The sequence below is a fragment of the Corynebacterium pseudokroppenstedtii genome (genome assembly GCF_019754945.1).
GTDB classification, from domain to species: Bacteria; Actinomycetota; Actinomycetes; order Mycobacteriales; family Mycobacteriaceae; genus Corynebacterium; species Corynebacterium pseudokroppenstedtii.
This window is the reverse complement of the sequence record NZ_JAEUWU010000004.1, coordinates 173014-230684: the sequence shown is the minus strand read 5'-3', so window position 1 is coordinate 230684 and position 57671 is coordinate 173014. Positions and strand designations below refer to the sequence as shown.

Below are 57671 nucleotides of genomic sequence, written 5' to 3'. Positions count from 1 at the left end.
GAACGAGAGCCACGAATCCCTCCGCGACCTCTACGACGTATCCACACTGGAACTGAACTTCGCACGGGACGCGGCCCTCGACGCAGGTGCCGTCGGCGCCCGCATGACCGGCGGAGGATTCGGCGGAAGCATTATCGCGCTCGTCCCCACGGACCGCATCACCGTGGTTGCGCAGGAAATTCACCAGCGCACCGTCGATAAGAAATTACCGAACCCCACATTCTTAGCAATTTCCCCGGCTGCGGGTGCTCGGCGGCTGGTGTAACCCGGCGAACGAAAGATAGGCTTTAACCGTGACTGTCACCTCGAACACTAGTGAATATGACCTCTTTGTGGTCGGATCCGGATTCTTCGGGCTCACCATCGCAGAACGCATGGCCAGCGCCGGTAAGAAAGTGCTCATCGTAGAGAAACGCGAGCATATCGGCGGAAATGCCTACTCAGAAGCCGAGCCGGAGACGGGCATTGAAATCCACAAATATGGTGCCCACCTTTTCCACACCTCCAATGAGCGCGTGTGGAACTACGTCAACCAATTCACTGACTTCACCAACTACCAGCACCGAGTGTTCGCCATGCACAAGGGCACGGCGTACCAATTCCCCATGGGGCTCGGGCTGATCAACCAATTCTTCGGGCGGTACTACAGTCCCGACGAAGCACGCCAGCTCATTAAAGACCAGACCGACGGGCTGGATCCGGCCAAGGCAAAGAACTTGGAAGAGAAGGCGATTTCGCTGATCGGGCGGCCACTGTACGAAGCGTTCGTGCGTGATTACACCGCCAAGCAGTGGCAAACTGACCCGAAGGAGCTGCCGGCGGGGAACATTTCGCGACTTCCCGTTCGGTACACGTTCGACAACCGATACTTCAACGACACCTATGAGGGGCTTCCCGTCGACGGATACACCGCCTGGCTGGAACGCATGGCCGACCACGAGAACATCACGATCCGCCTGAACACCGATTGGTTTGAGGTTCGCGACGAACTTCGCGCGGCATCGCCCAAGGCCCCCGTCGTCTATACCGGGCCACTAGACAGGTACTTCAACTACTCCGAGGGACGCTTGGGATGGCGCACCCTCGATTTCGAAACGGAAGTCCTCGATACCGGGGACTTCCAGGGCACGCCGGTCATGAACTACAACGATGCTTATGTGAAATACACCCGCATCCATGAATTCCGCCACTTCCACCCCGAGCGGAAAGACCGGTACCCGCGCAATAAAACGGTCATTATGAAGGAATTCAGCCGCTTCGCCGAGAACACCGACGAACCGTACTATCCCATCAACACGCCCGAAGACCGCGATAAACTGCTGGCTTACCGTGATCTCGCGGCGAAAGAGGCGCACGATCACAACGTTCTCTTCGGTGGCCGCCTGGGCACGTACCGTTACCTGGACATGCACATGGCGATCGGATCTGCCCTGTCCATGGTTGATAACAAGTTGATGCCGTTCTTCGAGGACGGGCAGCCTATCGAAGCGTAGGGTGAGTTCGAGGATAAAAATCATCGGGCGGCGACTGGGTACATTCCCAGTGCGCCGCCCGATAAATCTAGGCCCGGCTGTTCATGCAGCTACTCACGCAGCCTAGCTGTCTACTTCTCCTGCTCCGGCGGATTGAGCGGATCACCACGCTTGACGTGGTAGAACGGCGTCTCATCAGCGGCAAGAGGAGTCTTCCCGGCAATGATGTCCGACGCCTTTTCCGCGATCATCATCGTCGGCGCGTAGATATTGCCGTTCGGAATCGACGGCATGACGGATGCGTCGACAACATAAAGACCATCCGTGCCGTGAACCTGCATGGTAGAGGGATCGACCACCGACATCGGGTCGCTCTCTGGGCCCATCGCACAGGTGCAGGACGGGTGCAGCGCGGTCTCGGCGTCATTCCGAACCCACTCGAGGATCTCCTCATCGGTCTGCACCGCAGAGCCGGGAGAAATCTCCCCGTCGGTGTATTCCTTCATCGCCGGGGTGTCCAGCAGTTTGCGTGACACCTTGATAGCTTCAACCCACTCGCGGCGATCCTGCTCCGTCGACAAGTAGTTGAACAAAATATCCGGCTTGGTATCCACCGTCGGCGCAGTAATCCGCACATATCCGCGCGCATCCGAGTACATCGGGCCAACGTGGAACTGGAATCCGTCGTCACCCTCCGGCTTCGTGCCGTCATAACGCATAGCCAGGGGCAGGAAGTGGAACATGAGGTTCGGGTAGTCCTCGTTCTCATTGGACCGCGCGAACCCACCAGCTTCGAAATGCGACGTAGCCACGGGGCCCTTATGCGTCGTCAACCACTGCAAGCCCAGCATCGGCCACCGCCACTTATCCAAGTAGCGCTGAGCAGACACGGGCTTGGTGCAGTTGTACTGGACATACACCTCAAGGTGGTCCTGCAAATTCTCGCCGACACCCGGCAAATCCTTAACGACGTTGACGCCGACCTTGTTCAGCAGATCCTTATTGCCGACGCCGGACACCTGCAGCAGCTGCGGCGAATTGATGGCTCCGCCACACAGGATCACTTTGTCGGCGCGGACCTGGTGAGTGCGACCGTGCCAGTAGTACTCAACGCCCACGGCCTTCGTGCCCTCGAAAAGAATGCGACGGACATTCGCGCGGGTGCGGAGCTCCAAGTTTTCGCGATCGAGGACGGGGTGAAGGTACGCGCGGGCCGCGGACAGGCGACGCCCGCGATCAATATTCGCGTCGAACGGGCCGAAACCTTCCTGGCGGTACCCGTTCACATCCGGCGTGTAGTTATAGCCCGCCTGCTCGATGGACTTAAAGAACGCCTTGAACAGGGGCGATGTTGCCGGGCCGCGCTTCATGCGCAGGGGTCCATTGTGCCCACGGCGGGGATCGTCATCGGGGGAGCCCAACGCCGTTTCCATCCGCTTGAAGTAGGGGAGGCAGTACTTCCAATCCCACTTCTCCAGCCCATCGCGCTTGCCCCACTTCTCGTAATCCATCGGGTTGCCGCGCTGGAAAATTTGCCCATTAATCGACGACGAACCACCGACGACTTTGCCGCGGGCATGGTAAATCCGACGGCCGTGCATTTCCGGCTCGGGGACGGACTCGTATTCCCAGTCGTAATGCTTATTGCCGATGGGGAAAGAAAATGCGGACGGCATGTGGATGTAGAGATCCCAGAGGGAGTCATTCCTCCCTGCCTCCAGCACCATGACCGACGTCGAAAAGTCTGATGACAGCCGGTTAGCCAACACAGAACCGGCGGAACCAGCGCCCACGATGACGACGTCGCGGTGTTCCACCGTTGAACCGGACTTGGGGAAAAGCTTGCCAATCTTTGAGCCAGCCGATGCGGCTGCGGACTCCAGCCGAGAAGCAAACGAACTCACGTAGAGATCCTCCTTGCCTAGAATGCATACGTAGGGCGCCGATGCAGCGCGTGATGGACATGGACATCGGGAATCGCGGCAGCAAAAATAGCGCGGTAGAAATAGTGCAGCTTATTTTCGCGCACATTTTGGCCGTGAATCCCATTGATAATGGGTAATCAGAATATCAAAAATAGGCGGAAAAACCAAGTTGAAAATGTGTATTTAATACCCTGAAAAGCGTTTGAACAGTAGCTATACATATTGTGAAAACTCTTTTGAAATGTGACCGACTACATTTTCTATCTAAATTGTTTATACTCATACGGTCCCAGAAAAACTGAAGGAAGAGACGCATGGGCCGATTGGAGAGTTCTATTTCAGCCAGAAAGACGTCGACAATCCCTGACCATGGGGACGCGGACGACAATGGCGCCGACAATGGCACAGGGAAAAAAGACCCGACGAAAAATCAGGTAGCCGGCGGGTCTCAACCAACCAGGACCGTAGACCCGCCAGATGTGAACTGGCCGGTGTTTATCATTTCCGGCGTTCTCATCATCTGCATTGCGCTGTGGGCGATACTGGCGCCCGATAATGCACTATCCGTGCTGACGGACATCGTCGGAACAGTATCGAAGAATGCTGGATGGTTCTATATCCTCACCGCCACGGTGGCTGTGCTGTTCATGCTCGGTGTTGCCATCACCCGTGCGGGCCTCATCAAACTCGGGCCGGACCATGCGAAACCGCAGTTCGGCCTTTTCTCTTGGGCATCGATGCTTTTTGCCGCAGGCATCGGCATTGACCTGCTGTTCTTCTCGGTGGCGGAACCGGTTTCCCAGTATTACCACCCACCATCAGGTGACGGTGAGAGTATTGAAGCTGCACGTCAGGCCGTTGTCTTCACCCTGTTCCACTACGGGATCACTGGGTGGGCTCTCTACGCCTTGATGGGAATGGCGTTTGGGTACTTCGCATACCGCCTGAACATGCCCCTTTCCATTCGATCCGCGCTCTACCCGCTGATCGGTAAGCGGATCCACGGGCCCGCCGGCGATGCCGTTGATATCGCGGCCATGTTAGGCACGGTTTTCGGTGTTGCCACGTCATTGGGTATCGGCGTTGTTCAGCTCAATTATGGGCTGAAGGTCCTTTTTAACTTTCCCGAAAACTTAGGCTGGCAAATAGGGTTAATCGTGCTAGCCGTTGCGGTCGCCACGATTTCTGCAGTGTCCGGTGTTGATAAAGGAATAAAACGACTCTCAGAGATCAACGTGCTCCTCGCGATCGGACTGATGCTCTACATCCTGGTCACAGGCCGAACAGCCTTCCTCTTCGACGCCTTGGTCATGAATGTGGGCGAGTATGTCTCGAAGTTCCCGGGCATGACGATGGACACCTACGCCTTCTCCGGTGCTCAAGAATGGCTGAACTCATGGACGCTGTTCTTCTGGGCATGGTGGGTGGCCTGGGCCCCCTTCATCGGCCTGTTCCTGGCGCGCATTTCGCGCGGGCGCAGTTTGCGGCAGTTCGTTGTCGGTACGATGTCCGTACCATTTTTATTCGTCCTGCTATGGGTGTCCTTTTTCGGGAATTCCGCTCTGGACAAAGTTATTCACGGCGATAGCGACTTTGGCCACATGGCAGTCGATAAACCAGAGCGCGCGTTCTATCTCCTGCTCGGTCAGTATCCGGCCGGCATGGTGGTCATGGGGGCAGCGTCGCTGATCGGTCTGTTGCTCTACATCACCTCTGCGGACTCTGCGGCACTGGTCATGAGTAACTTCACATCGAAAATTACGGACTCACAGCAAGACGGACCGGCATGGTCCCGTATTTTCTGGGCGGCTACCGTCGGTGTGCTCACCATATCCATGCTGTTCGTCGACGGTATTCCCGCTTTGCAAAACGCAACGATCATCATGGGATTGCCATTCGCGATCGTCATGTATCTCGTGATGTACAGCTTGTTTAAGTCATTGCGTTTGGAACTATTGCAATCCAAATCGAGTGCGCGTGCTTTGCACGGCGCAATGTCTAGCCGTGCTGCGCCTGCGGAAGCGGGAATGAACTGGAGGAAACGCCTCAACCGCGCCATGTCATTCCCGTCATATACCCAGGTGGAGACGTACATTGATAACGTTGCCGCCCCTGCCTTGGACAAGGTGGCGAAGGCATGCAAGGAACGCGGCGCGGATGTCGAGTACACGCGATCAATCGTGGAGGGCCTGGGACTGGCTCAGCTTGACTTCCGCGTGAAGTTTGGGAGCGACAAAGACTTCCGCTATCAGATTTATCCGACGCAGTACCCGATGCCGTCGTTTGCCGGCCGCATTCATCTGGATAGTGACAGTGAAGAACTGTATTACCGGTTGGAAATCTTCACGCTTACCGGTTCACTGGGCTATGACGTTTATGGTTATACGGAATCTCAGCTCATTGAAAACGTTTTAGATTTGTATGAGAGGCATATGGAATTCCTTCACCTTCAATCCGATCTTCCGGGTGGGTCCGACTTGTCGGATAACGCCGATCCGGTCGTCGAATGGGTGGACGATTATTCCGACTATGCTGCGGACAGTGCCGCTACAACAGGCAGTTCTGTGAGAAGCGAGAAACAAGAGGAGGCGGATACGTCGGCTTCCACGGAGGAATCGACGGCAGTCAGCGACTCGTCCTCAGCATCATCACAGAGCTCAGCCTCTCCACAGAGCGAAAAATAACGATCACGAGAAAGTGAGTGCAGACACTCTATGTCGCAATCAACGACGCAAATGAAAACTGCCCCTACGCCGGCAGCCGAGCCGGAATCACTGTTCATCAATGGTGAATGGGGTTCTGCAATCGACGGTGAGACGCGCACGATCACCTGTCCTGCTAACAATCAGGCAGTGGGCGTGGTCGCTGAGGCGTCGACGAAGGACACAGACCGCGCCATCGCCGCTGCTCGTGAGGCTTTTGACTCGGGCGTGTGGTCAGGCTGGTCGGGTTTTGACCGCGGTCAGCTTCTCCTCGCCGTCGCGGACAATATTGAGGAGCGCAAGGATGAATTCGCGCTTGCGGAGTCCTTGGACACGGGTAAGCGTCTCATGGAATCCAATGCCGATATGGATGACATCATCGGATGCTTCCGTTACTTCGGCAAGCTCGCCGGTAACGACGCCGGACGCGTCGTTGACGCTGGTGATCCGTCGATAAGCTCGCGTATTGTGCGTGAGCCCGTAGGCGTGTGCGGGCTGATTACCCCGTGGAATTACCCGCTCCTTCAGGTTGCGTGGAAGGTTGCGCCCTGTGTGGCGGCGGCAAACACGTTCGTCCTGAAGCCGGCCGAGCTGACGCCTCATACTTCTATGTTGCTGCTGGATGTGATGGACAAGGCCGGGCTGCCGAAGGGTGCAGGGAACCTGATCACCGGTGCTGGTAAATCGGCGGGCGCACCTTTATCGAGTGACCCGCGCGTCGACATGGTGTCGTTCACGGGTGGCCTGGAGACCGGACGCCACTTGGCCTCTGAAGCGTCTCTCACAGTGAAGAAGATTGCTCTTGAGCTGGGTGGCAAGAATCCGAACGTCATTTTCGCAGATGCCGACTACGACGCCGCGTTGGATAACGCGATGAATGCTGCATTCGTCCACTCCGGTCAGGTGTGCTCGGCGGGAGCTCGGCTCGTCGTCGAAGAGTCCATTGCGGAGCGCTTTGTCACAGACCTTGTGGCCCGAGCTGAAAAGGTTCGCTTGGGTGGCCCATTTGATGAGAAAGCGGAAACGGGTGCGCTGATCTCGGAGGCGCACCGCGAGAAGGTTTCGAATTATGTGGCCCATGCGCGTGAGCAAGGTGCCCGCGTGCGGTGTGGTGGTGCTTTTGGTACTGGCCCGACAGCAGATGGCAGTGCCTCATTGGACGACGGCTGGTTCTACTTGCCGACGGTGATCGATCAGTGCACCCAAGAGATGGACTGTGTTCACGATGAGGCTTTTGGCCCGACGGTGACCGTGGAGACATTCTCGACGGAAGAGGAAGCCATCCGCATCGCGAACGACACGAACTACGGGCTGGCCGGGGCCGTGTGGACATCCGACGCGGGCCGCGCAGAGCGCGTTGCTCGTGGGTTGCGGCACGGAACGATCTGGATTAATGATTTCCACCCCTACTTGCCGCAGGCAGAGTGGGGTGGCTTCGGCCAGTCCGGTATGGGCCGCGAGCTCGGCCCCACTGGTCTGGAGGAATACACCGAGCCGAAGCACATTTATCACAACACGACGCCGGCCGTGACCGGGTGGTTTAGCCCCGAGGAGTAGGTTTTTCGACGGAGAACAGTGGCCGCATCGTCGTGACCGATTCGTTCTCCGCCGGCTCGGATGCCATGGTGATCTCCATCCGTCGGCTATCCATCACCACCACAGGAACGGTGGTGGGACGGCCGGCTGCGGCGACGGCGGGCACGTCGTATGTCACGATCGGCTGGCCTTGAACAACGTGGTCGCCTTTCGCGGCATGGACGGTAAATCCTTGGCCGTTTAATTCGACGGTGTCGATACCTAGGTGTACGAGAACGCCGATGCGGTCGTCGGTCATGATGGCGAAGGCGTGTGGGAAGAGCTGCATGATACGGCCACTGACGGGGGCGACGGCTTCGAGGACGCCCTGTTCCGGGCGGATAGCGAGGCCGCGGCCCACCGTTTCCGAAGCGAACGTTTTATCTTCTACCTGCGAGAGCGGGATCACTGTTCCGGGGATCGGCGCGCGGACCTCCAGTGGCCCATGGTCTTGGGGTTGTGCTGCGGGCGAGTCCGTGGATCTTTCCGTGCGCGTGCCGGTGGCAGCCCCCGCGAGAGCTGCGTTGATTTCGTCTTTAAGGACATCGGATTCTGTCCCGAAGACTGCTTGAACGCTGGTCCCGATTTCCATGACCCCGGACGCGCCCAATGCTTGAAGCTTGTTCTTATCGACGGCTGCGGGGTTGTTGACTTCCATGCGGAGCCGGGTAATGCATGCATCCACGTTGGCGAGGTTGTCTCGCCCGCCGAAGGCATTAATCAGGTCTTCGGCCCGCGACGAAGGCGACGAAGGGGTAGCTGAGCCTGGTGTTGCACTGACACTCGTGGTGCTCGAGGAGATGCCCCAAGTTTCATTTTCCGACGTCGTAGAGCCGGTGGCTGAGCCCGACTCATCGGTGTTGTCAGCTGCACCGACTGTTGTGTCCGCTCGGCCTGGTGTGTGGAGATTCCAATGCACGATGGCAAACCGGAATATGAGGTAGTACAGAACCGCGAACGCGAGCCCTTGAACGATAAGAAGAGGAATGTTGTGTGCAGCGGGCGCCGTGCCGTAGAGGATCAAATCGAGTAGTCCGGCAGAGAACGAGAACCCCAGGTGGATATTCAGCAGCTCCGCAATGGCGAGGGATAGTCCCGTGAGTACCGCATGGACAACGTAGAGGGGGAACGCCAGGAACATAAACGCGAATTCGAGGGGTTCGGTCACACCGGTGAAGAACGCCGTCAGTCCAGCGGCGGAGAGGATACCGATCGCCGTCGCTTTTTGGCCCTTCTTCGCTGTGTGAATCATGGCCAGCGCTGCTGCGGGGAGGCCGAACATCAAAATGGGATAAAAACCGGAGGTCAGTAGCCCCGCTGAGTGGTCACCTGCGGCGAAGCGGGAGAGCTCGCCGGACACAGTTCCGTCGGGTCCGTTGTAATCACCGTAAATAAACCACACGTAGGTGTTCAGAATGTGGTGAAGTCCCAGCGGAATGAGCATTCGGTTAGCAAATCCGTAAACAAACGCTCCTAATGCACCCGTTCCACCGATGAATCGGCCAATCGCCGTCAGTCCTTCGTTGAAAATGGGGTAAATGTACGACAGAACAAATCCGGTGATCAGCGTCGTTACTGAGACGACGATGGGAACAAATCGACGCCCGCCGAAGAACCCGAGGTAGGACGGCAGTTTAATGTCGTGATACTTGTCGTAGAGCCACGCGGTGAGCAGACCGACGACGATACCGCCGAAGACGCTGTAATCGATGAGTGCTTGTTCGCCTGAGGAATCCTTGACTCCGTGGAGGACGAGCGGCGACATTTGTTTGAACACCGCACCCATCACGAGGTAGCCGGCGACGGCAGCCAGGGCTGTTGACCCGTCGGCCTTCTTAGCGAACCCAATGGCTACCCCGACCGCAAAAAGCAGCGGGAGCTGGGAGAAAAGCGCTTGGCCGGCCGCGCTCATCGCCTCGAAGAAGGGGCCGATGACGGGAGTTTGGATCCTTCCGAGGAGGTCGTCTTGGCCTAATCGGAGGAGTATTCCCGCTGCCGGCAGGAGCGCGATGGGCAGCATGAGGCTTTTTCCCAACCGCTGGAGCTGGGAAAAGTCGGGTCTATGAAACTTCCGTTTCGACGCTGAGGGGGATGCTTCCGGTGAGGACGACGGTGACGTCGACGGGGCATCAGCCTTAGTGGGGAGCGAATCTTGCCGCTGGGTGGCCTCCGGATTGTTACGCGAGGACGAGTGCGCGGTACTTGTCATACAACCTATGGTGGTGGCACCTGACGCGTGAATCAAGTGAGGTCTTCGTCACTCGAAAGGGAGTGTATTGATCTGAGCCGTACCGATGTAAGAAGCAGTAAGATTTTATTTCCTCTATCCTTTTAGGAAAGCGATCTATCAAGGGTGCGAAGTCGGAACGAAGCCAGTACGAGGCTGGCGCGAGGTCAGCGCCACATCGCGCCACCCGGGCGACAATCGAGCTTGCATGGGCCAAGCGTAGAGGAAGAGGGACGGTATGGGTCGGGTTAAACAAGTGTTGTCATACAGGATTACCCGGATTATTTTGTGTGTGATTATAGGACTAGTGCTCGGCCTTCTGATTTATCTGGGGTTCAGGCTTTATTTGGATAATATGCTAGGAGGCCGATAGTGAAGAAAGTCGCCTGGGGTATTCTCTATGTGTTTATTGTTGTTGTCGTAGCTGCCGTGACCGCCTATTACTTTTGTACGCGTATTGATGTGTTGAGTAGAACGTTTAAAAATAATCCAGATTCATATTCAGTCGTGAAGGACCTTAATTATGGTGATGGGGTCCAGAACAATTTCGACCTATACCTTCCCAAGGATAAAAATCGCTCAAACTTTCCTCTAGTGGTCTGGATCCATGGGGGAGGGTTTGTCAGCGGCGATAAAAAGGATGCTGCCTCGGCAAAGGACGCAGCAACCCGAGGGTACGTGTCGGCTTCTGTGAATTACACGACCAACACCGATGATCATCCGTCAAACCTGGACAAAATGTACACGGAGATCAAGAACAGCGTGAACGCTGTGGTTGCACAAGCCAAGCAACATGGATATCCGGTGAATCAAATGGCCATTACTGGGGAATCTGCTGGCGGTACTCTCGCGATGATGTATGCCTTCCGCGATGGGAAGGACAGTCCCGTTCCCCTGAAATTTGTGTTTCAGGAAGTCGGTCCCGCGAGCTTCCAGCCAGAAGACTGGGCTAACTCGAATGGCGACATTAAAGGCTACGGTAAAGATAAAAAGAAGTTCTTAACTGAACTGACGGGCGTGCATCTCACCGATCACGATATGGAGGATGGTTCTTATCACGATCTTGCGGAACGTGTTTCTCCCTATCATTACGTTTCCGCTAACTCCGTTCCCATGTTGATGGCATACGGAAAGAAAGACAAAATTGTTCCTTTTAAGGTACATGATCGCTTATTAAGCGCTCTTGATAATAATCACGTCCCTTACGACTATTTCGTCTTCCCTCGATCGGGGCACGGTCTGTACTCGGACCCCGGCCAAGCAAAGAAGTACGTCGACAAACTTGGGGACTACTACGGCAAATACTTCGATTAACTGCCCGTACAGCGCGACCTTGCACTCCTCATTCTCCACCACATCCGACGCTAAATAGCTCTGCGCGGACCCAACCAGTACTCTAGGCATGGTGTTTGCGTCGAGGATGTGCCGGAGGCCAGCGTCGTAAGTTCAGTGCTCAAGTGTTGTAGTGCTGGACCATTGTGCTGGCGGCGTGCCATTGGGGAACCTCGTTGCGCTGGTGAGCTGCGGTAGGCTCAGTATGTTGACAGAAGTGAAATGAAAGGGTTAGCGAGTATGAGCCAGGCCGGGAGTCAGGCTAAAAGTCGAGCTGTGGAGCGCCTTCAGCGCGTTATTCTGCCTCGCAGGGGGGAGCCGCACGATGTTCGGTCGTTGTACATGATCGAATCGAAGGCGAACAAGTCGCGCGCTGTGCTCCACAGCCGCACCGAGGCAACATTCCCGGCGGGCGCTGAGGTCAGCTTCGAAACCTATTTCAACGGCTTCCCGGCTTCATATTGGCGACGCTGGACTCAGCTGAAATCCGTCGTCTTGAAGCTCGAGCTGCAGGGCGACGCGCGTGCCGATGTCTACCGTTCGAAAATCGACGGATCTCGCATCGCCGTCGAAGGCAAAATGACCGACGTACTGGCCGATGACATTCACGCCACGACGGCCGAAGAGAGCACGCAGGACACCATCGAGGGCGAGCCGTCATCCGCGGAGTCCACTGTATCGACGCTGGAATTTGAGATCCCTCTGGACCGCTTCGAAGACGGCGGCTGGATCTGGTTCGATCTGACCTGCGAGACCGATGTCACGTTGTTGGCCGCCGGGTGGTACGCGCCAGAACAACCTGGTCCTCAAACGCTGCCCGACGGGTCGACGATCGGCCCGCAGGATAAATCCGTGACGGTGGGTATTCCTACCTTCAACCGTCCCGCCGACGCCGTTGCCGCTTTAGAAGCCATCGCTTCTGACCCAGAAGTCGACGCCGTTATCGACGCTGTTTTGATGCCCGACCAGGGGACGAAGCATCCTGCCGATGAGCCGGGCTTCGATGACGCTGTCAAGCACTTTGGTGACCGGTTCCACGAGTTCCGCCAGGGCAACCTGGGTGGATCGGGCGGTTACTCCCGCATTATGTATGAGGCCCTTGGCGGTGTGGGCTCTGACGAGGAGCGTAAACAGCGAGCCACCAAAGCTCCGTTCATTCTTTATATGGACGATGACATCGCCATCGAACCTGACTCCATTCTTCGCGCACTCCAGGTTGCCCGGTACGCACGCCAGCCCATGTTGGTCGGTGGCCAGATGCTAAACCTGCAAGAGCGCAGCCACTTGCACAGCATGGGCGAGGTCATTGATCGGCATTCGTTCATGTGGACCTCGGCACCTCACGTCCACTACGACCACGACTTTTATCAGTACCCGCTGCGTGACCGTAAAGATCACGGGCGGAACGCCAATGGCGATGTGATTACCTCGCGTGACCTTCACCGCCGCATCGACGTCGACTATAACGGCTGGTGGATGTGCATGATCCCCCGTGTTGTCGCAGAAACCATCGGCCAGCCGTTGCCCTTGTTCATTAAATGGGATGACGGCGAATACGGCCTCCGCGCCGGGCATGCGGGCTTCCCGACGGCATCGTGGCCGGGTATCGCGATTTGGCATATGGCCTGGTCCGATAAGGATGATGCTATTGACTGGCAGGCCTATTTCCACCTGCGCAACCGTTTGATCGTTGCTGCTATCGAACAAGATGGTTCCATTTTGGGCATGCTGCAGTCGATGGCCAAGGCGACGACGAAGCATCTCATGTGCCTTGAGTATTCGACGGTCGCTATCCAGAACGAAGCCATTAAGGACTTCTTGCGTGGCCCTGACCAGCTCTTTGACATCCTCGACACCGCGCTCCCGCGCATCAACGAGTTGCGCAAAGAGTACCCGGATGCCGTCGTGTTGCCCTCAGCGTCGGCGGTTCCGCCGGCTAAGGGTGGGCCGAAGAATCTCACAAAGATCCCGCTCAACCCCCTAGCTAAGGTGTCTACGCTGTCGAAAGCTGTGAAAAAGCAGTTCTCGCCCAGCGATGGTGACCCCGAGGTTCCCGACGTTAACCTTCCGCCGATCGAGGCTCGCTGGTTCTCCTTGTCGCGTGTCGACGGAGCTACGGTGACGACGGCCGACGGCCGCGGAGTTGTGTTCCGTAAGCGTAACCGTGCCAAGGCTGTGAAACTGGCTCGTGAGTCGATGCGTCTGCAGAAAGAAATTTACGATCGCTTCCCGGAGATGCGCCAGCTGTATCGCAAGGCTCACCCAAGGCTGACCAGCCGCGAGGGATGGAGCACGATCTTTGAACGCTAAACACAACGGGCACCGACACAAAGGGGATCCCTTCGACGAAACCCGGGTGCTTGAGTTCATCCAGGGCGCCATTGCGGATAAACCGGGTGTTATGCCTCTGGCCAGGGGGCTCAGCCACGCGGGTGAACATGCCGCAGCCTGGTTGGCGCTGGGCGTCGTCGGAATGATCGCGGATGAAAAGCGTCGAACCCAGTGGGGAATACTGACCGGGGCAGCGTTTGGGAGCCACGCAGCATCTGTGATTCTCAAGCGTATTGTTCATCGTCCCAGGCCCCATGGCCCCCGTGTGCGGATCGGGGTGAAGACTCCGTCGAAGTTGAGTTTTCCCTCGTCACATGCCACGTCGACGACGGCCGCGATGATTGAGCTCTCACGGATCACCGGTTCACGCGTGCCATTGACAGTAATTCCGCTTATGATGCTGTCGCGAATGACAGTCGGCGTGCATTATCCAACAGATGTTGCAGCCGGGGCCCTCTTGGGAGGAATATCGGCGGAAGCTATTCATCGGGCTGTGACGCACCAGTAGGCTAGTGCGGTCGATAGCGTGGACAGGGTAGTGCGATTGATGGCGACTGCGAATGTCACCACAGAGGAGTTATAAAGACACGATGGCGGGCAATGAACACGATCCGTATCCCAGTAATGAATCCAATGGTGCGCTAATTGGGTCCGAGCCTCATACACGAGGTCTCTACCCCGAGGCTCCGAAAAACGCGGACGATAGAGCCTCCGCGAAAGTGCGGGCGCCCAAGAACCTGCCAGAGGCGATGTTCAAGGCCATCCGCCCCAAGCAGTGGGTGAAGAATGTCTTGGTGGTGGCCGCTCCTGCAGCGGCCGGTTCGGATATGTTCACTGGTCGCGTCGCCGTGGACGTCTTCATTGCGTTCGTTGCCTTCTGCTGCGCGGCGTCGTCGATTTATTTGATTAACGACGCTCGCGATGTTGAAGCCGACCGCGCTCACCCGACGAAGCGGTACCGCCCTATTGCCGCGGGTGTGCTCCCGGTGGGAGTGGCTTATGGAATGGCCGTTGTCCTCATTCTTGCTGCATTAGCTGTCTCTTTCTTATCGACGTCTGCCTGGGCTTTGGCGACAGTGATCGGTGTCTACATCATCCTGCAGTTGGGATACTGCTTCGGATGGAAACACCAGCCCGTGATTGATATTGCGTTGGTGTCCTCGGGATTCCTTTTGCGTGCAATGGGTGGTGGCGTCGCTGCGGGGATCGACCTCTCACAGTGGTTCCTCTTGGTCGCGGCGTTTGGTTCCCTGTTCATGGCGGCTGGCAAGCGGTATTCGGAAATTCTGCTGGCAGCTAAATCGGGGGCGAAAATTCGTAAGTCCCTTGAGGGATATACCCCGACTTATTTGCGCTTCGTATGGACTTTGTCTGCGACGGCGGTCGTGCTGACCTACGCCCTATGGGGCTTTGAGATGGGCCAGAAAGATAGTTCCGCGTCTGCCTTGTGGTACGAGATTTCGATGGTGCCGTTTACGGTCGCTATTTTGCGGTATGCAGCCGACGTGGACCGTGGTGATGGGGGCGCGCCAGATGAATTAGCTCTGCGTGACCACGTACTTCAGCTACTGGGACTCCTCTGGGCGATTGCGATTTTCATCGCGGTGTATGTGGCGCCGTCCTTCTAGGGTGACACTTTTCGGGTGCGGCTTGTCAGTTGTGGCGTGAGAACCGTCGTACCTGGTGAAAATCGCGAAGTAACGTGGACAGAGTATTATTCGATTACTATTGTGTGTCATCGTTCCACCGAGTGTGATCGGTGATCGTTCATTTCCGGTGCGCGGGCCGATTGTGAGGATCTGCCTCGGGGTGGATGGACGGCTACTGAAGGGCCGACCGCGTTCGTACCGTGAATGAGTGAGATAGGGAACTTCCCAGGCTCTTGAGGAAAGAGGAAAATTTTATGATGAGCTTCTCGCGACGTGTGGGAGCTATACGTAGGCCCTGGCTTATGGTGGCCGTGCTGGTGAGTGCCATTGCGCTCATGCTGGGTATGACCACCGCCCTGAGCTCAAATAAAGCTCATGCGGAGGGGAGCCGAGACACCCTACGGCCGGGCTGTACATGGGATGCTGCCGCCTACTGGGTGCAGAAGTGCACAGTCCACTCGAACGCCATGAACAAGGACATTCCGGTCCAAATTCAGGCAGCCAATGGTAACGGCAATGCAGGCCTCTACATTTTGGGCGGATTCGCCGGGCCAACGAACAGCAGTGGCTGGATTGACTGGGCACACGCTCAAAACATTTTCGTTGACGACAACATCACGAAGGTCTTTCCCCTGGGTGGTAAAGCTTCCTTCTACACGGACTGGGAGAAGCCCTCTACATCAGCTGATGGCACCCAAACCTACAAGTGGGACACGTTCTTAAGCTCTGAGCTTCCCGCGTATCTCCAGGCTAACTTCGGCGTTTCACCGACCAACAACGCGGTTGCCGGAATGTCGATGGGTGGTACTGGCGCTATGAACTTGGCTGCTCATCACCCGAACCAGTTCCGTCAGGTTTCATCATTCTCGGGCTACTTAGCTACCTCGAACCCGATCATGCGCATGGGCATTGCTGGCGCGATGCTCGGAAATGGCGGGTACCGCATCGACCAGATGTGGACCGGTGACCGCATCCGTCAGAACGATCCGACGAAGAACGCAGCCGCATACCGCAACACCGACGTGTACATTTCCGCGGCGACCGGTTGGTGGAACCCGCAGGATGACTTCTTCGCTAACCCTGTCTACTCCGTATCCGTGATGGGGATGGAAGCTGTGTCGCGTGTGACTACCACCCAGTTTGAAGGTGCTCTCCGTGCGCAGGGTATTAACCCGACCATTGATTACCCCTTGGCTGGTGTTCACAACTGGACCAACTGGCGTGAAGAACTGATCAAGGTTCGTCCCCGTATCCTCCAGGCAACCCAGAGTGCCGCTGGTCAGGGCGTTCCTGAGGGTGATAAGCCGCTGACAGGCGATCCCGGTTCACGGTCTGCCACCGTTCCGGGGGTTCGTGGCGACGATGTTTCTCCTGCCGCTCAGAATGACGCAGCTGCCACCGGTGGCGACGTCCAGCGCGCTGTTGAGAACAGCCACCAGGACCAGTAGCTCACCACCGAGTCGCCACTGAGGGGCCTGGGAAGATAGCGTAAACATTCCTTCATAAGACGCAGGTACTGGTTAGGGTGCCTGCGTCTTATGCGTATTCACCCGTCGTCAAGCGAAGTGTCGGTAAAAAATCACATAAACAACACCGTTATCCGCGCGTCGCATAGGTAACATGCGTATAACACGGTAATAATGATGTCGGAAGAAAATGTCTACCGGCACAGAACTAAGGAACTACAGGTATGCGCGCCTCTTCGAAGCTCTCCCATCGTCGGACGTGGCCCACCACGATCGCTGCAACAGGTTTTGTTGTCATGCTTGGTGCAGCGGCTATTCACACTGGCGCGAGAGCCGAGGATGCCCCCGCAGAGAGCCAGAGCCCCAGTGCCTCTGAAAGCGCTGCTCCACAAGGTTCTGAGAACGGCGACGGGGCTGCTCCAGCAGAGCATGCCGATGTTCCTGATTCAGTTCAAAGAGAAGCCGCCAAGAACGCGTTCCCTCTCAGTATTCCCTCTGAGCCGCTTCCGATGCGCACAGAGCAACAACAGCTCGATAACCTCCCCGAAGGGGTATCCATTGACCACGTCGATTGGCTAACTGACCGACGGGTGGCGCTGTACATCAACTCCAAGGTGATGCCGGGGAATCCCATTAAAGTTGAGATTCTTCTCGCCCGGGATTGGTACTCGCAGCCGGATAAAACATTCCCGACGGTTCTTGGGCTCGACGGTATCGTCCCCAACCAAATTGAGAACGGGTGGACTGCCGGGACGAATATCGTCCAGCAATTCGCGGACCGCAATGTCAACGTTGTGTTGCCGGTGGGGGGCCTTGCTTCGTTCTATACCGACTGGCTGAATGAAGATAGTGGCGTGCTCTACAAGTGGGAATCCTTCCTCACTCAGGAACTTCCCCCGATTCTCAAGGAAGGCTGGCGGGCTAATGACAAGACCGCCGTCTTCGGCATGTCGGCCGGCGCGACCGGGGCCATGAACCTTGCCGAACGGCACCCGGACATGTTCAACTTCGTCGGTTCCTACTCGGGTTATCTGGACACCAGCTCTCCAGGAATGAGCGAGGGGATCGGCCTTGTCATGAAGACAGTATCTCCCTTTAACGCTCAGAACATGTGGGGACAGTATGGGTCTGAAGGTTGGAAAGAGCACGACCCGAAGCTCAACGTCAGTAAGTTGAAGAACACCGGTGTCTATGTTTCCGCGGGATCGGGAGCAGCAGGATCTTATGACGATGAAAGCCAGGTCCTACCAGGACTTCCGAAGAAGGGGCTCACTTTCGGGCAAGAAGCACTAGCTCGGATGACCTCGGAAACGTTCGTGAGCCACGCCAAGCGCGCGGGTATCAATGTCACGACGGCGTTCCGCAATTCTGGAACTCACACCTGGCCGTATTGGCAATTCGAACTGGGTAAGTCCTGGCCGTACATGGCGGACGCTCTTGGTCTGTCGCAGAACGATCGCGGCGCGAACTGCGTCCCCATGGGTGAAATTGCGAGTGCTGCCTTGAAAGACCAGGACAAGCTTGGTGGATGTACTTCCGACGAGTACGACGGCGCTAATGGAGGCAAGATCCAGGATTTCCGGAATGGACGCACGTTTTGGAGCCCGTCGACAGGAGCGCATAACCTGTGGGGCCGTATCGGCGCTCATTATGCCGAGATGGGCGGACCAAAGTCATTCCTGGGCTACCCGACGAGTGAAGAGATCACCTCTCCCGACGGCAAAGGCCGCTTCGTGACGTTTGAGCACGGATCCATCTATTGGAACGCTGAGACCGGACCTCACGCTTTGAAGCCGGAGATGTTCGACGCCTGGGGAACAACGGGCTACGAAACCGGAAAGTTGGGTTACCCCACAGCTGATGAGAAGTCAGTGGCGGGAGGTGCGGTCCAAGAGTTCCAAAACGGCCTGGTGACTAGGGCAAAAGATGGAACAGCGCATTATGTGCAAGGTGAGATTGCCAAGAAGTTCAAAGACGTTGGTGGAGCAGACAAACTCGGCTTCGCAAAGACCGACGAAGTACCCGTTGATGGTGGAGCGTTTACCGAATTCGACAAAGGCTACATTTACTGGTCCCCGGATACCGGCGCCCACGTCATCATGAAAGGCGGAATTTTCGACGCCTGGGATAAGAATGGTGCCCAAGGTGGGAAGTACGGATTCCCGACCTCAGACATGACAAATATCCCAGCCGGCGGTCTGACCATTGATTTCCAGCGCGGCACTATTAAAGAGATCAACGGTCAGGTTCAGGAACCGTAAATCCGGGTAAGGATACGGGTAAGGATGATCGTGAACGCTCGGACCATCCGTCACTATGATGGCGCGAGGACAGCGACGAAATAACAGTGTCGAGATAACAGCGACGATGGGAACGACGGGAAGGACACACGCATGACTTCACGCGGTGGATTCACAATGAGCTCGAATGCTGCTGATGAGGCTGATGGCCACGAGGCAGACCAGCCGTTGGCTTCCCCTCGTCGTTGGAACCATCAAGCCTGGAACCGTCGCTCGTCAGTCACGCGTGGTGCTGCCCTAGCTTTAGCATCCGTGCTGGGCGCGGGAGTCCTCGCGGCGTGCGGTGATGGCTCCACAGCCACGCAAGACGATTCCGATTCCGCCACGACCACTCAAGCCCGGTCATCCAGTTCATCGAGCAGTTCCACAAAGTCATCCGCAAGTTCGTCGTCGTCAAGCTCTAAAAAATCGGCAGATTCCAATAACGGCGTCGGCGATAATCCTGATGCCAAGGACGATGAAACCCCGGTTGAAGTGTCGCGCGTTCCGGCACCGAACCGTGGGCAGCGCACGGACGAAGAAAAGAAGTTCCTGGCGACGATTCAAAAGGACAAGATCAACGTTGATGGCTCCGCAGCTGATCAAGTGATTGCGTCCGCTATGGAATACTGCCAGGCGAAGGCTGAGGGGCAGGACAGTTTTTCGGTCAGGGCGATGGCAGGGCAGCTGATTGAGCAGAAGCTCACGGACCAGCCCTTGGACCAGGTGGAACGGGCCATTACTGAGTCTGCCGACAGCGACTTGTGTGGTGACTAGACCCTCGACATGTAACCTGTTGCTATGGCGCAGAAAGGGTCTCGATCAGTATTTCGCAAACTACTGGTCATCGTTGGTGTTCTCATTCTTCTGGGCGCAATTGCTGTCGGGATAGCTCAGTGGATGGGGTCTCGAGATCAAGGCCCTGGAGCTCCGTCGAACAATGGTGAAGGGCCTGGTAATCCGGAACAACCCGCAGATTGTCCGTCCGTCGAGGTTATTGCTGTGCCGGGAACGGGGGAGTCCTCGACGAGTGACGATCCGCTTCACCCGACACAATTCCCGAACGCGTTGCTTCAAGGCGTTACAGGGCCTTTGACGCAGAACAATGACTCATCGTCGGTGAAGGTCTGGACAGCGAATTACCCTGCTCAGATGAAAACTCTGGCGACGTTGGACCAGATGAACTACTCGGATTCGGTCAACGAGGGAATCCGTATCGTTAACGCTGAACTATCCGCAACCCACGATCATTGTCCTGCGACGAAGTTCGTCATCATGGGGTTCTCCCAGGGAGCAGCCATAGCGGGCGATATTGCGAGTGACATAGGAAATAACCGCGGGGTCATACCGAGCGACACCGTCGCGGGAGTCACCGCACTTGCTGATCCACGTCGGATGACTGGTGAAGGACAAACGGTCGGGGCTCAACCGAAAGGCGTTGGATCTGAGATTGCCTTGCAGCCCTTCGCAGCGGTGCTGGGCAATGTGGTACCTGGGTTTACTCCCCGTGGTCCGCGATCCGGAGGAATGGGTGATCTGAACGACCGCGTCAATGAGATTTGCGCGCCGGGAGATGCCGTGTGCGATATGCCCACCAGTTTGAAGGTTGAGCCAGAGAACGTGGACGCGCTGTTCACGGGCAACTCGCTGCATATTCAATACGGCACGAACCCGAACGTTATCGAGGGAACGACGTCTATCGCGTGGATGCTTCAGTGGGCTCAAGGGCTCATTAACAACAACACATAATTCACGCAGCGCAGGCCGCGTCGGGTAGGGTCGCGTCGCGTAGAACGCGCGCCCGCTTATATGAAAAACCCACACCTTGCTCCCCAGCAGGTGCGGGCTTCTCTGTCCCATTGCTCCCTCAGAGTCCTATAGATCACCCTTCTTTCCTAGTAGCTTCGGCATAAAGCCTGAGTCCGTTTTTCAGTGGCTAGCGGTGTACAGGTGGTGTGACGCTGTGTACCCGTGGCACCCTGCGTCGGTAGAAAACTGAGAATCCTGTTGTGGTCTCCGTCAGCCACTGACATGAATGAATCTACGGACATTCTCTGGTGGTTCCATCGAGTGAAGCTGTTAGTTTCCTTAGAACTGTGGTCACTATCACCCATCAATCTTCCCGTAAAACAGAAAGAAGATGCCGACCGTTCTTTTCTTTGGCACAACAGCCATGTATTTTATGGATAGGACATGGAAGTCCTGAGTCATTCCAGACATGCCTGTGAGGGGATCGCAGGTCATCACTGGACACAATGAGGATGCATTGTCACCTCAAGGCTCATAAGCATATGACGGTGGGCATGGTGTAGCTCAGAGCCTCAAGCATTTCACGCTTTGGGCTGGGGATCCAACCCGTGCCACCAGGAAATAAAGGGGAATTACATACAATGGGGGATAACCAAATCTCTTCGCGGGCAACTCATCGGGGATACCGCGGAAAGCACAGGGATAGTGAAACGCGTATCGGGGACCGCGCATCCTTTGCTGTTCCAGCAATGAGCTTGGGCATTGCGTGTGTAGGCATCACCGCAGCAGCTCCCGCTGCATTCGCCGGAGGATTTGTCGAACCGCAGTCGGTATCCGTTAAGCCACAGCAAACGATGAATCAGCAGGTGACAAAACCCGCGCAGGCAATACCCAAACAATCGCAAACGGTCATCTCAGCGTCCGAACGCGGAGGCACACAACAGTCCATCGCTCAGGGAATCCGCGTACAGCAAAAGCAGATCCCGCGGATGACGCCGCAATCCACCGCAACTCTCCCGAAAGCTACTGCACCTCAGCGTGCTGCCGTTCAGATTGATCAGCAGACACGTAACGACGCGCAAACTGTCCAGGTTAACCGGCAGTTATCGCAGAAAGAGATCAGCGGGAAAGATCTTGTCGCGGGAGATAGCGCTCGTAGCGTTCGTAATGACCACACCCAACGGATCGGTGTCGGCCCGTGCTCTGTGGGAGTGTCTAAGGCCGGAGCTAAGTCGGAAGCCGCCTCTAACGAAAGCGCAATCGGCGTGACCGCGGTAGCGAAACTCGCCATGGACTACAAGAACCGGATTGCTAGCCATATCGCCGCGCCGGGAGCTTCTCTGGCTAAGAGTGCAGATTGCTCATGCCCACCGGACCGCGGCACAACCCAGCAAAAGGATGCTCAGCGCATCGCCGCGTCGGCCCGCCACGCATGGAAGGCAGATGGATCCACGACGAATGAATCCGCTGTTGCAATCAGTGGCATTGGTAAGTCAGGAATTGTGTGGGGCGTCAAGGGCAGCATCTCATCCACGACTGCCGACCAATCTGTTGAACAGCAGCGTACGAGCATGCAGAAGCGCATTATTGAGCAGAACCGTAACACCCAGGTCTCTGCACCGGTAGAGAAGGGGACACCGATCCAGAAGGGCACACTTATCGAGAAGGGCACCCCGATTGAAAAAGGCACGCCCATCCAGAACGTGTCGCGGACGGTAGAGAAGGGCACTCCCATTGCCCAGAGGAATGTCATTTCCGAGAAAGATATTCGGGCCGCTCAGGAAACAGTGAATCAGCACATTGCCAACGCCGCCGCAACGGTCAAGGCCAATGCTGCAGCAGCGGTTAACGCTAACGCGTCAAACCTGATCAACGCTGGTCTGTCAATTGCCGGCAACGTTTCGGCAGCCATTAACAGCGGTAATGTCCCTAATGTGCAAGGGAACTGCCCTGTTCAGCAGCAGGTGAAGCAGGACCCATGCCAGAAGCCAGCACCGGAAAAGAAGCCGTGTGCGTCAGCACCACAGGGTCAACTAGGGGTCAGCATTAATGCGCAGGCCTCCCTCGGTGTAAATCTCAACCTGTCAGTGTAAGAACTGCCAGAACAAAGAGGATCTAGAACACAGAGGATCCAGACCAAAGAGGATGAGGGCCCTTGGACGCCACCGTTAGACAGGACAGACCACAACACCACGTGGGGGGGAGCCTGCCGCGGTGGCGATACGCCTATTTCACACCGTCGAATAGCTTCACAATGGGCTTCGATACCGCCAGAATGATGGCTCCGATCACGACGCACACGCAGATCATTGTTATGAAATAGATCGTGGAATCATGTGCGGACTCCGGATTGTAGAAGCCGGCCAACGTACCTGCTAAAGCCGTACCGACAGCGGAGGTCAGATTCCACATCGCCACCATCCGTGCTGGATATGCACGCGGGGCAAGCTTCGTCGAAATCGACAACCCCACCGGAGACAGCAACAACTCTGACACGGTGAAGAGGAACAGCACCACAACAATCATGTAGTAGGGCGTCGAATGGTCGGCGTAGCTCACAAAGAAGAGGAAAGGAACCAGACCAAGCCCCAACATGATGGCCGAGACACCAAACTTCACCGGAGTAGATGGCTGACGTGTACCAAGACGATCCCACAAAATCGTGAAGAGCGGCGCCAAAAGAATAATGAAGATCGGGTTAATCGACTGAACCCACGAGGCCGGAGTATCCATGAAACCCCAACTCAAGTTCAGCTTCTTATCCGCATACATTGCCACCATCGTGAACTGCTGCTGATAAATCGACCAGAACACGCACGCAGCCAGGAACATCGGAATAAACCCCAGCAAACGATGGCGTTCAGTCCGATTCACCAATGAAGAACGGTACATTTCCTGCCAGAAATAAATAGCGGCAACAATCGCAATGACCGCAACATACGTCGACAATTGAGAAGTGGGGAAGAGCAAAGCGAGCCCCACAATGATGACCGTCAACGCGATGACCCCGCCCCACGACTTCACGCGTTCATCAGGCCGCAAAGGATTCGGTGCCTTGGCGCCAGCATTCTGCAGCGTGGTCTTCCGCATGAGAATGTACTGAATAAGCCCCAACGCCATACCAACCGCAGCTGCACCGAAGCCCCAGTGGAACCCCATCTGCTTCCACAACGCGCCTGTCACCAGTGGGCCAATCAACGCCCCGATGTTCACGCCCATGTAGAACAACGAAAATCCGCCGTCGCGTTTGGGGTCGCCCTCTTTGTACAAGGTCCCCACCATCGCGGAGTTCGCCGTTTTCAGTGCACCTGATCCCACGGCAACCAGGACAAGCCCAATAATCAGGCCAGTGAAGCCGGGCAGGAGGGCGAGCGACATATGCCCCAACATGATGAGCACTGCCGAGTAAAACAGTGTCTTTTCCGCCCCCAGGACACGGTCAGAAATCCACGCGCCACCGATCGAAGCGAGGAACACCGCACCGCCATAAGCACCGACGATCGACGTCGCCAGGCTTTCGGACATGCCCAGTCCGCCGTCGTCGGTGCTGTGATACAGGTAGAAAAGAACAAGTCCTTGCAGCCCGTAGAAGCTGAAGCGCTCCCACATCTCCACGCCGAAGAGGTTCGCCAACCCCCAAGGGTGGCCGAAGAATGTTTTGGAGGTGGTTTCGCCGCTTTCAGCGAGGCCGGATCCGGTGGATCCTGGGGCCTGGTCGGTATGTGACATACAACTATTGAAGCACTCCGCTATTTCTGGACATGCATAGCGGGGGTCATTTATTCATGTTTTACTTGTCCGTTACTTGTCGGCTTTGCGTTTTTCTTCGGCATCGATCAGGGCTTGCCGACGTTCACGCCGCTTGTGCGCGCGTGACGCAGAGAGCCGAGTCAGGCCCCTCCACCCAAGGATAAAAATCGCCGACGTGACCGTCGCCACGATGATGAATGACCAGTGCGGGAATTTGCTGTGGTGGAAACCCCAAATCGTGAGGCCCACAATGACGGCGGGAATCCACACAGTGATACCGAAGGGGACCACGGTGCCGGCAGGGCGTCGGAGAATGGCCATGACACCGAACCCGGCGGCCGCGCCGAGCAGGAATGGCCAGGCAGTAGCGAGGACACCGCCCCAACTGAACGGCAATTCCGGTGAATTGTGGGCGATACGCGCAAGCAGTGCGAAGAGCAGAACTGCGATGATGTCCATCACAGCTGCCTGCACGTAGCGCACCTGCGTCCCTGGTGCGCGGTCCTCGGCAGTCTCGGATCCGTGAGGCGCGGACTGTGACATGATGAACTCCAATCCTTGGTCGTGCGCCATGATATAGCGCCTATGTTGTCAGTATCGTCTGTGCGTTATTCGTGTTGTCCGTGCTGCATGAGTTTGGCGTGCGATTCCTCAGGACCGTCCCAACATCATCGCGCGTTTCGGGCCCGCATATTGAATGAGGAAAATGACCCAGCCCACGGCGGCGAGGAGAATGAACGAAATCATTCTGAAAATAATGGTGGCAGCAAGCGCGGTTGCCGACGTCATACCGGTGGCGACGAGGGTGCCTACGATCGTCGCCTCGACGGGCCCCAACCCGCCCGGCGTGACCTGCGCAGTTCCCACAATCTTGGCGGTGACGAACGCGAGAACAACCGACGCCACATTCGGATGCGCCCCGACTGCCCACAGGCAAACGAGGAGGCAGAGGCAATCGGCCCCCCAGTTCACAGCTGACCACACGGCCGCCAATGCGAGCTTCGGTAACGGCAGGTCAACACTGCTGAGAGTCTTGATGCTTTCGCGCGCTTTGTCGATTCCCGTGTTGAGAGGCTTACCCCGGTAATGGTTCACCTTTCGTAGGATCCTGACGACGACGCGTTCGACGTGAGACAGGTGCGCCGCCAGCCACTTCACAACAAGTAACACGACGACGACCGCGATAAGAGAGATCACGAGTGTCCACGGGTTCACCTTGGCGCCCAAGAAATAGAACGCGGTGAGGCCGTAGAGGGCAAGCACTCCCGACGCGATGACACCGGAAATCACCATGTACCAGCTGGCGATCACTGACGATGCTCCCCATTTGTGCTGCTCACGGAAAATCATCGCTAGCGAAATGGCTGGACCGCCGGGGAAGGTGGCGGACACAGAGTTCGACGTCAGAGTGAGGGCATAGACACTGGACCGTTTACACGGAACCCCAGCGCTGCGTAAAAGGACGTACATGAGTTCGCCCATGGCCAGGATGGATACGCCGATAAACGCGATCCCGACGATGATCCACGTGGTGTTGGCCGACCCGATGTAGCCCAGCCCCTCCGACACGAAGTCAATGCTCCCCCGCCCGATCATCGTGAGGGCGACGACCACAGCGAGGAAGAACACTAACCGGACAAGAGGGTGACGCATGAGGGAAAGTGCTCGCCGCCACCAGGGGAGAGGCTGAACCTTGACGCTTCCGGCGGTGCGGGATCTGCGCGATGCCTGTTCTTTGGGGGCGACGGTGATCTCCGCGGCTGACTGCGCGTCGGCAAGCATTGTATCTTCAGCGGTGTCCTCTGTGCCCGCAGTGACTTCGGCTTTCCGTCCGGGGGTTCCCGCTTCGATAGTCATGGCCTCAGCTCCCTCACGACTAGCTGTCATGATGAGACGATTTCACGGAACGGAGGGAGCGGTACGGTTGCAGCCATGCGCCGTCGTCGGGGAGGCGGTCGAGGTTCACTCGCGGCAGCGGCGTGGTAAAGATATCCGGGATGTCTTCGAGGTCGACGAAGCGTATGTCCTCGCTCATCACCGCCCAGGTGGCGTGTTCATAAAACCCTAGCACGGCAACGTCGATACCCTCGGCGGCCAATTCCTCCAGCCGTGGTTGAAAATTTCTGCCGTCAGCGCTCGCGACATACACCGACCGCAGCACGCCCTCGTCGTACCGACGGTTGATGTGCGCCAGCATGTCCGGATCGACGTCGGTGTCGTCGAAAAGCTTGGGTTTGGCAAACACCGCGAACCCGAGATTGCGGAGCGCGTCGATCCAGGGGCGGATCGAGTCTGCGGACCCCGGCATGATGTTGGTGAACACCGTGGCTTCCGGTTCGATCTGTTCGTCGCGGGAAGCGCTGAGCTGGTCTGTTTCGTGGATCAGCCATTGTCCCAGCGAGTCGAAGCGTGGGCGGTAGGCAGAGCTTGGTCGTCCACCGAGAATTGATCCCAGGCCCATGTCGATATTGGGTGCATCCCAAATGAGCAGTGCCGACGGGGTTTCGTCGGGTACTGCTGAATACGAATGGCCCCGGGATGTGGTGTTTGCGTGGTTGGTCACTTCCGCCTCCACAAGTATTCCCTGATTGTGTGATCCATGCTAAGCCCACGGTTTTCAAATTTCGTGGTGAGCTGCCGGTCGGTCAGGATGGGGGACTCGTCCCACGGCCAATCCTTGTATTCAAGGAGTGGTTCCACATCGACGCGTTCGTCGATCCACTCGGCATAATCGGCGTGGTCAGTCGCGACGTGGAGTACCCCGCCGGGTTTGAGCCGGGATGCAATTAAATGCAGCGTTCCTGACTGTATGATGCGACGTTTGTGATGGCGCGCTTTTGGCCAGGGGTCTGGGAAAAAGATGCGCACCCCTAATAGCGACTCGGGCGCAATCATGCGATGGAGGACTTCGACGCCATCGCCACGAACCATTCTGATATTGGTGAGGTCTTCCCGGATGAAGGCACCGAGCAGTTTCGCGAGTCCAGGTTTATAGAGGTCAACCGCGATGACATTGAAGTCGGGTTCGCGTGAGGCCATAGCTACTGTCGAGGTTCCCGTCCCCGATCCGATTTCGAGAATGGTGGGGGCGGACCGGCCGAACCAGCTGTCGGTATCGATAACAGCGTCATCGAGGACGCGGCCGTAGGTTGGCCATTTCTCGTCCCACAGTTCTTGCTGACGGGGTGTCAGTGTTCCCCGTCGGAAGCTCACGGTTCCTAGTCGGGGGTAATCGCGACCATCATTGACGACGGTTTGCGGGGGCCGACCGTGGGGGAGCTCACCAATGGGGCCTTCAAGATTCGTGGACATCGGGCTTATTTTGCCAGGGAGGCCTACCTTTAATCAATCTTTCAACGACCGTGTTTCGGGTCTCATGACCACTTTTTCTGGGGAGTTGCTCTGAATTATCTGAGGATTGTGTGGGGATTATGTGGGGAATTTTTCTCATTAGGGTTGATCGCCGTGTGGATCCTGGTCATAATATGGGCGCACACAATTGAGCATTATGCTGCGCCAGGGGATGGGCGCGGCACATTAATCACTCATTAATCAGGGGGACAGTATGCAGCCGGAGATGTCGGTCTCGTCGCTCATCCGTTTTATTCAAATGTCGTATCCGCATAGCAATAGCGAGGCCCGACGTTTTTTGACCACGCTGTCACTCATGTGAACTCCCCGTCGGAGGTCTCGACCGCATTGGAGCAGAGTGCTGCGGTGGATCCCGCGATGCGTGATCGAATACAAGAGATTGTCGACGGTCAGGTGGGTGATGTTGCGTGAGCGCGCCTGCGGTTCCTCAGCGAACATCGTGGACGGGCGTCCTCGAATCGGACGATGGCGTGCTGAGTGACAGAAGACACGATGGGGAAGAACAGCATTTCGTCGTCAGCATTATTGGGCCGGACGTGGCGGCGCTCCCCCGAGTAGCTGGCGTCGTGGAAGCCGCAGTACGTGGTGGTTTCCCCGGTGACCCCAAGAATGTGTCGTGGGAGGTCGCTATCGCTGCTGGCCCCGAGGTGCAACCTGATGTTGTTGTGGCTGTGGTGCCACCTGCCGCGCACACGATTATCCCCGATAAGGACCAGCGCATTCTTGAGGCTGTTCGTCGTGCGGTAGATCATGTGGTGGTTCTCTCGATGCCCGATGCAGCGCTTTCTGCAGGTTCGGCTGGTGCTCTGTTCTTCCCCGGCGATGGCAAACAGTTGCCTCGCGACTGGGAAGGCATCCCTATTTGTTACTCCGACTACGAGTTGATGACGGTATGCCACCGGTACGCGAAAGAACTCGTGACATCGTCGACGGCGGACAATCCAGGCAGAAGTGATCTAGCGAGCAATCTCGGAAACAGTGATGTAGTTCGCGACACGGATAGTTCTGATCACGCTCCGGCCGCTGAGGCCACTGATGATGGCACTGATGATGTCACCGACGACGTGGAAGAGTATTACACGTTGCCAGTTCCGTCATCGGGGGTATCGACATCGACGCCGAGCTCGGCGACGACGGCTGTCCTCTCTGATATTGGTGTCGTCCGCGTTCCTGAGAAGAAACTCACGTACAACGTTTCGCCACGTGTGTTGCTTCCCTCGAGCACTTTGAGAAATTGGTTGCATACGGAGGAAAAACAGCGTCGGGACAGTATGGCTGTGACGAATCAGAATTGTCGGGCGATGATGGATCGCGCTGTTCAGGATGCCTATCGGTCTGCATCGTCGGCCTGGCGCTCGTGCCTTGACCCGAAAGAATTGCCCGAGATTATTGATGCCGCCACGGACCAGCTGAATGATGATCGACCCGCCGGCACGGAGCCAGTCCCATATATAGATGTGCCTTTTGATCCCCCGGAAGCAAGCGTGACGGAACGAATCTTGATCATTTCCGTTGGGATCAGCCTGGGCCTCGGTGTGGCTCGAATGGTCGTGATGCCCCTGGTGGGGACCGCGTTTGGAGTCTCGATCAGTTTGGGGATTGCGTTTGGCTTATTCTGCGCGATTGTGGTCAGTTATATGCGTCACCAGCAGCTTCAGAATAATTTTCGACGGGTGGGTGGCGCGGATGCGTTGTCATTAGCGCGCGATCAGTGGATTGATCATGCACGTCGGGTGACCAGCCATGCGGAGGAAAAACGAGTGAAGCGGCTGAGATCGGGGGGCTTGCGGACGGTGGCGTTGCAGGAGGCTCTTGCTCATATGGAGATGGCGTCGTCGTCGCGCCCGGGTGTTCCACGTGCCGGTGCTCCGCGGTCGGATGCTCTGCGGCAGGGTGCTCCTCGGCCAGGTATTCCACAGTCGGGCGGCAAATGACGTCGTCCGATAAGTAGCGAGAGGCGACGGACATGTCGGATGCATTTTTCTTATTTGACGACGACGAGATGTTGGGTGATTGGTGGGGTGGCCACTCGACCGTCGGGCCCCCGTCGGCGTCGGTGCTCTGTGGCTTGACGGACTGTGAGACGGGCCCGCCGGGGGTATCGGGACTGACGTTGTCGCTCGAGGGAAGCTTCTATGACCTTGGGGATGCTCGGCTTGATGCTGATGGCGACGGAACCAGCGATTCGGTGACACTCTCCGACGATGACGGCTTGACTGTGTACACGGACTCTGATGGTGATGGCATGGTCGACCGGATGACGACCGTCCGGTTCGATGGGGGATATGCCTCGTGGGCGATGAGTTCTGATGGTGAACTGGATGGGGGACGTGCGGCTCAGGAGCGCGATCTCGAGGGTGAAACGCTGGCACGTGGGTCCCACGGCTCCAACAATGAAATTTCTTATCAAGTACATTCCTTGGGTGGGGCTGTCACCCACCTCACTAGTCGCAGTGAGAAGAGTCACAGCACAGCGGGTGGGGAGGAGGATTCTTCCCGTGATGAAACAAACCGAGATCGCGGGTTGGTGACAGGTGATAAGAGATCGTCCAGATCAAAGCAGTGTTTAGACACGTGGACTCGGGGTCGGTGGGAATGTATCGAGCGTGGTAGTTGGGATTGACGCCGGAGTGAGTGTCGGAAATACCCGGGAAAACAAGTAAATCAAACTGCGAAAACAGGCGTGATTAAACGGGCGAAAAATACCCCCCAAAATGTGAAATTCGTCGCTACACGAATTGGGGTAAAGAGCCTCTTTTTCCCCTGCTTCCGGTTACAGTGGTACCAGAAGCCGGGAGCGCGAACAGACCGCGCGGGCGACCGGCACTGTACATCGATGTGAGGAGAAAATCCTATGTCAGCACCTACGATCCCGGGGCTCGAAGGCAATGCCCCAACGACAAACCAAGACATGCTTAATTGGATCGCGGAGTGCGCTGAACTGTGTCAGCCGGATAAAGTCGTTTTCTGCGACGGCTCGGACGAGGAGTGGGAAGCACTTGCAAAGGACCTCGTCGACAAGGGGACCCTCGTCAAGCTGAATGAGGAGAAGCGCCCCAATTCGTACTTAGCCTCATCAGACCCCGCCGACGTTGCTCGCGTTGAATCCCGGACGTTTATTTGCTCGAAGACCGAAGATGGCGCCGGCCCGACGAACAACTGGCGCGACCCAGACGAAATGCGCGCTGAAATGAGCGAGCACTTTAAGGGATCGATGAAGGGCCGGACCATGTATGTGGTTCCGTTCTGCATGGGCCCGATTACCGACCCCGACCCCAAGCTGGGGATCGAGCTCACCGACTCCGGCTATGTCGTGATGTCGATGCGCATTATGACCCGCATGGGCAAGGAAGCCCTCGACAAGATCGGCGACGGTCCCTTCGTGAAGGGATTGCACTCGGTAGGTGCACCGCTGGAGCCGGGCCAAGAGGACGTCAAGTGGCCGTGTAACGAAACGAAGTACATTACGCAGTTCCCTGAGGACCGCGTGATCTGGTCCTACGGCTCCGGCTACGGCGGCAACGCCATTTTGGCGAAGAAGTGCTACGCCCTCCGCATCGCATCTGTCATGGCCAAGGATGAAGGCTGGATGGCAGAGCACATGCTGATCCTGAAGCTCATCTCCCCCGAGGGCAAGGCGTACCACATTTGCGCCGCATTCCCGTCGCAGTGCGGTAAGACCAACCTCGCGATGATCCAACCGACGATCCCCGGCTGGAAAGCTGAGGTCATCGGCGACGACATCGCTTGGCTCCACTTTGGCGACGATGGCCGGCTCTACGCAGTCAACCCAGAAAATGGCTTCTTCGGCGTCGCCCCCGGCACCAACTACAAGTCCAACCCCAACGCCATGAAGACAATGGAGAAGGGGAACAACATCTTCACCAACGTTGCGCTGACCGACGATGGCGACGTGTGGTGGGAAGGCCTCGAAAACGAGCCAGACCACTTGATCGACTGGAAAGGCAAGGACTGGACTCCCGACGAGGACTGCTTGTCCTCGCACCCGAACTCCAGGTACTGCGTGCCGATCGAGCAGTGCCCGGTCGCCGCGCCCGAGTTTAACGATCCGAAGGGCGTACCGGTCGACGCGATCCTGTTCGGTGGACGTCGCCCCGACACTGTGCCGCTGGTCACCGAAGCTATCGACTGGCAGCACGCAACCTTCATTGGCGCCACGCTGGCCTCCGGCCAAACCGCCGCTGCTGCCGAGGCGAAGGTCGGTACTCTCCGCTACGACCCCATGGCCATGCTTCCGTTCATCGGTTACAACGTGGGTGATTACCTCCAGCACTGGCTGGACATCGGTAAGAAGGGTGGAGACAAACTCCCCAAGGTCTTCCTGGTTAACTGGTTCCGCCGCGGCGACGACGGACGTTTCCTCTGGCCCGGCTTCGGTGAAAACAGCCGTGTCCTCAAGTGGATCGTGGACCGCATCGAGGGTCGCGTCGATGCCAAGAAGACGGTGGTCGGATACACCGCTTACTCGAAGGACATCGATATCGATGGCCTCGACACAGATCCCAAGGACGTCAAAGCTGCGCTGACCGCACCCGCGGATAAGTGGCAGATGGATCTCTCCGATACCGAGGATTGGTTGAAGAGCTTGGGTCCGAAGGTTCCGCAGGAAATCTGGGACGAGTTCGACTTCCTCAAGACCAGGATCAAGACAGCCAATAAGGATGGCAACAAGGCCCTGGATGATATGAAGGCGAAGTAAAACCTTTCTCTTCTGAAGGAAGCAAGCCAAGGGCGCACATCATCTCTGGTGTGCGCCCTATGCGTGTAATATTGCTGGTCATGAGTCATGATCATCCAGTAGTACGACACACCATCTTCCAGAACTCTCTAATGACTGCTTTGTTGGATGGTATTTACGACGGAGAAATGACCATCGGCGAGTTACTGGGCAAAGGTAACTTCGGGTTGGGGACCTTCGATGCCCTCGATGGGGAGATGGTCATTATCGACGGGGTCTGTTACCAGTTGAAACACGACGGAACAGCCCGCCCCGCGGAACTCGAGCAGCGGACTCCTTACGCGGTGGCAACGAACTTCGTGCCCCGCATCGTCCGCGAGGCGCCATCACACATTAGCCGGGCGGATTTGTCGTCGTTTATCGACAGCATGACACCGTCGGAAAACTACATGTATGCCCTGCGTATCCGCGGTAAATTTACTGAAGTGCGAACTCGCACAGTGGTCCGCCAAGAGCGTCCCTATCGGCCCATGCACCAGGTAACCGAGGACGACGCAGCCCAAGTGTTTAATGATGTATCGGGCGTCATCGCTGGCTTCCGTACCCCCATTTACGAAAAGGGGATTTCGGTTCCAGGTTGTCACGTGCACTTCATTGACGATGATCGCACAAGTGGTGGCCACGTCTTAGACTTCGAGCTCGAAAAGGGCGTCATTGAGCTATGCCCGGGTACGGACCTTGAGCTCAAGCTGCCATTGACACAAGATTTCTCCCGTGCGAACCTCGCCCCAGAGGATTTGGACGAGAAACTCCACACAACTGAGGTGAAAGACTAGTGCCTACGGCCCGTCGAGGAGCGAACGTTGTAGAGGCGTGGCGTCCGCGATTTCATGTGACGCCGGCGGGTGGCAGGCTCATGGCACCCCATGGTGTAGTGACCGATGACGGGCGTCTTCATGTCTTTTTTGCCCATGATCAGCGCTTCCCGGTGCAGAACTCACGCCTCCGCTGGGGGCACGCCAGCGTTGTGGTGACCCCGGCCCCCGATGGTCACACTCCGCGGCTGCGATCCGAATGGCGCTTCCACCCGGACGTGCTCGTTCCCAACCACGATTATGATCGGGACGGGTGTTTGTCAGGCAGCGCTGTTCGTGACGACGACGGCACCGTGCGCCTGGTGTACACCGGGATTGTCGCTCCACAAGGGGAGGGACGCCGCGTCCACAACTCGACGCCGACCGAAGACCCGGCCTCCGCCCATTTTTCTGCCGACTGGTGCGATACGTCGGTGAACATGGCCGCCCTGTTTGACACCAGTGGCCGGCATGGTGGGTGGTGCCGCCCCAGTAGCCATAACCCCTTGTTAGATAACGCCGCCTCCCCGGACGGAGCCTGCGGGCCGTTCGTGTTCCGCGATCCCGATTCGCCCTTCGGGGGCTGGCGGATGGTCGTGGGCTCGGTGAAGGAGCCGTCGCTAACCCTGTATCGCTCGGATAATCTGCGGTCATGGACGGCGGACGGCCCGTTGACCCTCGACACGACGGATGCCGTGGAAGGCGACACCTTCGATATCGTCCCGGAGGCAACCTCGTGGGAATACCCGAACCTGCTTCGTATGCGTGATTGTGCGACGGGGGAGGACAAGGATGTTCTCGTGGTCAGCATGCGGGGTGTTTCGCCGAATGCTCACCATTTTGCCAGCTCAGCGCAGTGCGTGTACTGGGTCGGCCGGCTTGAGGGGACAACATTCCACGTTGAACGCGGGTGCAGTGAACTGGACCTCGGCCACGAGTTCTATGCCGCCCGGCTCGCTCCGGTAACGGCCGATGACGCAGCCGTCGACGACGCCATCATGATCGCTTGGGCCGGTTTGCCAAACGCGGACGACCAACCGACGGCCGACGACGGGTGGGTGCATTGCCTCACCATGCCGCGCCGGGTTCGCCTGTGTGGCGGCCGTCTCGTTCAAGAATTCGTGACGACGTCGTCGGCAGCGGCAGATGTGGCGTCGGGAGTGATTGATTCCGCGATCATCCCCGAAACGAATGTGTACGGCACCGTGGTGGGCGTGCGTCGGGATATTCCCGAGCCACGTCACCGCTCCCACCTGGGGCTGGTGTCGGCGGACGGAGTCCATGTTGATGTGGACATGATGCGCAACAAGGCCGGTGACCTGCTGGTTCGCATTGACCGGACGGAGCAGTTCTACCACGACGGCCCCGATGTTCGCGGCGTCATGATCCTGTCTGAGGCGATCGACAATTATCGCAACCACATTGGCAAGCCAGAATTGTTGTTGAGCGTAGACGGGTCGATAATGGAAGCTGACGTTGCGGGGTACACCTTGACCTCGCGACTGTTCTTGAATCGTGGGGATCATTGGGCCGAGGAGACGTGGTCATAGCTGGTGAAATGGTGGAATAGGTTTTGGGAGCTTTCCGGGCGGGAAGTCCGTAACTTTTTCTCTCTGCCGGAATCTCCGGGGACGGGTCGGTACACGATCCACGGGATGATTACGGGCCTCGTCACCCTTTTCACCTTGGCCATTGTTTTCTCGCCTGTGCTGGCCATGCCGGGCCTGACGGGCGTGTTCATCGCGATGTCCGCCCGCGATATGCCCCCGCTGCGTCGGCTTCGCATCCTCATTGTTTTCGGTGTGTGCTTCGTCGCGTCGCAGGCCCTGGGTGTTGCGATCTCCGGCAACATCATGCTGATGGTTGTGGTGATGGCTTTGATGGGCTGCTTCGGCAGCATCGTCTACCACAGCCTGATCACCTTCCCCCCGGGCGCCATGCAGTACGTCATTGCCTGTGCTGTGGCAACGTACCTTCCCACCAGGGGTGTCGACGGGGTCACTCTCGTGACGGCGGGTGCCTGCGGGTACATCCTGGCGTTGTGTATTTCGATGGGCCTGCAGCTCGTGGACCGCAACAAGGCGATGCGCGACGATATCACCGCGGCGGAGGACGCCGTGGAAGCGATGCGTGAAGAAAACCTCACCCACACCGAAGCCGCTCGACGTCGCGTGGCCGCGCACGCAGCGGTTTTCACGGCCCTGGAGGATGTGCGCTTGGGATACGGCTGGGGGCGTCAGCTCAAGCCATTCTCAGCATTCGGCCGGTACGCGGAGAAAAAGACGCGGGACATTCACACGCAATTCGTCGAAGCTGTCGTGTGGCGTCGGTGGCATACGCTTCGCAAGATGAAGTACCGCGTTAATGCAGATCACGCGCCGAAACTGTCGCGTGTGTCGCCGCATTTGGGCCCGCCGTCGGCTCTTCGTCGTGTGAAATGGTCGCTGAGTTTCCGCTCGGCCTCGGTGCAGATTGGCCTGCGTATGGGCATGTCGATCTTCTTGACAGGCGCGCTGACCTATGGTCTGGGTTTTGGCCACCCGTATTGGGCGGTGATGACCTCCGCGATGGTGCTGAGTTTGGGTAAAGACCGGATTAGCACCACGCACCGCGGGTTCGATCGCGTCGTCGGCACCCTGGTGGGTATTGCACTCTTCGGCGTGATCCACGTGATCGACCCGCCGACGGTACCCCTGCTCCTGATTTGCGCCCTGTTGTATTCGACCACCCTCTTCACCATCGGACGCAACTACGCGTTGGGGTCGGTGTGGATCACCGCAATGATCCTCCTGATCCTCAACACCGCGCCCACCAACAACTTGACCGCCACCCAGATCGTGTCCCAGCGCGCGGGGGAGACGATTATCGGTGCCATCGTGGCTCTCTTCGTGTTGTGGGTGACAGGATCCTCCCGGGCGCCGACGTCGATCGTGCGGAGGCAGGCTCGTCGTGTTCTTCTTGCCGACGGTTTCCTCCTGGATTACGTGGCGGAGCGGACGGACCTGACGCGCCCGGGCATCGTGGCGCGACGCCAAGTGCTGCTGGAGCTCAGCGCATCCCGCCGGATGGAGGAGCTGTATGCCCGTGACCTGCCCAAGGGCCTGGCCGAGTGGGAGGACCTCTCAGCGCTGATCAACGAGTTCTCCTATGTCGTGTTGTGCGGCTGCTGGGTGGAAAACCCGGACGAGGTGATCGATGCGCGGCGGGCGCGCCGGGCGCTGAACGAAATGATCCGACGCTTGCCCGCGATCGATGGCGTCCCGCTGGACACGCGCAACGCCAGCGACCTCATGAAACGCGTGCTGGTGGCGGCCAGGCCTACATCACTACGTCAATGACTCCATAGGCTCGAAGCGGTCCCCGTATTTTGCGGCGAGCTCACGGGCCCGTGCGACGAACCCGGGGATGCCGCGGGTGGGGTAATCGTCTCCCGCATTGTCGGGGAGGTCAGCATCCTCAGGCCGGGCGTAGTTCTTGATGAACTGGCGCGTTCCACCTGTCCACGCCGGGAATCCGATCCCCATAATCGAGCCGATGTTGGCGTCGGCATCGTCCATCAGTACGCCCTCGTCGACGCACTTTTGTGTTTCCAGGGCTTCGGCGAAAAGTATCCGTTCCCGCAGGTCACCGAAGGTGGGAGCGCCCTCGGACGGCTGGTTAGGGGCATCGCCGCGCCGCCCAACATGGTCCCCGTCGGACACTTTCGTTTCGTAGTCGCCGATGGACACACGACCGGCACCCAGCTCAGTCCACAGGCCATCCCACAGTCCGGTGCGCTTCCCATCGGTGTAGGTGTAGAAGCCTCGCCCTTCGAGCTTGCCCGGCCGGTCATAGTCGTCGAGCATGGCATCGACGATCGTGCCGACGCCTCCGTCGTCAACCTGAATACCGGCTGCTTCGGCGGCCTTAGCGTTCTCGGTGTTGATCTTGCGCACGAGCTTGAGGTTGAGTTCGTCAGTCAGCTGCAGCGGCGGTGCCGGGTAGCCGGCTTGGCGGCCCGCCGCTTCGATCACGGCCGGGTCGATGCCCTCGGCGAGCATCCGCAGCGATTCGTCCAGCATGAACCCAATCACGCGCGATGTGTAGAACCCGCGAGAATCATTGACGACGATGGGCGTCTTGCGGATTTGTTGCGCGAAGTCGAGAGCTCCGGCGAGAGTCTCGTCATCGGTCTTGTCGCCTTTGATGACCTCGATGAGCGGCATTTTGTCCACGGGGGAGAAGAAGTGGATGCCGATGAAGTTCTGGGGGCGAGTGACGCCTTCAGCGAGACCCGTGATCGGCAACGTCGAGGTGTTGGATCCGAGGAGGCAGTCGTCGGGGACGGCCTCTTCAATTTCGGCCCACACTTTGTGCTTGAGCTCGGTGTTTTCGAAGACCGCTTCGATGACGATGTCGCAGTCGGCAAGGTCGGCGTAGTCGGCCGTCGGGGTGATGCGATCCAGGAGGGCTTGCGATTTTTCGGCGGTGGTACGCCCCCGGTCCAGCGCTTTCTTCTCCAGCCCCTCCGAGTAGGCCTTTCCGCGTTCGGCATTGGCGAGTTCGACGTCCTTCAGCGCGACCTCGAGCCCCGCCTTCGCCGCGACATAGGCAATGCCGGCACCCATCATTCCCGCGCCGACCATGCCCAGCTTTTTAAACTTTTTCTTCTCGACGTTCTTGGGTCGCGAACCTCCACCATTACAGTGCTGCAGATCGAAGAAAAACGCCTGCATCATGTTGGTTGCTGTGGGCCCGGTGACCAGCTCAACGAAGTATCGAGTTTCTATGTCGAGGGCGTGATCGAAATCCACCTGTGCCCCCTCAACCGCTGCGGACAGGATCGCTTTCGGCGCGGGCATAGGTGCGCCCTTGATCTGCTTGGTCACCGTCGCGGGGAATGAGGGAAGAATGCTCGCTAGCTTGGGCGATGTGGGCGTTCCACCAGGGATGCGGTAGCCCTCCCGGTCCCATGGTTGTGAGGGTTCGGGGTTGCTGGCTAGCCACTCGCGTGCGGCGTCGATGAGTTTCTCCGGAGCGACGACATCGTCGATGAGTCCGAGACCTTTTGCCTGCTCAGGGCGCATGCGCTTACCAGTGGTGAGCACCGACATGAGCGCTTCCTGAATGCCCAGCATCCGGACGGTACGTGTCACTCCACCACCGCCAGGGAGGAGCCCCAGAGTCACTTCGGGAAGGCCAATCTTGGAGCCTTTAGCATCGGCGGCGATGCGATAGTGGCAGCTTAACGCGATTTCTAACCCGCCTCCGAGGGCTGCACCGTTGATCGCGGCGACGACGGGCACCCCGAGTGTTTCCAGTGTGCGAAGGTCCTTTTTCATGCTGGTCAGCATGTCGTAGGTGGCTTGGGCGTCCTCGGGGCCGGTGTTAATCATGGAGGTGATATCACCACCCGCGAAGAACGTTTTCTTCGCAGACGTAATAATGACGCCCGTGACGGTCTTGTCCTCGACGGCGGCGGTGAGTTTCTCCACCGTGTCGTGAAGGCTCGCGCGGAACGCGTCGTTCATCGTGTTGACGGGTGAGGCGGGATCATCCATGGTCAGGGTGACAATCCCGGAATTGTCGGTGTCCCAGTGGATCGTTGTGTTGGTCATCGTTGGCTCCTTGGGCTGGTGAGTGTGGTCATTCTTGTCGACGTTGGCCTGGGTAAAAGTGGGCTAGACGCGTTCGATGATGGTGGCGACCCCCATGCCACCAGCGACGCAGAGTGTGATCAGTGCGTAGCGGCCGCCAGAGCGGTGGAGTTCGTCGACAGCGTGTCCGATCAGCATGGCGCCGGTCGCGCCGAGTGGGTGGCCCATGGCGATGGCCCCACCATTGATGTTGAGCTTTTCGTCGGGAATGTGGAGCTCGCGTTGTGCGCGGAGGACGACAGCGGCGAAGGCTTCGTTAATTTCCCACACGTCGATATCGTCGGCAGTGAGTCCGGCCTTGTGGAGTGCGGCACGTGCGGCGGGCGCGGGGGCGGTCAGCATGATGGTGGGTTCGACGCCGGTGGTCGCGGTGGTCACGACGCGAGCGCGAGGGGTGAGCCCCATGTCCGTACCAGCTTGTTCCGTACCGATGAGCGTCATAGCGGCACCGTCGACAATGCCCGAGGAATTGCCTGCGTGATGGATGTGATTGATGTGCTGAACTTGCGGGTACCGGGTCAGTGCCGCGGCATCGAAACCCCCGATCCTTCCCATTTTGGCGAACGACGGTTTGAGCCCGGAGAGCGATTCGACAGTAGCGTCGGGCCGTATCGTTTCGTCCTTATCGAGAAGCTTGAGGCCATTCTGATCTGTGACGGGGACGATGGAGTTGGAAAAGCGGCCCTCATCCCACGCGTGAGTAGCGCGTTGGTGGGAGCGGGCCGCGTAACTATCGGCGTCGTCACGCGTGACACCATCCAGCGTGGCAATGAGGTCGGCGGAGATTCCCTGGGGAACAAAGTCCGTGTGGAAGGCGGTTTCGGAGTCCATGGCGAGCGCTCCGCCGTCGGATCCCATAGGCACCCTGGACATGGATTCCACCCCACCAGCCAGAACGAGGTCATCCCACCCGGAGCGGACTTTCGCTGCCGCCAAGTTGACCGCGCTGAGCCCCGAGGCACAATAGCGGTTCACCTGGACGCCGGTGGCGGAGTAGGGGAGGTCCGCCATGAGGGCCGCTGTCCGCGCGATATCCATTCCCTGATCCCCGACGGGGGTCACGCAGCCGGTGATGACGTCGGAGATTCGTTGTTCGTCGATATTGGGGTTGCGGCGGCGAATTTCTTTAATGAGTGTGGTGAGCAGGGTGACCGGTTTCGCGATGTGCAGCGAGCCCGTGCTTTTCCCTTTGCCGCGGGGTGTTCGAAGTGCCTCGTAAATGAATGCTTGGGGCTGGGTCTCGGCGGCAGGTGCCATGTGGTTTCTCCCTGGTTGATCATTTCCGTACAAGTGCGTGCGCACTCACATACCCGTTCAAATGTGTTATGAGTCACTATATGTGAGCGGGGTGGAAATGTGGCGGGAGAACAGGAATAAATTATTCACGGGGGTGCCCGACGGCGACGCTTGAAGCTACGGCCTCCTACGTAGCTCACTATCTCCGCAGCTCAGCCGCGCCTACGACGAATGACCGTTCAGGTACCTCATGGCTGCGCGTCCCCCTCGATGGCCCGCGCGTGTAGCGCCCACGGTCGAGGCGGTTGATCCATAGCCAAGGAGGAAAATGCGTGGGTCTCGCTCAACGCGCACTTCATCGCGCATTTTTATCCCGCCGCCGGGCATGCGTAATTTCAGCGGCGCAAGGTGCTCGAGCGCATGGCGGAACCCGGTGTTCCAAAAAATGACGTCGATGGTTTCGTGGTGGTGGGCGTCGTATGGTTGCCAGCTTTCGGGCACGACGAGGCGATCGGAGGAACTGGGACCGAGCCCGTCGGCCGATTCAGTTGTTGGTGGCTCAAAGTCAACGCCGTCACTGGTAATCCGGGTGAACATTCCACGGCTCACCAGGACGCCATCGCGGACGCCGTCGAGGTAGGTGTCCCACAACGGGATGCCGGTGGTCCGTACCACGCTGGCGGGTTCGTCGCCGGCATAGGTGCGGTCGCGGACAGCCTGTTCAACATCGCGGCCCCACCGGGTATCGAATGTGCGGTCGGTGAAATTTGGCGGCCGACGGGTCGCCCACACCGTTTCTGTCACAGGGGCGAGTTGCAGAAGAAACTGAACGGCACTCAATCCACCCCCAACGACCAGCGTTTTCTTGCCCGCGAAGTCGTCGGCAGTGGTGAAGTTCACCGTGTGGAGCTGTGTGCCCTGAAAATCCGCAATACCGGGAATATAGGGGATGTATGGGTGCGTCCACGTTCCCGTCGCATTTAACACGACGTCGCAGGTCACAGACGTGCACGTCCCGTCTCTCATCCACACCACGGTGAGCAATTCCGTATTTTCATCGCTGTCGCAGACGCCGATGACCTTCGCGGGGCGTTCCACGGCAAGTCCGAATTTCTGCTCGTAGTCGCCGTAATACTGGGCGACGACTCGTGACGCGGGGATGTCCGGGTCAGGGTCGCCGAGCGGCAGGCCGGGCAGGTCGGCAATTCCGTGGGCTGCGTCGAAAGTGAGGGAGTCCCACCGGTTTCGCCACGCGCCGCCGGGGCCGTCATTGGAGTCAAGAATGAGGAAGTCCACCCCGGGCGTGAGGCCGCGATGGACGAGTTCATGAGCGCCGGCGAGACCAGCTTGTCCTGCACCAATAATGACTGCCCGGTAGTGGTCTTTCATGCCTCCTCAGTGTAGTTAAGCGTGGGCGAGTGGCAGGGCGTGTTTACCGACCGCCCGTCGACAGTCCGCGCGTTTACAGTCTCCTCGTCTACAGCAGGATCGGAGCCACCAGGAATCCGAGAAGAACGCACACCGTAATAGACACCGTGCCGGGCAGAACGAAGGGGTGGGAGAGCGGCGTTTTGCCCACACGGGTGGAACCGGTGTCGTCCATTTCCATCGCGGCAACCGTCGTCGGGTAGTTGGGGAGCAGGTAGTAGTTAGACACTGCAGGGTAGCTGGCCACCAATGCCGTTGCCGGGAGGCCGAGTTTCACGAACAGCGGCATGAAGGCGGACGTTGTCGCCGCATGGGAGAACATCAGGGGTGCTGCGAAGTAGAAGAACACGGCAGAGAGCCACGGTTGCGAATGTAAAGCGCCCGACAGGCCGTGGGAAATCGTGTCGGCGTAGTGGCTGACGAACATGTTTCCTAACCATGCGAGACCCATGATGCAGATAGCTGCGGTCATGCCGGAACGGAAGGTTTCCTGAGTGGTGATGTCGCCGAAGGGTTTCTTTGCTAGACCGCAAATGACTGCTGCCGCGGTGAGCATGACGGCCATGATCGCCAGCGTCGCGCTCAGCGGCGGGTTATCGACAATGCCCAGCTCTTTCGAGGTCACCGTGGCGTAGGTGACCACCAAAATAAGAGCCAGCAGGAAGACCCACAAACTAGGAACTGCGCTCTTCGCCGGAGTGTAGTTTTCAATACCAGCTGCCGACGGCTTCACAAGGCCTTGCTTCTTACGTTCCTGGTAAACGGGATCATCGGCCAGTTCTTTACCTTGCCGGGCGGCAACAAGTGCGCCGGCTGCACACCCGATGAACGTTGTCGGGATAACAATCGCTAAGCATTGCAGATACCCAACATGGAAGGGATCCAAAGCGACAACCAAAGCGGCCATAGCGGCAGAAATCGGCGACGCCGCCACACCAATTTGCGACGCCACGACAGCGATGGATAGCGGACGGGACGGGCGAATTCCGCGTTCTTTAGCGACGTCGACAATGATCGGGATGACGGAATATGCGGTGTGGCCAGTTCCGCACAGAAGCGACATGACGAACGTGACCAGGGGAGATAAGTAGACGATCTGTTGCGGATGCTTACGCAAGAGTCTTTCGGTCAGATGAACCAAGTAATCCATCGACCCGGCTACCTGCAGCGCGGCCACGGTGCAAATAACAGCCATGATGATTCCGATAACAGCCCACGGAATATCGTCTGTCGATGTTGAGACCCCGGTGATAGCGAGTACCAGGACACCTGCTGCACCCGCGAATCCAATGCCAATTCCCCCGAAACGAGCCCCCAGAATAATGAAGGCAAGAACGATAAGGAGATGAAACCAAATCATCAGTCACTCCGTTCAGTGCAATTTTAATTTTTGTGATGATAAGCCGAAAACAGATTAGGACTACCGGCAGGCCCGACGCTATTCTGAGCCCGCTAACGCGGTGTGACATTTCTAATGACTGTGATTTTGGTCAAGTAGAAGAGCGGTCAAATAGCTCACGTGCTCGCACGATTAGAGCGAATGAGGGGTTTCCGGAGACTTCCCCCCAGGCCGGCGGATGGCTTGTCGAGCGTCGAAATACAAGTACAACCCAGCCAGGATTAAGATCATCCCGCTCACGCCGGTTACCCAGGGCACTGCCTTACTCCAGATATTGAGCGGCTTAATCACTTTCTGAATATCGTGTAGCCGGGCTTCTTTCGTACGGTCATCCCACTGAGCATCGAAGTGAAGCATAGTCCGAGAAGGAGAGGCTAATTCTTTATCCTGATTCTCCTTAATTGTTTTTGCTTCATTGTAATTTTGGGCATAAAAAACCCATAACGTGACCGAATTATCCGTTATTATTCCGGTAGCTGGTTCAACATTTATCGTTCGGGTAGCCACATAATAAGGATCCATTTGAATGGGGGCACCAGAACTCAATCCCCACGAGGATGCTGGAATATTCCGCCGAAGCCTCTCCAATTCCTGCCGCTGCTCATCAGACGCAGTGCCCGCATTGTCCATGAGCCGTCGTTGCGCGTCATAAAGGTTGACGGGCCCCAGGTCCTGGCTGAATTGGTAAACATCAATTCCCTTCGAATACACATCCTTTCCGCGCTGTTGAATCGCGTTCACAAAGTCGATGGGGGTCGCGGTGCCGGTGGCAGCGTCGAAGAATCGATACGACCGCCGCTCGGATCCAAACGGGAATCGAAACTGGTAGCCATCGCGAACGAAATCATTGGTGGATATCTTCACATCGTCGCCCATCCCCAAGGCGGATAGATCCATCGCTAGAGAGGACTGAGGCTTTTTCGAGGGGAATGCCGTGTGTCGGTTCAGCACGACCTCATCGTGGATCGATCCGATCTCATTATTCGCGTCTACCTGCCCCTTCGCGTCCGATCCGCTCTTCCTTTCCGGGGTGTCCAGGTCTCCGGCGTACAGCGTCGATACTGCGCGAAGCGTCGTCGTTTTTTTCGACGACGACGCCGTCGTCACTTTTTCACTCGCCCGCAGCGGCACGTCTGTTTCGATGTAGCAGCGCGTCGGCATGGATTGCCCGACGCAGGCCGGGTCCAAGGAATGAGACGCGGAGGGATGACTGGCCTTAAACGCCGCCGAGTCGATGAGGATCCCCCGGGTTGGTGCCGTGGACACGTCGTAATCGATGTTTGCCGGCAATTCCTTGAGCGAGGGGACAATGAACGTCGGCGCGGCAATGGCAATGACTAATAAAATGGCGCCGGCGCATAAGGAGCTGCGAGTGATGGCTCGGCGGTGCCGTGCGCCGAACGTGCTACCGGGAAGTCTGGACAAGACGCTGCGGCCACCCGCGTTCGCATTCACGGACTCTCCTCATCGACGGTGTGATGTTCTAACCCTAGGTGGGGGATACGATCTGCGTCTACTTCCTGTCCTAGTCGCCGGGGCACCGGGCGGGCACCAGGCGGGCTTTGGTGGGTATCAGGGTGCCCAGCGATGTGCCCCGGATCGCAACTACTTGCTGTCGGGAAGCGGAGGAACGATAAGCACCGGCTTGCCGGAGTGACGCAACACGTTATCCGACACACTGGCCTGGAAGAGCGACTTGAACCCAGTGAGGCCCCGTGTACCGGACACGATGACGTCAGCGTGCAGCTCTTCGGCGGCGTCGACGATGGCGCTCCAGATGGTGGTGGCGGACTCCACCAAGAACGGTTCTGCCTCGAAGCCGTTCTCGCGGGCGATCTGCACCCCTTCTTTGCACGTCTGAAGGGCTTCGGCGTGGGCGGGGTCGCCGTCCTCGGGGTTGTCGGCAGGCTGGTAAATAGCGCCAGCCATGGATGCGCCGACGCCACGATTAGCTTGGTGCTGCAGTGGCTCCCATGCCGTCAAAATGTACGCGCGCGGGGTGCTGAGGAAGCGGCCCGCATATTCCAGTGCCCGCTTCGCTTCGACGGAGCCATCGTAGGCGATGAGCATGGTGTCTTTGTGGCCCCCGTTGTTGGCGTCGGGGGCTTGATTCGTCGGTTCTGTGTGAGCTGAAGTGGTGTCAGACATTGGAAATCCTCTCGGTAGATACGGTCCCAGTGTAGGTCTCTTAGTTTAGGTACGGGGTTAGTGCATATAAGCTAATCGCTGTGTCTAGTAGTAAACACGCGCGTACGTCCGCTGGCCCCGGACGAAAACATCACCGTGCTGCCTGGTGGTCACTAGGTTTTCTGCTTTTCCTGTTGCTGATGGCGGGAATTGCATATGCCACTGATTTAGTGATGAGCCAGGGGCAAGTTCCCCGCGGCGTCAAGGTCGGCGGCGTCGCCATTGGTGGAATGAGTAAAACAAGTGCGGACACTATGCTCCGCAATGAACTAGGAGATAAGGTTCGCGAGCCTGTCTCTATCACAGCTGGCGATATGACCTCGTCACTTGATCCGACGATGTCCGGTTTACGAGTGGATTGGGATCAGACGATTGAGAACGCCGGCCATCAACCGAAGAATCCGTGGACCAGGATTGAGTCATTTTGGAAAACCCGTGAAGTCGGCATTGTTAACGATGTTGATGAGGGTTCCTTAGACAATGCACTCCAGCGTGTCGATAAAGAACTCACCCGGGAGCCCGTTAACGCTGAACTCTCTATTGGTTCCGACGGTAAAGCCGATGTTAAAGATCCGGTCACTGGTCAAAAGATTAACCATGATGAGCTGGCCGAGAATGTCTCTAAACATTGGTTGAACACCACTCGCGTCGTGGAGATCCCGGCTGAAGAAGTTGAGCCTGAAATCGGCGAAAAAGCGGTTAAGCAGGCCGAGCGGGATGTCCTTAATAAGGTTGTCTCCGGCCCGTTAATTTTTAAAGGCCGTGATGATGTGAGTGGAATTATTGCTCCAGAAGATATGGGGCAGATCGTCACCTTCCGGGCCGATGGTGACCATTTCACCGCCGATTACGACGACAGCGCCGCGAAGTCAATCCTTTCCTCGCAATTAAGTTCCACCGAGCGGACAAAGAAGGACGCCGATGTCCTTATTGGCGACGACGGTTCGGTCACGGTGACCTCGCCTAGCCAAGATGGGGTGAGTATTAACTGGTCAAAAACCCTCGATGATTTGCAAGGGAAATTGACGAATACGACTGTCCGTGACTACGACGTCGCCTACACGGACGATAAAGCGACGTTTACCACGGAGATCGCGGAAAAGGCCGACTTCCGCGAAACGATGGGGGAATTCACGACGGGGGGATATGCGGCGGATTCCGGAGTCAATATTCGCCGCGTGGCGGAAATGGTGAATGGTGCCATCGTTTCGCCAGGCCAAACCTTTAGTCTGAATGGATTCACGGGCCCTCGTGGGGAAGCGCAGGGATTCGTGAAAGCAGGCATCATTAAAAATGGCCATTCGGATGAAGGGGTTGGCGGGGGAATCAGCCAGTTTGCTACGACGCTTTATAACGCCACCTATTTCGCGGGAATGACCGATGTGGCACACACGCCCCACAGTTATTACATTTCCCGATACCCAGCGGGCCGAGAAGCCACCGTCTATGAAGGCGCCATTGACTTAAAATTTAAAAACCCTTTTGATACGCCGGTCATGATTAAAGCATTCACGGGTGATGACGATATTACTGTGCAGATTAAGGGCATTCCACAGGTGAAAGTGGATTCTATTCAGGGGGAGAAAACAAACTTTACGAGCCCGTCGTCACAACAATTGTCAGGTCCGGATTGTCATCCGTCGTCGGGGTCTCAGGGATTCACTGTGACGGATACACGGGTTGTGACGTCGTTATCCACCGGGCAGGAAATTTCCCGTAATACAACGACAACCAAATATGATCCTTCGCCAAAAATAACCTGTTCTTAGAGAGGTACTCGTGAGCTTTTCTTCCCCTCGGGGTTCATCATCGCAGGGACCGTCGTCCCCCGGTCCGTATTCCGGAGGCCCATATTCGGGCGGTGTTAGTAGCCCCTCGGGATCGTCGCGCCGCCGAGGCGTCGGATGGGGGCTGGTGACCCTCGTGGTCGGCGTTATCGCCTACTCCGTCGTCATGCGCGTCATGGTTCGGACGGATAACCTCAATCTCTTTCCGACGCTGCTCCTCATCGGTGCGGTCACGGTTCCGCTGGCTGTGCTCTTTGTTGCCTACGCTGCCGACCAGCGCGTACACGGCCACGAGGGGCTGGTTGCGCTCACCGCTGTGTTCGGCGGAATCGTCGGTACAACTACTGCAGGTTCGCTGGAGTTCGACGTGCTCCACCGCATGCCCTGGTTAGGCATGCTGGCTGTGGCCGTCATCGAGGAAACGGCCAAGCTCATCGTCCCCGGTGTGATTTACCTGTGGGGGCGTCGTCGAACCGCGGGAATGGGCGTCGTATTGGGTGTCGCCTCTGGTGCGGGGTTCGCCGTGTTGGAAACGATGGGATACGGCCTCAACGCGCTGATTGCCACGCACGGGAATGTGGATGCCGTGAGCGCGACACTGCTGCTGCGCGGACTCTTGTCCCCGGCGGGGCACGTGGCGTGGACAGGGTTCACGGTGTGGGCATTGTGGCGGTGCGCTGATACGCCCAAACCGAGCAATGGCCGACGGGTGTTTGTCTGGGCATGGGTGACCGCGGTCATTTTGCACGCTGTGTGGGATGGGACATCCGTGTGGATCCTGCACGTCGGCGTCGTATTCATCAGCGTGCTCGGATTGCTGTCGCTGATCGTGTGGTCACGGTCGACGTCGCACCAGAAACCGGCGTCCCCGTGGGAGGTTGTGTGACAGCGACTGACATTTACCCCGACCAGAAAAATGATCAGGCTCGCCAGGACCGATCCGACGGTGATCGGTCGGTGAAGGAGCGGTGGACTGATCATTGCCGACGTCGGTTCGCCGACAAAGGTACGTATCGCTATCGGCTTCCGTGGTTACGGTCCCTCTCGCAGGATCAATTAGTCACGACGCGGCGTGTGGGAATGACCCTATGGGCAGTGGTTGTCTGTGCGATCGGTGTGCTCGCTGGCTGGTCGGAAGTGGGATCCTTCGTCATCCCACTGCTTTTTGTCGGTTTCGCAATCTATTCGTTGGGTCACAGCCGTCTGGCCTACATCCTGGTGGACTGGGGCCCGTTCATTCTCTTCTTGCTTGCATACCGCGGCATCAAAACGGTCGTCAGCTGGATGGGGATCCCGGTCCAGTGGCACTTGGCCCCCGACGTTGATCGCTGGCTCTTCGGCGGGACCTTGCCGAATGTGTGGCTTCAGGAGCATTGGCGCTACGCGCATGCGCCCTGGTGGGAATTCATTCTCATGGCCGTGTATTCCTCGTATTTCTTCATGCCCTATACGGTTGCTTTTATTGAATGGCTGCGGTCGCGCGCGGAATTTCGGCGCTACATTGTTGGTTTGCTTGCCGTTTCATTTATTGGTTTGGGAATTTATGTTTTTGTTCCCGCGGCTCCTCCGTGGGCGGCCGCGCGATGCACCCCTGCTGACGTCGCCGACCAACCGTCCCACACGCCGTGCATGTTTTCCGCTGAACACGCTGGTGAGGGCTCTATCTTGGGGCCAGTTAACAATAAGAACGACTCTCCTGAGCCGTGGGTTGAACGCCTTACCGCCCATGCGTGGAGCCAGATTGCCCCCTTCGGGCTGGCCGAGGGCGTCAAAGATTTTCAGGATGGCGCTAGACGTGAAGCGCGCACTGATGGTCCGACCTTAGGCCCCGTGGAGCCTGTTCCGGAGGGGGAAGGCCCGCTCGCTAAAGCACAAGCGTCGTCGAATTTAGTGTCGGCGATTCCGTCCTTGCATGCCGGAATAACGATGTATTTCGCTACTTTTCTCTTCAGCCGTCGTCGGTGGAAATGGGGAAGTGTTGCGTTGATTTACGCGCTAACAATGGGATTTGCGTTGGTTTTCTTCGCTGAGCACTACGTTTTCGACATTATTCTCGGATGGACGTTGGCTGCCGCGGTGCCGCTTGTTCAGACGTGGTGGATGTCCCGTCGTCGTGAATCGATTAATAAATAATAAGTAATAGATAAGCTGAACACTTTCAGGTGGGTTCCATTTTCAATTGGCGTGATGGACGCTATTGTCCTGCGTAAAGCTCTGACGGCAGATCACTATGCGCGCATCACAGACCGTTCGTTCCCAGCTCCCCACGCGTTCTGACCGGCTCGATTCATTGCCATTCGGCCGCGAACATCGCAAACTTCTCGTTGGTTCAGGTGTCGGATGGGTCCTGGACGCCATGGACGTCGGTTTGATCAGCTATGTGATGGCCGCGCTTGTGGCAGAGTGGTCCCTGTCCAACACGCAAGCGTCCTGGCTAGGGTCCATCGGTTTCGTGGGCATGATGATTGGCGCCTCCGTCGGCGGTTTGCTCGCTAACAAGTGGGGGCGCCGCAATGTTTTCGCACTCACGCTGCTGACTTACGGCATTGCGACGGGTGCCGCGGCGTTTTCCGTCGGCTTAGTGATACTGCTTATTTTGCGCTTCATTGTGGGTGTGGGTCTCGGTGCGGAATTGCCGGTCGCGTCGACGCTGGTCTCTGAGTTTGCCCCGCGCAAGAACCGTGGGCGCATCGTTGTGGCCCTGGAATCGTTCTGGGCGGTTGGCTGGATCATGTCCGCACTGCTGGGGTATTTCCTGGTGCCTAAGGAATGGGGCGGTTGGCCCGGCTGGCGGTGGGCACTCCTGGTGGGAATCGTCTCCGCCGTCTATGCCCTGGTTGTTCGTCACGGGCTACCTGAGTCTGTGCGGTTCTTGGAGAGCCGTGGTCGTCTTGCGGAGGCCGAGCGCAGCGTTCGCCTCTTCGAGGAAGGATCGTCACGTAATTCGACCGTTCCTTTCGACGAAGCAGTGGCGTTGACGCCGACATCCGTCGCTAAGGGGGATGCCGCGGAGGACACCTCGGAGAGGGGCACGTCGGCAGGCGACGCCCCGGAGGGTAACCGCCCTGGTGAGGACGCTGCGAGGGCCACTGCTGGGGAGTCGTCGATATTCAGTGCCCACATGCGAGGCCGCACGACTGCCCTGTGGGTGGTGTGGTTCTTCGTCTACCTGGCCTATTACGGAGCGTTTACGTGGATGCCGACTTTGCTGTATCTGCAGGGGCACTCGCTGGTGAAGTCCTTCGAGTTCACGTTGATGATGACTCTGGCGCAGCTGCCCGGTTACGCAGCAGCGGCATGGTTGATTGAAAAATGGGGCCGACGCCTGACGCTGTCGGTGTTCTTGTGTGGTTCTGCGGTGTCCGCGATTCTGTTTGGCCTGCAGTCGGGGGCGACGGGAATTATCATCACAGGACTGTTGCTGAGTTTCTTTAACTTGGGCGCGTGGGGTGCCTTGTACGCGATCGGCCCGGAGATCTATCCGACGGCGATGCGGGGGACCGGAACCAGTGCGGCTGCAGCCGTCGGCCGAGTGGCCGGTGTGGTTGCGCCCTTGATCGTCCCGATCTTTTTGGAGTGGGGGTCTACCCCATTGGTCTTCACCATTTTCGGCGCGTCATTCTTCATCGCGGTTGCTGGTGCTGTGGCTCTGCCGGAGCGGCACAACATGGACACGGTGGAGTAAGCGGGGTTCTTCTGGAATACAACGACAAGCCCTTGGCCACAACCTCGTGACCAGGGGCTTGTTGAAATGGAGCCGATGACGGGAATCGAACCCGCGCCGCTTGCTTGGGAAGCAAGAGTTCTACCATTGAACTACATCGGCATGAAGAACTGCTATGAAAATTGCGTGATACGCATGATCCGCACGTGATCAGCGAACACTGCAACGCATGTTCCCCCTTTACCGTAGCATTGCCACTTTTGAGCCAACAAAACTCCCGGTCAACGTGCCGCGGATAGCTCAGCGAATAGGACCATATGCTTGTGGGGTTCCGGCAGGCCCGGGGTAAACTATGGCCTGTGATTCTCTCCGACCGTGACATTCGTTCTGCAATCGATTCTGGACACCTAGGTATTTCCCCCTTCGATCCGACGATGGTCCAACCCAGCAGTATTGATGTTCGCCTGGACCGCTACTTCCGCGTCTTCAACAATGCGCGCTACACGCATATTGATCCCAAGGAGGAGCAAGAGGATCTCACGTCGTTAGTGGAGGTCAAGGAGGGTGACGCATTCATCCTCCACCCCGGGGAGTTCGTGTTGGGGTCAACATTGGAAGAGTTCGCCCTACCAGCGGACCTGGCTGGCCGTCTTGAGGGGAAGTCGTCCTTGGGCCGGTTGGGGCTATTGACGCACTCCACGGCAGGGTTCATTGATCCTGGATTTAACGGCTACATCACGTTTGAATTGTCGAATGCCTCTAATCTCCCGATCGCCCTGTATCCAGAGATGAAAGTAGGCCAACTGGCGTTGTTCATGATGTCCAGTCCTGCGGAAACACCGTACGGGTCCGGGTCATTGGGCTCGAAGTACCAGGGCCAGCGCGGGCCGACGGCGTCGAAAGCATATATGAACTTCCGCTGATCGCTCGTATTGTCGCAGCGAGCGACGGCTGAACATGCTTCAGCGGTGGCTTCCGCGTAAATTCATGGGCATGCGGATGTCTGTGATTGGAACGGGATACCTGGGGTCAACTCATGCGGCGTGCATGGCGGAATTAGGGCATGAGGTCATCGGGGTGGACGTTGATCCGCATAAAATCGAGCTCCTTTCGCGCGGAGAGACGCCGTTTTTTGAGCTCGGTTTAGACGGTCTTATTCGGAAACATATTTCTTCGGGTCGTCTTCATTTCACGACGTCGTACCAGGAAGCGGCCGATTTCGCGCATGTCCATTTCTTAGGTGTCGGCACTCCGCAACAGAAGAATTCGTATGCAGCTGATATGACTTTTGTTCGCTCTGCTGTCACGAATTTGGTGCCGTTATTGCGGGGACGGCACATTATTTTTGGGAAATCGACGGTTCCTGTGGGGACCGCGCGTGCGCTTCAGGAGTTGACCGATCGCCTGGTTGCTTCACAGGATGCGGACAGTGCCTCTGCTGCCGCGGATAGTTCCACCACTTCTGCTGAGGAGACGTCGGTGGATATTGCGTGGAATCCTGAGTTCCTCCGTGAGGGGCACGCTGTGCAGGACACGATTCATCCGGATCGCATTGTCCTTGGTGTACAGAATTCGGCTTCCGAGATGGAAGACGTCGCCAGGAAGATTTATGCGCAACCCTTGGCAGAGGGAACGCCGTTGTTGGTCACTGATTTTGCGACGTCTGAGCTGGTGAAAGTCTCGGCGAATGCTTTTCTGGCGACAAAAATTAGCTTCATTAACGCGGTGTCGGAGGTGTGCGAGGCGTCGGGGGCGGATATCACGGTGCTTGCCGACGCGATTGGTGCCGACGAGCGTATCGGACGGAAGTTCCTCAACGCCGGGCTCGGGTTCGGCGGCGGTTGCCTGCCGAAGGACATCCGGGCGTTTATGGCCCGCGCCGGCGAATTGGGCGCTGACCAGGCATTGACCTTTCTGCGTGAGGTGGACGCGATCAATCTTCGGCGTCGGGAAAAACTGGTCAGGATGGTGAAGGATGCGTGCGGCGGCTCCTTGCACGATGCGCGCGTGACTGTGCTGGGAGCGGCGTTCAAGCCGGAGTCGGACGATGTGCGCGATTCGCCGGCGTTGGCGGTGGCGGGGGCGCTGAGCCTCGCAGGTGCCCAGGTCAGCGTGTACGACCCCCAGGCGATGACGAATGCGTCGAAGGTTTTCCCGACGCTCATGTATGCGGACACAGTGTGGGATGCGCTGCACAATGCCGATGTGGTGGTCGTGGCGACGGAGTGGACGCAGTTCAAGGAGTTGGACCCGTCGGAGGCGCGGGCGTGCGTCGCGTCGCCAATTATTATCGACGGGCGGAATTGCCTGGATGTTGATGCGTGGATGCAGGAGGGGTGGTCTGTGCGGGCGCTGGGGCGCAGTTTGTAGCGCCGGGCTGACGCGACCTCTAGTGATGGTGGACATGAACGTGGCCGTGACCGTGACCACCCGCGTTGCTGGCGTCGGGATCAGGCTTGACGGTGACCGCGGCGATAATCGTCGTGATTGGAACCGCGAGCGCAAGCGCAATAGCGCCGACGGCCGACCTGACGATTTCAGTGGCGATAAGGTCGGAGGTCAGCACCTGCCCCAGCGGCCGCTCCGACGCTGTGATCAGCAATAACATTGGAAGTGCTGCGCCCGCGTAGCTGAGGATCAGCGTGTACAACATGGACGCGATATGGTCCCGCCCCACTTGCATACCGCCTGCGAAGAGCCGCCACGGTGATGCCTTGCGGTCGATGATGGCCAGCTCGTTGACGGTGGATGCCTGCGCCACGGTGGCGTCGTTGAGCGCACCGATCGCGCCAACGATGAATCCCGCCAGCATTAACCCGTGGACGGTGACGTCGGGAAGATAAAGCTGAACCAGGAGGTTATCCTCTTCGCCGAGGCCGCGGAGTCGGGTTCCGTCGATACCCCAACCAGCCATGGTCGCGGCCAGGCCCAGCGCGATGATTGTTCCGGCGAGTGCGGAGCTGGATTTCCAACTGATTCCGTGGACGAGGTAAATCACGACGAACATGATGAGGGCGCACGATGTGACGGCAAGCAAGAGCGGATCGCCACCGCGGAGGAGGGCGGGGAGCATGAATGCGCCGATAATCGCCATCGTGATGATGAGGCCGACGAGCGAGCGCGCGCCTCGCCACGAGCCGATCGCCACCATGGCTATAGCTGTGATGATGAGCCACGCGATGACGGGTACTTTGCGTTGGTAATCGTTGAACGCGTATCCCATGCTGCCATCGTCGGTGGCGTGGCGGGTCATGCGGATCTTGTCGCCCTCACGGAGGTCGGGGTCGCCCGGCTTGTGGGACGTCTCAATGAGCGTGCGTTTCCCCTTGTCAGGGCCACTTGTGATGTTGACAATCGCGCGGGTACAGGTGCCCGTGGATGTGGTGGGCTCGCGTGGTGTGTCGTCGAACGTCCGGCCGACGCTGGGGGATCCGCATGCTGCTTCAGTTGTCACGGCGATGGTTCCGTCGGCAATGTTTTGGGGGAGGGACGACGTTTCTTGGAAGGACTTATCGACGCGGGCTGGGGTGTTTGATGGCCACAGGGCGACGGTGGAGATGGCGCTGAGGATGAAGCCGATGAGCAAGAACCCGGCCAGGATGCGTTGGCCGAGTGTCCAGTCTTTGATGTGTGGGCGGAAGCGCTTGGGGGTTTTGCTGGCCTGGGGCTTTGGGGGTGTTGTTGGTTGCGACGTCGATGCTTGCGCTGTCGCTGGTCGTGGCTGAGTTTCTGCGCGTGACCTGTTGAGTCGTGACCTGCGGGTTTCCGTCGGAATGGGGGCCTGTTGGGGCGACGAGTCGGCCGTGTAGGTGCCACGCGGCTGGTATGGTTCGTCGCCGGACGCTGAGTGTTTACCCACAAGGACTCCTCATTGTGAACGGATCTGCCGGTAGAAGAGCAGCTCAGGCCGCAGATGCGCAGGCCAGGTAAAAGGGAGCGTAGGCCGAATAAATCTGAGCGACGACGCCTAACCGACAGTATGTTCCAGTAACAGTAACGTGTTTTTCAGAATAGCGTGCGTGGGTATGCCGCCGGCGATGGGTGCCCGCGGACTTTACTGGTGGTAGCTGGACAGGAAATTCCCGAGGCGTTCGATGGCATCCGCCAGATCCCGAGCCCACGGGAGAGTGACAACGCGGAAGTGGTCGGGCTCCGGCCAATTGAATCCGGTGCCTTGGACGAGGTGGATCTTTTCTGCGCGTAAAAGATCAAACATGAATTGCTCGTCATCATGAATGTCGTAAACATTCCGATCCAATTTGGGGAAGGCATACAAAGCACCCATCGGTTTAACAACCGAAACGCCCGGGATCTCATTGAGTTTCTCGTACGCCACATTCCGTTGCTCTAGCAGGCGGCCACCGGGGAGCGTGAGGTCGTAGATGGATTGCTTGCCGCCAAGCGCCACCTGAATTGCGTGTTGAGCAGGCACGTTGGGGCACAAGCGCGTTGATGCGAGCAAGTCCAGCCCCTCGATGAACCCCTGGGCGTGTTCCTTGGGGCCGGTGAGGACCATCCAGCCCGACCGGTATCCGGCCACGCGATACGCCTTGGACAATCCGTTGAATGTGATGCACAACAGGTCGGGCGCTAGTGAAGCAATGCTGATGTGTTCGGCATCGTCGTAAAGAATCCGGTCATAGATTTCGTCGGCAAGAATGAGGAGTGAATTCTCGCGGGCGATATCGACAATTTTCTGCAGCGTTTCCCGGCTATAGACAGCCCCGGTGGGGTTATTCGGGTTAATAACGACAATTGCCTTGGTTTTCGGAGTGACCTTAGCTTTGATGTCCTCGATGTCCGGGTTCCAATTATCGTCCTCGCGGCAGAAATAATGAACAGGTTTTCCGCCGGCCAGGGAGGTCGCCGCCGTCCAGAGGGGATAATCGGGGGCGGGAATGAGCACTTCATCGCCGTCGTCGAGGAGAGCCTGAGTAGTCATGGTGATGAGCTCGGAGACCCCATTACCCAGGTAAATATCGTCAATATCGGCGCTGGGGAATCCGGGAACTAATTCGTATCGCGTGGCAATGGCACGGCGCGCCGGGATGATGCCTTTTGCGGTGCTATACCCCTGGGCTGTGGGCAGTGCTGCAATCATGTCACGCATGATGACATCGGGTGCTTCGAAGCCGAAGACCGCCGGGTTACCGGTGTTGAGCTGCAGAATTCTATGGCCGTCGGCGATCATGCGTTCTGCTTCGGCATTGACCGGCCCGCGGATTTCGTAGAGGACGTTGCGCAGTTTGCTCGACTGATCCAGGTGCTTGAGCCGCGGTCGCCCCGTGACCTGGGGCGGGTTCGTGGTGTTCGCGCTGCTGGTGTCGGTGTTTTCGGGTGCGGGTGTCGCGTTTTTATCGGAAGAGCTCACCCGACCACTATGCCACGCGGCAGGGGCAAAAGTGTGAATTCGTTTTTAATGACCAACTGTGGCTAATTGCCGATGTAGATGTGGATATCGTCATCTTTATTTTCGCAGCGCACGAGCCCGGGTTTAAATTCTTGACATTCCAGTTTGAATGTCGAATCAGAAATGGGGCTATCGATGGTGATGCTCCCGCGATCATCTTTGGGAGTGTCGTTATAGACCTGGCGGGCCGTGTCCGCCACGGAGCAATCCCACCCCACCGGGATAGCGGAGCGCGTGTATTCGCCCGTGCTGCTGCCGCATATTTGAACTTGGCGTGCGTCGAGATCGATATTTTGCCCGATCGATCCTTTGATTGTCTTTCCACCAGGGGTGGGGAAGTTCTGTTGGGGTTGATCAGCTTGGTTATCTTCCGATGGAGCAGTTGATGTTTTTTCCGACGAACCAACGGTGAAATTATCGTTATTAGCCATCCATATAGCGCCGAATAGTGCCGCAAGAATTAAGACAGCGACGACGAAGACCAGTGCTTTTGCAGGAGTTGTGGCAATCCAGTTCTTGAACTTTTCTTTCCGCGAATCTTCCGCGGGTTCTTGGTCGGCGTTTGACTGATCGCTGGCCTGATCCGTGGTTGCTTCCTTGCTCCCGTGGGAGGCGGCTTGTGAGCCTGCCGAACGGTCAGAGACAGATGGGTCAGTTACCGTTGCCGATCCTTGACCTGCAGCGTGAGGCGTTTTGTCGTCTGTCGCGGCTGCCGACGTTTTAGGCGCTGAGGGAACCTGGCGGTCTTGGTTCGTCTTTTCCTTGCCGACGCTTCCCTGACCGGCGCTTTTACCGGCCGAGCCGTTCTGGGGGTGAGCCTGCGATGCGCCCTCAACAGGGCGTGATCCGTGCGTCGTGGTGCTAGGCGACGGGTTATATGCGTCGGACGTCATCGTTGACGGTTTGCCGTTTGCTGAGTTTCCCGTCGTCGGGCTACTAATTGCGCCATCCTGATGACGCTCAGAATCCGGCTGTGCCGAATCTGATTGTGCAGATTGGTTCGGTTGCACAGAGTTGGCCGGTTGCGCGGGCGTATCAGATTCTGCGGAACCGTCGGCCGATGACGTCGTGTGGCTATTAGCCTCACGCATCATTTCCGGAGTGATGACAGGAAAACCCGCCGCTCCATTCGTCGAAAATCCGCTTTTTGTGTCCGGATTGTTTGACTCAGCGTCGTGTGATTGAGTCTCGTGCGATTGGGCTTCGTGCGCCTGTGGTTCGTCGAATGCGCGGTCTTCACCGAGTGAATCGTTTTCGGGGAGGACATCGCGAGCAGTGGGAATGTCGGAAAACTCAGCATCGGTAGGGGCAGAGCTCGAAGAGCTGTGTGAAGAGCTGGTCTCAGTGGTTTCCTGATCTCGTTCTTCCCCTGGGCGCTGAGCTCCCTCGGAACGCTGTTCTTGCCCTTGGCGTTGTTCTTCCGCACGACGTTGTTCGAATGAGCTGCCCGACGTGGGCCGGTTTTCTGTGGAAAACTGGTCATTGGGTTGGGTGGAATAGCCTTCCGAATCAGACTGTGAAGTCGGGTCGGAGGGGGTTGTG

At 57.8% G+C, this 57671-nt stretch carries 41 protein-coding genes and 1 tRNA gene (2 of these 42 only partly in view); 25 read left to right on the top strand and 17 right to left on the bottom strand.

Features of this window, described 5'->3' with window-relative positions; translation table 11 throughout:
• Both galK and glf read left to right on the top strand, forming a co-directional pair.
• Nucleotides 1–265, top strand: partial view of a galactokinase gene (gene galK / locus JMN36_RS08205; RefSeq protein ID WP_204087913.1) — the end only. It extends 1100 nt beyond the left edge of the window; only the last 265 of its 1365 coding nucleotides appear in the window; its start codon lies beyond the left edge, outside the window; the stop codon is at nucleotides 263–265.
• Nucleotides 266–293: 28 nt separating this feature from the next.
• Entirely contained in the window at nucleotides 294–1493 is a 1200-nt protein-coding gene (glf, locus tag JMN36_RS08200; protein WP_204087914.1) for a UDP-galactopyranose mutase, read from the top strand.
• Nucleotides 1494–1603: 110 nt separating this feature from the next.
• Here glf and betA read toward each other — a convergent pair whose 3' ends face one another.
• A complete protein-coding gene (betA, locus tag JMN36_RS08195) occupies nucleotides 1604–3322 on the bottom strand; it encodes a choline dehydrogenase (protein ID WP_046202116.1) in 1719 nt (572 codons plus the stop codon).
• A gap of 389 nt (nucleotides 3323–3711) precedes the next feature.
• Between betA and betT the strand changes: the two genes are divergently transcribed.
• Both betT and JMN36_RS08185 read left to right on the top strand, forming a co-directional pair.
• Nucleotides 3712–6081: a choline BCCT transporter BetT gene (betT, locus tag JMN36_RS08190; protein WP_204087915.1), complete on the top strand. Its 2370-nt coding sequence runs from the start codon at nucleotides 3712–3714 to the stop codon at nucleotides 6079–6081.
• A gap of 30 nt (nucleotides 6082–6111) precedes the next feature.
• The gene (locus tag JMN36_RS08185; protein ID WP_204087916.1) at nucleotides 6112–7656 is read left to right on the top strand and encodes an aldehyde dehydrogenase family protein; all 1545 of its coding nucleotides are present in this window, start codon (nucleotides 6112–6114) and stop codon (nucleotides 7654–7656) included.
• Here the strand turns inward: JMN36_RS08185 and JMN36_RS08180 are convergent.
• Nucleotides 7640–9883, bottom strand: coding sequence for a PTS sugar transporter subunit IIABC (locus tag JMN36_RS08180; protein WP_204087917.1), 2244 nt, complete (start codon nucleotides 9881–9883; stop codon nucleotides 7640–7642). The two genes, JMN36_RS08185 and JMN36_RS08180, sit on opposite strands and share 17 nt — an antisense overlap.
• A 390-nt stretch (nucleotides 9884–10273) precedes the next feature.
• Between JMN36_RS08180 and JMN36_RS08175 the strand changes: the two genes are divergently transcribed.
• From JMN36_RS08175 to JMN36_RS08135, 9 genes are all read left to right on the top strand, one after another.
• A complete protein-coding gene (locus JMN36_RS08175; protein WP_204087918.1) occupies nucleotides 10274–11215 on the top strand; it encodes an alpha/beta hydrolase in 942 nt (313 codons plus the stop codon).
• A 258-nt stretch (nucleotides 11216–11473) separates the two neighbouring features.
• Nucleotides 11474–13543, top strand: a complete 2070-nt coding sequence (locus JMN36_RS08170) for a glycosyltransferase (protein ID WP_204087919.1) — start codon at nucleotides 11474–11476, stop codon at nucleotides 13541–13543.
• Between the two features lie 91 nt (nucleotides 13544–13634).
• Complete coding sequence (locus JMN36_RS08165) at nucleotides 13635–14072, top strand: phosphatase PAP2 family protein (RefSeq protein WP_236881787.1); 438 nt, start codon at nucleotides 13635–13637, stop codon at nucleotides 14070–14072.
• A gap of 82 nt (nucleotides 14073–14154) precedes the next feature.
• Nucleotides 14155–15192, top strand: coding sequence for a decaprenyl-phosphate phosphoribosyltransferase (locus tag JMN36_RS08160; RefSeq protein WP_204087920.1), 1038 nt, complete (start codon nucleotides 14155–14157; stop codon nucleotides 15190–15192).
• A gap of 275 nt (nucleotides 15193–15467) precedes the next feature.
• Nucleotides 15468–16661: an alpha/beta hydrolase gene (locus JMN36_RS08155; RefSeq protein WP_204087921.1), complete on the top strand. Its 1194-nt coding sequence runs from the start codon at nucleotides 15468–15470 to the stop codon at nucleotides 16659–16661.
• 242 nt (nucleotides 16662–16903) lie between these two features.
• Nucleotides 16904–18940: an alpha/beta hydrolase-fold protein gene (locus tag JMN36_RS08150; protein WP_221924207.1), complete on the top strand. Its 2037-nt coding sequence runs from the start codon at nucleotides 16904–16906 to the stop codon at nucleotides 18938–18940.
• Nucleotides 18941–19072: 132 nt separating this feature from the next.
• Nucleotides 19073–19735, top strand: coding sequence for a hypothetical protein (locus JMN36_RS08145; RefSeq protein WP_204087923.1), 663 nt, complete (start codon nucleotides 19073–19075; stop codon nucleotides 19733–19735).
• Nucleotides 19736–19759: 24 nt separating this feature from the next.
• A complete protein-coding gene (locus JMN36_RS08140) occupies nucleotides 19760–20707 on the top strand; it encodes a cutinase family protein (protein WP_204087924.1) in 948 nt (315 codons plus the stop codon).
• Between the two features lie 641 nt (nucleotides 20708–21348).
• Nucleotides 21349–22800 carry a hypothetical protein gene (locus tag JMN36_RS08135; RefSeq protein WP_221924206.1) on the top strand — a complete coding sequence of 484 codons (1452 nt, stop codon included), beginning with the start codon at nucleotides 21349–21351 and terminating at the stop codon, nucleotides 22798–22800.
• 133 nt (nucleotides 22801–22933) lie between these two features.
• Here JMN36_RS08135 and JMN36_RS08130 read toward each other — a convergent pair whose 3' ends face one another.
• The 5 genes from JMN36_RS08130 to trmB form a co-directional block, all read right to left on the bottom strand.
• Nucleotides 22934–24436 (bottom strand): peptide MFS transporter, encoded by a 1503-nt coding sequence (locus JMN36_RS08130; protein WP_221924205.1) that lies wholly within the window; start codon nucleotides 24434–24436, stop codon nucleotides 22934–22936.
• A gap of 72 nt (nucleotides 24437–24508) precedes the next feature.
• Nucleotides 24509–25030: a DUF3054 domain-containing protein gene (locus tag JMN36_RS08125; protein WP_236881764.1), complete on the bottom strand. Its 522-nt coding sequence runs from the start codon at nucleotides 25028–25030 to the stop codon at nucleotides 24509–24511.
• Between the two features lie 78 nt (nucleotides 25031–25108).
• Complete coding sequence (locus tag JMN36_RS08120; RefSeq protein WP_221924204.1) at nucleotides 25109–26344, bottom strand: lysylphosphatidylglycerol synthase transmembrane domain-containing protein; 1236 nt, start codon at nucleotides 26342–26344, stop codon at nucleotides 25109–25111.
• Nucleotides 26334–27020, bottom strand: a complete 687-nt coding sequence (locus tag JMN36_RS08115) for an NYN domain-containing protein (protein ID WP_204087928.1) — start codon at nucleotides 27018–27020, stop codon at nucleotides 26334–26336. Before JMN36_RS08115 ends, JMN36_RS08120 begins: the two co-directional genes overlap by 11 nt.
• A complete protein-coding gene (gene trmB / locus JMN36_RS08110; protein WP_204087929.1) occupies nucleotides 27017–27769 on the bottom strand; it encodes a tRNA (guanosine(46)-N7)-methyltransferase TrmB in 753 nt (250 codons plus the stop codon). The genes JMN36_RS08115 and trmB overlap by 4 nt, the downstream gene beginning before the upstream one ends.
• 467 nt (nucleotides 27770–28236) lie before the next feature.
• Between trmB and JMN36_RS08105 the strand changes: the two genes are divergently transcribed.
• The 6 genes from JMN36_RS08105 to JMN36_RS11015 all read left to right on the top strand — a co-directional run bounded on the left by JMN36_RS08105 (nucleotide 28237) and on the right by JMN36_RS11015 (nucleotide 36720).
• Complete coding sequence (locus JMN36_RS08105; RefSeq protein WP_204087931.1) at nucleotides 28237–29763, top strand: hypothetical protein; 1527 nt, start codon at nucleotides 28237–28239, stop codon at nucleotides 29761–29763.
• 32 nt (nucleotides 29764–29795) lie between these two features.
• Nucleotides 29796–30452, top strand: a complete 657-nt coding sequence (locus JMN36_RS08100; protein ID WP_204087932.1) for a DUF6802 family protein — start codon at nucleotides 29796–29798, stop codon at nucleotides 30450–30452.
• A 231-nt stretch (nucleotides 30453–30683) separates the two neighbouring features.
• Complete coding sequence (locus JMN36_RS08095) at nucleotides 30684–32549, top strand: phosphoenolpyruvate carboxykinase (GTP) (protein WP_204087933.1); 1866 nt, start codon at nucleotides 30684–30686, stop codon at nucleotides 32547–32549.
• A gap of 80 nt (nucleotides 32550–32629) precedes the next feature.
• Nucleotides 32630–33364 carry an acetolactate decarboxylase gene (gene budA, locus JMN36_RS08090; RefSeq protein ID WP_236881763.1) on the top strand — a complete coding sequence of 245 codons (735 nt, stop codon included), beginning with the start codon at nucleotides 32630–32632 and terminating at the stop codon, nucleotides 33362–33364.
• Nucleotides 33364–34932 carry a glycoside hydrolase family 32 protein gene (locus JMN36_RS08085; protein WP_330926783.1) on the top strand — a complete coding sequence of 523 codons (1569 nt, stop codon included), beginning with the start codon at nucleotides 33364–33366 and terminating at the stop codon, nucleotides 34930–34932. The genes budA and JMN36_RS08085 overlap by 1 nt, the downstream gene beginning before the upstream one ends.
• Nucleotides 34933–34935: 3 nt before the next feature.
• Entirely contained in the window at nucleotides 34936–36720 is a 1785-nt protein-coding gene (locus tag JMN36_RS11015; RefSeq protein WP_221924202.1) for an FUSC family protein, read from the top strand.
• Here JMN36_RS11015 and JMN36_RS08075 read toward each other — a convergent pair.
• From JMN36_RS08075 to JMN36_RS08050, 6 genes are all read right to left on the bottom strand, one after another.
• The gene (locus tag JMN36_RS08075) at nucleotides 36709–38979 is read right to left on the bottom strand and encodes a 3-hydroxyacyl-CoA dehydrogenase NAD-binding domain-containing protein (RefSeq protein ID WP_221924201.1); all 2271 of its coding nucleotides are present in this window, start codon (nucleotides 38977–38979) and stop codon (nucleotides 36709–36711) included. The genes JMN36_RS11015 and JMN36_RS08075 overlap by 12 nt on opposite strands.
• A 63-nt stretch (nucleotides 38980–39042) precedes the next feature.
• The gene (locus JMN36_RS08070; protein WP_204087938.1) at nucleotides 39043–40275 is read right to left on the bottom strand and encodes an acetyl-CoA C-acetyltransferase; all 1233 of its coding nucleotides are present in this window, start codon (nucleotides 40273–40275) and stop codon (nucleotides 39043–39045) included.
• Nucleotides 40276–40476: 201 nt separating this feature from the next.
• Nucleotides 40477–41643 carry an NAD(P)-binding domain-containing protein gene (locus JMN36_RS08065; RefSeq protein WP_204087939.1) on the bottom strand — a complete coding sequence of 389 codons (1167 nt, stop codon included), beginning with the start codon at nucleotides 41641–41643 and terminating at the stop codon, nucleotides 40477–40479.
• A gap of 88 nt (nucleotides 41644–41731) precedes the next feature.
• Nucleotides 41732–43042 (bottom strand): anaerobic C4-dicarboxylate transporter family protein, encoded by a 1311-nt coding sequence (locus tag JMN36_RS08060; RefSeq protein ID WP_204087940.1) that lies wholly within the window; start codon nucleotides 43040–43042, stop codon nucleotides 41732–41734.
• 171 nt (nucleotides 43043–43213) lie between these two features.
• Nucleotides 43214–44536 (bottom strand): PorA family protein, encoded by a 1323-nt coding sequence (locus JMN36_RS08055; protein WP_204087941.1) that lies wholly within the window; start codon nucleotides 44534–44536, stop codon nucleotides 43214–43216.
• A gap of 150 nt (nucleotides 44537–44686) precedes the next feature.
• On the bottom strand, nucleotides 44687–45229 hold the full coding sequence (locus tag JMN36_RS08050; protein ID WP_412728563.1) for a universal stress protein: 543 nt from the start codon (nucleotides 45227–45229) through the stop codon (nucleotides 44687–44689).
• Between the two features lie 80 nt (nucleotides 45230–45309).
• Here JMN36_RS08050 and JMN36_RS08045 point away from each other — a divergent pair, with 80 nt between their 5' ends.
• The 4 genes from JMN36_RS08045 (at nucleotide 45310) to JMN36_RS08030 (ending at nucleotide 50740) form a co-directional block, all read left to right on the top strand.
• Nucleotides 45310–47037: a VanW family protein gene (locus tag JMN36_RS08045; RefSeq protein ID WP_236881762.1), complete on the top strand. Its 1728-nt coding sequence runs from the start codon at nucleotides 45310–45312 to the stop codon at nucleotides 47035–47037.
• Nucleotides 47038–47047: 10 nt separating this feature from the next.
• Nucleotides 47048–47941: a PrsW family intramembrane metalloprotease gene (locus tag JMN36_RS08040; protein ID WP_204087942.1), complete on the top strand. Its 894-nt coding sequence runs from the start codon at nucleotides 47048–47050 to the stop codon at nucleotides 47939–47941.
• The gene (locus JMN36_RS08035) at nucleotides 47938–49188 is read left to right on the top strand and encodes a phosphatase PAP2 family protein (protein WP_204087943.1); all 1251 of its coding nucleotides are present in this window, start codon (nucleotides 47938–47940) and stop codon (nucleotides 49186–49188) included. The genes JMN36_RS08040 and JMN36_RS08035 overlap by 4 nt, the downstream gene beginning before the upstream one ends.
• A gap of 97 nt (nucleotides 49189–49285) precedes the next feature.
• Entirely contained in the window at nucleotides 49286–50740 is a 1455-nt protein-coding gene (locus tag JMN36_RS08030; protein ID WP_204087944.1) for an MFS transporter, read from the top strand.
• Nucleotides 50741–50807: 67 nt separating this feature from the next.
• On the opposite strand, the gene JMN36_RS08025 is transcribed toward JMN36_RS08030, so the two are convergent.
• A tRNA-Gly gene (locus JMN36_RS08025) sits at nucleotides 50808–50881 on the bottom strand.
• Between the two features lie 197 nt (nucleotides 50882–51078).
• Between JMN36_RS08025 and dcd the strand changes: the two genes are divergently transcribed.
• On the top strand, nucleotides 51079–51642 hold the full coding sequence (gene dcd / locus JMN36_RS08020) for a dCTP deaminase (protein ID WP_204087945.1): 564 nt from the start codon (nucleotides 51079–51081) through the stop codon (nucleotides 51640–51642).
• Nucleotides 51643–51712: 70 nt separating this feature from the next.
• Entirely contained in the window at nucleotides 51713–53089 is a 1377-nt protein-coding gene (locus tag JMN36_RS08015) for a UDP-glucose dehydrogenase family protein (protein ID WP_204087946.1), read from the top strand.
• Nucleotides 53090–53108: 19 nt separating this feature from the next.
• Here JMN36_RS08015 and JMN36_RS08010 read toward each other — a convergent pair whose 3' ends face one another.
• From JMN36_RS08010 to JMN36_RS08000, 3 genes are all read right to left on the bottom strand, one after another.
• Nucleotides 53109–54578 carry a YibE/F family protein gene (locus JMN36_RS08010; protein WP_204087947.1) on the bottom strand — a complete coding sequence of 490 codons (1470 nt, stop codon included), beginning with the start codon at nucleotides 54576–54578 and terminating at the stop codon, nucleotides 53109–53111.
• Between the two features lie 195 nt (nucleotides 54579–54773).
• On the bottom strand, nucleotides 54774–55982 hold the full coding sequence (locus tag JMN36_RS08005; protein WP_052292440.1) for a pyridoxal phosphate-dependent aminotransferase: 1209 nt from the start codon (nucleotides 55980–55982) through the stop codon (nucleotides 54774–54776).
• A 170-nt stretch (nucleotides 55983–56152) separates the two neighbouring features.
• Nucleotides 56153–57671 carry the 3' portion of a hypothetical protein gene (locus JMN36_RS08000; RefSeq protein WP_204087948.1) on the bottom strand. 5 nt of this gene lie beyond the right edge of the window, so 1519 of the gene's 1524 nt are visible here — the last part of the coding sequence; its start codon lies off the right edge, out of view; its stop codon occupies nucleotides 56153–56155.

What these genes read in the sequence shown, in the direction of transcription:
- JMN36_RS08070 (WP_204087938.1), bottom strand. Translation starts at nt 40,275, where the DNA reads ATGGCACCTGCCGCCGAGACCCAGCCCCAAGCATTCATTTACGAGGCA.
- JMN36_RS08140 (WP_204087924.1), top strand. Translation starts at nt 19,760, where the DNA reads ATGGCGCAGAAAGGGTCTCGATCAGTATTTCGCAAACTACTGGTCATC.
- JMN36_RS08135 (WP_221924206.1), top strand. Translation starts at nt 21,349, where the DNA reads ATGGGGGATAACCAAATCTCTTCGCGGGCAACTCATCGGGGATACCGC.
- JMN36_RS08075 (WP_221924201.1), bottom strand. Translation starts at nt 38,979, where the DNA reads ATGACCAACACAACGATCCACTGGGACACCGACAATTCCGGGATTGTC.
- betT (WP_204087915.1), top strand. Translation starts at nt 3,712, where the DNA reads ATGGGCCGATTGGAGAGTTCTATTTCAGCCAGAAAGACGTCGACAATC.
- JMN36_RS08185 (WP_204087916.1), top strand. Translation starts at nt 6,112, where the DNA reads ATGTCGCAATCAACGACGCAAATGAAAACTGCCCCTACGCCGGCAGCC.
- JMN36_RS08145 (WP_204087923.1), top strand. Translation starts at nt 19,073, where the DNA reads ATGACTTCACGCGGTGGATTCACAATGAGCTCGAATGCTGCTGATGAG.
- JMN36_RS08160 (WP_204087920.1), top strand. Translation starts at nt 14,155, where the DNA reads ATGGCGGGCAATGAACACGATCCGTATCCCAGTAATGAATCCAATGGT.
- JMN36_RS08065 (WP_204087939.1), bottom strand. Translation starts at nt 41,643, where the DNA reads ATGAAAGACCACTACCGGGCAGTCATTATTGGTGCAGGACAAGCTGGT.
- JMN36_RS08030 (WP_204087944.1), top strand. Translation starts at nt 49,286, where the DNA reads ATGCGCGCATCACAGACCGTTCGTTCCCAGCTCCCCACGCGTTCTGAC.
- JMN36_RS08165 (WP_236881787.1), top strand. Translation starts at nt 13,635, where the DNA reads ATGCCTCTGGCCAGGGGGCTCAGCCACGCGGGTGAACATGCCGCAGCC.
- JMN36_RS08180 (WP_204087917.1), bottom strand. Translation starts at nt 9,883, where the DNA reads ATGACAAGTACCGCGCACTCGTCCTCGCGTAACAATCCGGAGGCCACC.
- JMN36_RS08150 (WP_221924207.1), top strand. Translation starts at nt 16,904, where the DNA reads ATGCGCGCCTCTTCGAAGCTCTCCCATCGTCGGACGTGGCCCACCACG.
- JMN36_RS08060 (WP_204087940.1), bottom strand. Translation starts at nt 43,042, where the DNA reads ATGATTTGGTTTCATCTCCTTATCGTTCTTGCCTTCATTATTCTGGGG.
- JMN36_RS08170 (WP_204087919.1), top strand. Translation starts at nt 11,474, where the DNA reads ATGAGCCAGGCCGGGAGTCAGGCTAAAAGTCGAGCTGTGGAGCGCCTT.
- JMN36_RS08120 (WP_221924204.1), bottom strand. Translation starts at nt 26,344, where the DNA reads ATGACAGCTAGTCGTGAGGGAGCTGAGGCCATGACTATCGAAGCGGGA.
- JMN36_RS08100 (WP_204087932.1), top strand. Translation starts at nt 29,796, where the DNA reads ATGTCGGATGCATTTTTCTTATTTGACGACGACGAGATGTTGGGTGAT.
- JMN36_RS08125 (WP_236881764.1), bottom strand. Translation starts at nt 25,030, where the DNA reads ATGGCGCACGACCAAGGATTGGAGTTCATCATGTCACAGTCCGCGCCT.
- JMN36_RS08050 (WP_412728563.1), bottom strand. Translation starts at nt 45,229, where the DNA reads ATGTCTGACACCACTTCAGCTCACACAGAACCGACGAATCAAGCCCCC.
- budA (WP_236881763.1), top strand. Translation starts at nt 32,630, where the DNA reads ATGAGTCATGATCATCCAGTAGTACGACACACCATCTTCCAGAACTCT.
- JMN36_RS08095 (WP_204087933.1), top strand. Translation starts at nt 30,684, where the DNA reads ATGTCAGCACCTACGATCCCGGGGCTCGAAGGCAATGCCCCAACGACA.
- trmB (WP_204087929.1), bottom strand. Translation starts at nt 27,769, where the DNA reads ATGTCCACGAATCTTGAAGGCCCCATTGGTGAGCTCCCCCACGGTCGG.
- JMN36_RS08130 (WP_221924205.1), bottom strand. Translation starts at nt 24,436, where the DNA reads ATGTCACATACCGACCAGGCCCCAGGATCCACCGGATCCGGCCTCGCT.
- JMN36_RS08015 (WP_204087946.1), top strand. Translation starts at nt 51,713, where the DNA reads ATGCGGATGTCTGTGATTGGAACGGGATACCTGGGGTCAACTCATGCG.
- JMN36_RS08155 (WP_204087921.1), top strand. Translation starts at nt 15,468, where the DNA reads ATGATGAGCTTCTCGCGACGTGTGGGAGCTATACGTAGGCCCTGGCTT.